Raw genomic sequence first — 44,902 nt, forward strand, 5'->3', positions numbered from 1 at the left:
AACGGTGTTGAATCCTCCCATGTATTTTGCAGCACCTTCAGATACACCAAGAATTACAGGTGATTTTTCAGCTTCTGCAGCTTTCAAAATAGCTTGTGTCCATTCAAGGTTGTTGATGTTGAATTGACCAACAGCATATTTTCCAGCCAATGCTTTGTTCAGCATGTCTGTCATGTTAACGATAGGCATAATACAATTTCCTCCCTCAGGAATTTAAGAAAACTTGATGTTCCCTTAATTTATTTGAATTTCCGCCGTGAAAAATAGTGGCAGCTATTTTTCCCTAACAAAAATATCATAACAGATTTGTGAGCAATTTACCATAAAGAATACCTATTATTTTCTGAAAACGCTTCACTATCAAACCCTTTGAGAATGTATGGTTATCAGTTAGTAAGATTCTTTTTTCAACATCTCTTGATCAGCAAAAACATCAAGTGCCTGGTGCAAACATTCAACTGTGTAGGGCGTCTTACCACCATATACTCCATCATAGCTAAAATTTAATGTATCTCCTGCAATCTTAACCTTTTTAACTCGTCGGTAAATAACATCCGCACTCTCCAAATGTGTTCCACGCTTAAGTAATAAGAAAAGCGAAAATAGCCTAGCTGGACTTACTTTTTTTAAAATCAACAAATCGAAATAACCATCATTGATTATCGCGTTCTTGACAAGTGATTCCAGCCCACCAACTGTATGCGAATTATTAATAAAACTAAGTAAAATAGGCCCCGCAAAAGTCTCTCCATCAAAATTCATCTGTACATCTACAGGTTTCAAATGTGGAAGCATCTTTAAACCAGCCAATAAGTAAGCAAGTCTCCCGTATCGCTTTTTCTTTTTTTTAGAGACCGCATATGTAATTTCTGTTATTTTACCCAAGGCAGCATTATTAATAAAATATTCATTTTCATTACATTTTCCAATATCTACTTTCAGCACTTTTCGTTTAGCTATTTGTTTAGCAGCCTTAACAGGATCTTTGTGAAACCCAAGTGCTCGTGCATAATCATTTGTTGTCCCGATTGGTAATATTCCTAAAACCGGACGATTATTAGAACGCATGATGCCATTAACTGTCTCATTAACAGTTCCATCCCCTCCAGCAGCAATAATCGCTTGCCATCCCTCGCTTGCAGCTTGAAAAGCTATTTTTGTTATACTTTCGGGTTCCTCTGTCGAAGAGACTAGCGTTACCTCATAGCCAGCTTGGTTTAATAACAGCTCAACATCAGGCATGATTTTATGAAATTTATTTTGTCCTGCGGCCGGATTATAGATTATCATTGCTGTTTTAAGCATGTTCATTCCCCCACTTCTTCCTTTTAGTTTCCTATAGAAGACGTTTGTCTGTCAATTTTAGGGCTTTGCGCCCTCAACTTTTTTCCTAAATCTCTCTTTTTCTTTTCTTGAAGATCATTTTTTTACGTAAAATATTATATATTCACTAAGCATCTTTAAAAAAGTCAGCCACTTTACCAGTCAAAAGAATCATTTTCTTTTGTTATATTGACGCTAACCTACAGGATTGTCATAATAGAAGTGGAAAATGAAAAAGTTTTCGTTTTCAAACAATTAAAAAAGAGGAGTTGATTAACGTTTGAAAATACTTTTACACTCAGCATTTCTTGCTACAGGAATAGCGATCGTCGCTATCCCAAGCATTGCTTCTGCTGATGAAGTAAATACCCCACAACCGCACAATACTACTGATGACTTAAAATCCGCAGATAAACAATCTATTTATGTTCCTCAAGCAATCCGCGAAGGTAAAGTAACGGAAGACAATGATGGATTTGAAGATGGATCAAATACCAATGTATTAGCTGATGTCCCAATGCTTCGCGCTGCTGGATATCCAGATGTAAACAGCTATATTAAATCTAAAAACTTCAGCACAGCTAGTATTGAATATCAGTTAAAAAGCCAATTTCCAAAATTTAACTATCGAAACGGTTATGGAAAACCTGAAGGAATCGTATTGCATGAAACAGCAAACAATAATTCCACTATCCAAAATGAAATTGATTATATGAGCCGAAACTGGCAAAATGCATTTGTTCATACCTTTGTTGACAAATCTCGCATTATTCAAATTCACCCGACTGACAACGCAGTTTGGGGGGCAGGGCAATATGCCAATGCTCGCTTCATTCAATTCGAGCTTGTTCGTTCAAAAACGTTTGACGATTTTGCTCGCTCTATCAACAACTATGCTTACTACTCAGCTTACTTGCTTACAAAATACAACATGAAAGTTGATAGTGCTGAAGGCGATGGCAAAGGAACTGTTTGGTCGCATAATGCAGTAACCAAATATCTTGGTGGAACAACCCATACTGACCCAATTGGTTACTTCAACCAATATGGCTACAATTGGAACAGCATGATAGCACTTATTCAAGAAAAATATAACCAAATCAACAATGGTGTTATCCAATATGACAAAGTCATTTGGGCATATGCCCGTGTGAAAACTCCAAACACAGTTATCTATTCCAAACCGACTGGCGCAACAGGAGCTACATCCGTCGGTAACCTTTCTAGCTACTCGGGTAAGCAAATGCGACTCGTTCGTGAAGCTAAAGTGGGAAATACTATTTCTTCACAAATCAGTGTAGATGGAAAAGTCATTGGTTGGGTTAACAACGCTTCACTTAATATTTTTTATAAAACAGCAAATGAATCTTCTCTTTCTGGCTATCGCATGGTAAAAACAGCAAGCCAAAACGAAGGATACTACATGTTGCCTGTAGCTGAACCCGTTGATAAAAAAGGAACTTTAAAAGACCTTTACAACAAGGTTCTAACCGTAGATCGGCAAGTTACGGTTGACGGTGTCGTTTGGAACCGCATGAAAAACGGAACCGCCATTGTTGGATGGACGAAAGCAAGTAATCTAGGGCTCACTGTTTCGACAAATGATATCATCTGGGCTTACGCGCGTGTGAAAACAGCGAATACAACCATTTATTCAGGACCAGTTGACTTTGCGACAGCCGTTTCTGTAGGTAACTTATCAAGTTATTCTGGTAAACAAATGCGACTCGTTCGGCAAGCTAGAGTTGGGAATACCATTTCCTCGCAAATTAGCGTGAATGGAAAAGTCATTGGTTGGGTTAACAACTCAGCTCTTAACATTTTCTATAAATCGGCCAATGAAAAAGCCATTTCCTTAAAACGAATGGTCAAAGCTACAAGTCAAAATGAAGGCTACTATATGCTGCCCGTTGCTGAACCTGTCGACAAACGCGGCACTTTGAAAGATGTTTACGGCAAAGAACTTACAGTTGACCGCGAAGTAACCGTTGATGGTGTTGTTTGGCAACGAATGAAAGACGGCTCAAAACTTGTTGGTTGGACTAAAGCTAGTAACCTCGGCGTTGCTGCTTCTTATAACAAAGTCATTTGGGCATACTCACGTGTGAAAACAGCAAACACGGCTATTTATTCGGCACCAGTTGGTTCCGCTGCAGCTACTTCAGTTGGTAATTTGTCCACTTATTCTGGCAAGCAAATGCGTCTCGTGCGTGAAGCTAAAGCTGGTAGCACTGTTTCTTCACAAATTAGCGTAAATGGAAAAGTGATTGGTTGGGTGAATAACTCAGCACTCAACATTTTCTATAAATCTGCTAATGAAAAAGCTGTTTCCTTAAAACGAATGGCCAAAGCCACAAGCCAGAGTGAAGGCTACTACATGCTTCCTGTTGCTGAATCCGTTGACAAACGTGGCACTTTGAAAGATATTTACGGCAAAGAACTTACGGTTGACCGTGAAGTAACTGTCGATGGCGTTGTTTGGCAACGAATGAAAGATGGCTCGAAGCTTCTTGGCTGGACTAAAGCTAGCAATCTTGGAGTCGCACCTTCATACAACAAAGTCATTTGGTCTTATGCACGCGTGAAAACAGCAAATACAGCCATTTATTCGGCACCGGTTGGTTCCGCTGCAGCTACTTCAGTTGGTAATTTATCGAGTTACTCGGGTAAACAAATTCGACTGATCCGTGAAGCAAAAGTTGGAAGCACCATTTCTTCACAAATCAGTGTAGAAGGAAAATTAATTGGTTGGGTGAATAACTCAGCTCTTAACGTTTTCTATAAATCTTCTATGGAAAAAATCATTTCCGTGAAACGCACTGTGAAAAATACAAACGGTGTTTATTATCAATTGCCTGTTCCTGAACCGGTTGATAGAAAAGGGACGCTCGCTGCCTATGCAGGTAAGACTTTAACTGTTGACCGTGAAGTAACCGTTGATGGAGCCGTTTGGAACCGGATGAAAGATGGTTCAGTCATCGTTGGTTGGACACTTGCATCTAATCTAAAAGCTTAAATTTAAAAACCTCCTGAAGTGTGGCCTTGATCCATTTCAGGAGGTTTTTTACTGAACAAAAAAAGCTTAGTTCAACTCGAAACTAAATTCGAGCGAGCTAAGCTTTTTATTTTATATCTTAGTTTTGTGCCGCCAAAGCTGCACCAATGAAACCATCAAACAAGCTTTGTGGACGGTTAGGACGAGAAATAAATTCAGGATGGTACTGACACGCCACAAACCACGGATGGTCTTTTAATTCTACTACTTCGACTAAGCGACCGTCTGGGCTTGTTGCTGAAACAATCATGCCCGCTTCTTCCATTTGCTCACGGAAATCATTGTTGAATTCATAGCGGTGACGATGACGTTCTTCAACAAGCGTTTCGCCGTAAGCTTCAGCTGTTTTAGTTCCTTCTTTAATTCGAGCAGGATACAAACCTAAGCGAAGAGTTCCACCAAGATTTTCAATGTTTTTTTGTTCTGGAAGTAAATCAATGATGTTATATGGTGTTTCTGGATCGATTTCTGCAGAATGAGCGCCTTTAAGTCCCACTACATTCCGAGCAAATTCTACAGTAGCTAATTGCATTCCTAAGCAAATTCCAAAATATGGAACTTTATTTTCACGTGCATAGCGAATGGCAGCAATTTTTCCTTCGATTGCTCGATCCCCAAATCCACCAGGAACAAGAATACCATCTACATGGCCAAGTAGTTCTGTCACGTTTTCATCTGTAACTTTTTCGGAGTCGACCCAGTCAATTTCAATTTCCGTATCATGTGCATATCCCGCATGACGTAAAGCCTCAGCCACTGAAAGATAAGCATCTTGTAAAGACACATATTTGCCGACTAGCGCAATCCGCGTTTTCTTGGAAAGATTTTTCACACGATGTACAAGCGCTTTCCACTCTGTCATTTCTGCTTCCGGCGCTTCAAGTTTCAAATGTTCTAACACGATTTGGTCCATTTTTTGCGCTTGAAGAGAAAGCGGCACATTGTAAAGCGTATCTTCATCACGGCTTTCAATGACTTCTGAAGCCTTGATATCACAGAACAACGCAATTTTTTCTTTCATTTCCGTCGAAACCGGTTGTTCCGTTCTTACAACGATAATATTCGGTTGAATTCCTAAACTACGCAACTCTTTTACACTATGTTGTGTCGGCTTCGTTTTCATTTCACCGGCTGCTTTAATGTAAGGGATAAGCGTTGTATGGATGTAAAGCACATTTTCAGAGCCGACATCACTTTTAATTTGGCGAATAGCCTCAAGGAATGGAAGCGACTCAATATCACCAACAGTGCCCCCGATTTCCGTAATAATAATATCAGAATTTGTCATTCTTGCAGCTCGAAAAACACGATCTTTGAGTTCGTTTGTGATATGTGGAATGACTTGAACTGTCCCACCAAGATAATCGCCTCGGCGTTCTTTTTTAATAACCTCGGAGTAAATTTTCCCAGTCGTTACGTTGCTGTAACGGTTTAAATTAATGTCGATGAAACGTTCATAATGTCCGAGGTCTAAGTCAGTCTCAGCACCATCATCCGTTACAAACACCTCACCATGCTGATAAGGACTCATTGTACCTGGATCGACATTAATGTACGGATCGAACTTCTGAATCGTCACACTGAGGCCACGATTTTTTAACAAACGGCCGAGTGAAGCCGCCGTAATCCCTTTTCCGATTGAAGAAACTACGCCACCCGTTACAAAAATATACTTCGTCATCGTTTAAAATCTACTCCTTCCAAAAATAAATAAATCAGCGCTTTTTCTAAAACGCTTGGGGTAAGAACAAAACCGCCCTACAAATAAAAGCACCAAATGCAAGAAACGCTGATTCTGCACTTGGCTATTTTATATCTATCCACGGACCCAATAAAAAAAGCGTCCCGAAAATAAATACGGGAGCGCTTTTTTCTTCCGATCAATTGTCCCATTTAAGGGAGCCCAATTAAAATACTACAGTTGAAACCCAAATAAGTCAAGCTTTTCTTTCAGCAAAGTTCCAAGCTAACAAGCAGAAAGTCACTTACTAAGCGCTCAAAAAACCAACTGAAAAGTTTTCAACTGGTTTTTTGATTATCTTTGATTACTCTTCTGGATCTTCTGTGTAGTCACCATCGCTATAATCATCTTCTACCGTCGCGAGATCTCCTTCGATACCGTCTGGCAAATGATCATCCATGTCTTCGTCTTCATCAACTAAGCCATCAGAAAGCGAAACTTCTTCTTCTCCAAGTTCCTCAACTACATCATCTTCCTCATACTCGATGTCGTCATCCATCAGATCGTCTAAATCTTCATCTTCTTCGTCATCATCTTGATCTTTTTTACGTTTTTTCTTCGGTGCTGAATGCGTTTGAACCTCTTCATCAATCGCATCAATTGGATACCAAGCACGAAGTCCCCACGTATTATTACCTAGCGAAATAAAGTTTCCATCAATGTTCATATCCGTATAAAACTGAACAAGGCGTTCCTTCATTTCGTCACTTGAAATGCCTAAAAATTTCTCAATTTCCGTAACTAATTCTTGGAAACTGATAACTTCACGTTTTTCTTCTAACACATAATGTGCGACCTCAATTAGTGAGACTTCTTTCCGTTCTTCTTGCGTTAACTTACTTAAATCCAAAGTTGGCACGCCCTTTCCTCACACGTTTTCGCTTCAATGACTTTTTCAACTCATCTATTCAACTTTTATCTCATTTCACCATTTTACATGTTACTAGACGCAAGCACAATCCGAAAATTCAACTTCGCTTTACAATTTGGTAGCCAATGTAAAAGAATAAGACTGCCATCAATAAGATCGGAATCGATCCAAGTTGAAAATTATAGAGAACATAGATTGCGACGCACAGAAACACGAAAAGCAGCGTTAATATAATGATTCGCTTCATTTATTGCTCTCCCCGTCATTAAAATGCCTCTGTTTGTTTAACTTTAAAACATTTTATTTCTTCCGTCAATAACCAGCATTAACAGACCTAGAAGGCAAAAGCCATGAAAGAAGCTTTTCTCCTCTTGTCTTGCACCTAATTACATTTTTTCTGGAGCTTCGACTCCAAGTAATTTCAAGCCGTTTTTCAAATTGATTTTCGCCGCTTTAATCAAAGCTAAACGCGCCTGTGTAAGCGGAACATTTTCCTCATCCAATACTTTATTCGTATTGTAGAACCGGTGGAACGCCGCAGCAAGGTCATTCAAGAATCTCACAATTCGATGTGGCGCTCTTTTCGAAGCGGCTTCAGCAACAACGTCCGGGAAGTCGCCCATTACTTTTAAGAGGTCAAATTCGACTTCCGATCCAAGCAACGAAATATCTGCCTGATCAGAAACTTGAATTCCTTTTTCTTCACCAGAACGCAAAATACTTGCGATCCGTGCATGAGCATATTGTACGTAATAAACCGGATTTTCATTTGAAGTCGACTTCGCAAGCCCCATGTCAAAATTCATATGTGTATCCGAACTCCGCATTGCAAAAAAGTATCTCGTTGCATCCAGACCAACTTCTTCAATCAAATCCCGCATTGTAACAGATTTCCCTGTCCGTTTACTCATTTTCACTTGCTCACCATTTTCATAAAGGTGAACCAGTTGAATGATTTCCACTTCAAGTTGGCTTGGCTTATAACCTAGCGCTTCAATCGCAGCACGCATTCGAGGAATGTAACCATGATGATCAGCTCCCCAGACATCAATCAAAATATCAAAGCCACGATTTAGCTTATCTAAATGATAAGCAATATCCGGGAAGAAATAAGTATAACTTCCATCAGATTTAATCAGCACTCGGTCTTTATCATCCCCAAAGTCCGTAGTTCGAAGCCACGTTGCACCATCTTGTTCAAACACATAACCATTTTCGCGTAGCTTTTCAAGCGTCGGCAAAATTTTATTATTTTCATAAAGCGAGGTTTCGCTAAACCAGCTGTCAAAATGAACCCGAAACTCATCTAAATCCGCTTTAAGTTTCTCTGTTTCAAACGCTAGCGCATCCTTTCGAAATACATCGCGGCGTTCTTCCTCGCTCGCATCCACATACTTATCGCCGTATTTGTCTGCAAGTTCTTTCCCAAGTTCGACAATATCTTTCCCGTGGTAACCATCTTCTGGAAAAGGTTTGTCAATGCCCAAAGCTTCAAAGTAACGCGCCTCTGAAGAAAGCACCAGATTTTGAATTTGGTTACCGGCATCATTCACATAATATTCACGTTCAACGTCAAAGCCGGCCATATCCATAATGTTTGCAAGAGAATCACCAATTGCAGCACCGCGCGCGTGACCTAAATGCAAGTCCCCAGTTGGATTCGCCGAAACAAATTCAATTTGAATCCGCTCCTTCTTACCAAAATCAGACTGCCCGTAAGCCTCACTCTCTGCAAGAACAGCAGGGATGACTTTCGTTAAATAACGGTTATCTAGGAAAAAGTTGATGAACCCAGGGCCCGCAATTTCAATTTTTTCGATTTGTGAGCTTTCTGTATCAAACTCTTGGATAATACTTTCGGCAATTGCTCTTGGTGCTTTTTTGGCAACACGAGCAAGCTGCATCGCAATGTTTGTCGAATAGTCGCCATGCGATTTTTCCTTTGGTACTTCAAGAAGAATTTCTGGTACATCAGCTTCACTAATTCCAGTTGCTTTTAGAACAGCTTGCTTAATTTGTCCAATCAAATTCTCCTGTGTTTCTTTAATTAAATTCATTTGGGTCCTCCTCTATCCGCATCGTTACCTCATATGAACCCACATAGGTTCCCGCACTCAGCAAGTCATACTGAAATGCTACTTCTCCTTGTGCCGCATCTTGACTGAACGCTTCACTATAGCCGACCAGTTCCGATTCAAATAAAAACTTGCCGGCGCCAGACTCGACTGAAGCTGTACTTCTACTTTTATCTTTAAAAAAGTGTAGACGCATATTAACCGCGCCATTTCTTAACAGCAGAAGCTCTGTTTCTGAAACTTTAAGAACCGAGCGGATTTTTCCTTCCACTTGCTGTTCCTCATATTGGAGATAGATATTCCCCTCGTCACGATAAAAAACGCCTGGAACAGTGATTTCAGTTTTTTCCAGAGCATCCATTTGCCGTACTAGATTGGTAATTTGAATTCTTACCGACTTACGTTCTTTTACCATCCTTCAGATTCCTTTCGAAGAGAAGTGTAGACGTACTATATTATAGAAAAAAAAGCACAGAAAAGCAAATCACCTAGAAGAAAATTCCTTGATAGAATACCGTCATGCTATTGATGAAGAACGGGATTACCGTCCTAAAAATCGGCCCAATGGTAAAATTATATAACGGGGTTAGCGCGATAATAAGAAAAATTAAAAAGGCATATTGCTCAAGTGGCGCAATTTTTTCACGGAAACGCATTGGCAGAAATTCAAGTACAATTTGATAGCCATCGAGTGGCGGAAATGGAATTAAATTAAAAACAAACAGCACTAAATTTAATTGAATAAAAATCGTGAAAAAATTAGGCCAAATCGCTCCTGTTAAAATGGCATTATCATGGCTAACAAGAAGCATGAAAATGCCCATTGCAATAAAAGCTAGCAATAAATTACTGATCGGACCAGCAAGGGAAACTAAGATGCTTCCTAAGCGGCGCTTCTTTAATTTAAACTGGTTAACAGGCGTAGGTTTAGCCCAGCCAAATCCAACTAAAATGACCATCAATAGGCCGATAAGATCCACATGTACAAAGGGATTCGGAGAGAGGCGCCCTTCTTTTTTGGCCGTATCATCGCCAAATAATAGCGCCGTAAAAGCATGAGCCCATTCGTGGACAGTAAATGCAATTAAAATTGAGACAAGGACATATGGAAGCGTCTCAAGTGGGTAAGCTAAAAAGTTACTCATTCAATTATTCCTTTCGTTTCCCTAAAATTTATATTATAATGGCACTATCCAAATAATAGCAGAGGTGATAACCATGCCGATTGTAACTATCAAATTTTTAGAAGGCAGAAGTGACGACCAAAAAAAGGCACTTGTGAAAAATGTGACAGATGTCGTCTCAGCTGACTTAAATGCGCCTAAAGAAAAAATTCATGTTGTATTAGAAGAAATGAAGAAAACCGATTACGGTGTTGCGGGCATCCGCAGCTCAGACTTGTGATCACTGAACCTTGCCGCTCGTGGCAAGGTTTTTTACTGCATTTCTTTTTCGTGGATGAGCGACGCCATTTCTTTCGCCACATCAATTGGAATTCGCCCATTTTCAATGAAATCCAGCGGGAAATACAACTTGATATCCGTTCGAATTTTACCTCCGATTGATTCTACAACGGGTGATTCAGTCGAAAGCTCATGTAACTCGCCATTTCGCATCAAAAGCTGAATCGGCGACTTTCCAGTACTTGCTCCTGGTTTATAAAGATCATATGGCAAATCCGAGGAGTAATCGATCACAAGATAGTAAGAAGGATCAACATCTGCTTTTTCTAGCAATCCCTTCATTTGATTGTAAAAGGCTTGATCTTGTGACGGTTCATAGTCGACATAATGTAGCAACCGCCTTGTTAAAAACCGATTACACAAGTCTCGTAAAATCTCATCTTCTTCTTTTTGCCAAATTGAAAAATAAAACATTAAAATAGAATCATCTAACGCTAAATATTCTTCAAGCGTTACATTTTCACAGAAAAACGGTAAAACTTCATTTGGCGTAACAGCAAACTCATATCCTTCTTGATAAAGCGATTTTGCTCGGTCTAAGATTTTCCATAAAAGCACTTCACCGCTTCGACTAACCGGATGGAAATAGACTTGCTGGTACATTTGATAGCGGCTCATCAAATAATCCTCAACCGCGTGCATCCCCGATTCTTTAATAATTACTCCATTACTATCAGGGCTTGGCCGTAAAACCCGCAGAATTCGCTCCAAATCAAATTTCCCATAGCTTACGCCTGTATAGTAAGCGTCTCGAAGCAAATAATCCATTCGATCAGCGTCGAGCTGGCTTGAAATCAGCTTCACGAGAGTTTGATTTGAATGTGTTTTATTAATGACTGAAGCCACAAGAAACGGGAAGTCTTTCCCAGCACGCATGAGTACATCTCTTACTTCCGATTTTCCCGTAATAATATTTTGTGTGAACGCCTCGTGATCTGTGTGGAATACTTTCTCAAATGCATGTGAAAACGGGCCATGTCCAAGATCGTGCAAAAGAGCCGCACAAAGCGCTGTAGCCCGTTCTGTTTCATCAAATGTATCTTCAGCAAAGGTAACATCTAAAATTTGTCTAACGATTTCATAGACCCCTAGTGAATGGTTAAACCTACTATGCTCTGCGCCATGAAAAGTGAGCGAAGTTGTTCCCAACTGACGAATTCGACGTAAACGCTGAAATTCTTTTGTCGCAATAAGATCCCAAATAATTTGGTCTTTTACATGCACAAGTCCATGGACCGGATCTTTGAATACTTTTCCTTCAGGCATCTTTTGTTGAAAGTAACTCAAATTTCGTCACATTCCCTTCACTTGATTTTTTCGTTACGCTGAATGATACGTTCAAAATATTGGGGGAGCAAGTCAAGTTCCTCAGCAGTTAATGTGCTTGAGTAAAGTTCTCCCGCATAATAGCGTAAACTGTTAAGCAAACGTAGAACAATATCATTGATTATTAATTCTTGTTCTAACGATCCAGATAGAGTTCCCATCACATCTGGATCAACATCTGGAAATTTGTATTTTTCTTGCAAATCTTTTCCGCTTCGCTCATAAAACTCGCGAATAAGAGCAGAGCGTCCATCTTGATTTCCATTTACTGCAAGATAAATTTGTACAGAAACGCCTTTTGCCATGCGTCTTTGCGCAATTCCAGCAAATTTCCGTCCCTCAATGCTCAAATCATAGCTTCCTGGGCAGTAAGAATGCGCAATTTCATACGCCTCAATGATTTGACCAAAATCAGCAAACATATCTTTAATTAATGTGAACATGGTTTCATAACCGCGATCGATTGCAATACCACGTTCTACGTCTGGTAAAATAAGAGATAAATTTAAAACGCCTGGGTCTAATACAACTGCAAGTCCCCCAGAATTGCGCAAAACAACTTGATAGCCAGCTTCTTTCAAAAACGCGATACCGTCTTGCAACTTAGGAAGCTTGGTATCCTGAATTCCTAACGAAACTGTTTTTTCATGAACCCATGCACGCATAGTTGGTGGGCTATCTTTTTTCCCAACGGTTCGACAAAGGGTGTCATCTGTTGCATAAGACTCGAGTGCGCTAAAAGCAGGATTTACAATCGTTTGGTCAATAAATCGCCATTTTGATTGTTTAAGTAAGCCTTCTTCCAATAAAGTCACGGTGCAAACTCCTCTACTTTTCTTTTTTGCTATTATAGCACACCAAGCCACTCTATGGGAGCAAATCCCCTAAAATCGCCATTTGCCTTCAAATTTATTTTTTTACTTCACTTTTTTAGGTTTAAGCCAAAAAAAACATAATATGACTGCTAAAAAGAAAATTTGTTTTTTCATACTCATCCAACTTTCTCGTTTCTTTCTCTTTTCCCTTGTCTTCCTTTACTTCAAACAAAAAACGAGACTCTTTGGGGAAAGTCTCGTTTTTTTATATGAAAAGCTAGGGAGCTTTTTAAGCGATATTAATACTCATAGGGGTCACGGCTATTTTTATGATTTTTACGGTTATCTCCAGACCACAATTTATAAAGCAAGAAGATAATTCCTGCCAAAATTAGAATCGGGAATAGGAAGTGTAAAGTGATTCCAATAATTTTTAAAACGATATTTAAACCAATAAGTGCTAAAACAACTGTTAAAAAGTATTTCCAAAAGTTATTCATAATCAATCTCCTCATTTCTTTTTATTATTTAGATGAAACAACCTGTATATCTGAAAGCTCTTTTGAACGAACAACCATCTGATTGTCTTGAATGACTAAGCGATACGATTTATTCATTTCTAGCTCATCATTTGAATAAAACTTTAATTGAGTAGTTTTGCCAGAGGGCGCTTTGCAATCTTCTTTAAAAACATAGCCTTTAAACTTTGCTTTCTGAACTTTTTCACCTGAATGTTTTATTGTCACTGTGTATGTATCAGATGCCTCTGCAAACGGTGAACCTAGTTCAATAAAAACCATTACGATTACAAAAACTGCAGCTAATAATCCAAATATTGCCCTTTTCATTTTTATTGCTCCCTTATTTGATTTGATAAACTTATTATAAAGGGAATGGAGCATTATCAAAAAAGGCTGCAGAATGAATCTTATATCATTCCTTAGTCTGATATCGGAATCAGCCCATAAAAAAACCACTATACGTGCATTGCCCCTTATTATCGGGTCTGCGTGCGCATAGTGGTTTTTTATCATTTATTTAACAATCAATTTTGTGTCTTTCGGAATTCCAAAGTACACTTTAAATGTTTCTTCTTGGAAACTACCTGGAACTGGCGTGCCATTCCATAAAAAGTCCTCGTACGGAAGGCGTTTTAAGGTTACTGCTTTTTCGCCGCTCTTCACTTGTTGTTTCACTTCTTCCATTCGCTCGTTATCGGCCGCTTTGATGTGATAAAAAACAACACCATAAGCCAGTGCAACAACAATTGTTAGTCCAGCAATTGGAACCAGCCAATTCGAAAAATCAATCCAATCTGATTCATAGGCAAAAACAAGTAAACGAATAATGTAAAGAACAAACATCAGGTACGGAATTACAAAACAACGTGCACCGATTGGCGTGATTAAGAAAAGTGGTGCAGACACAAAGGCCGCCGAAATTAAGTAAAAGGAAAGTTCAACTTTTAAATTGCGATTCGAAATAAATAGAATGACACTTAAAATTAAAACTAAGTAAAACAAAACAGATAGCCACGCTTCAAAATTTGCGTTTTTCACAGGATTTGTGAAAAAGCTTAAATGAAGTGTATTTTTAACAATCGGCACGTAAAATGCGTAGATAGTTAAAATAAAAATAAAGCTATTTTTTATAATCAATAATCCCGTTGAAAGGTTTCTACCTGCTTTAACAAGCAACAAGATTGTCACGAGTGCGAGCACAATGTTGAGCCACATATTGTTCATGATGAACAGCTTATACATATCCGTGTAGAAAACTTCATAGATTCTTGAAAAAAGTCCTTGATTTGTTTCGACGGAGCGATAATTGTCGGCACCGCTGAAGATTTTCACATAGGCTCCATTTGTGAACATGATTACAGCACCTATAAGCGTCCCAACAAAGTACAAAGCTTGGAAGAAATACAATTTACGGAACTTCATAAAGCTATATACGATGATAAACAGCGCTGCAAACACATTGTAAATAGTGGCATGCTCGACAAAAAGTTGCGAGACAACTCCTAATGGAAGAGCTATACAAACAACAAACGGGCTATACCTTGGCGCTTTATCATAAAAGACATTTTTGATAATCAAGATATACAGCAAAATACAAAATATAGCTGTATTGTAATTAGCAAATCCTGCCGCCCAAGTAAAGGTGGATTTCAACATGCCAAGCGGAACTGAAAGCACGAGGAAAAAGCTCAAGAAACTTAATGTTAACTTGCTGGTTCTTGCAATAAGTAGGGGTAAAACAACGAGCGCTGACCCCAAAACCCCCATTAACAAGTAGCGAATAAAGTTAGAACGTGTAATTAAAATTTCTGTTAGATTTCCTAAATATCTGCCATTGTAATCTTTAAACCAATTACCTAGGCGATCTGTCCCAAAGTGAATCGCCCACGTCCAGTCATCATGCGTAAGTGGCGTCAAATATGATAAAAAAAAGTAAAATACAAACAAGATAAAACTGAAAATCACTAGATGTAAACTGTTGATTTTTTTTGCCATTATTTTTCTCTCTATCCCTTCTTGTTAACCATTTCTTTGTCTTCGTTATAACTTTCCACAAAATAAAGTGGTCTCTTTTTAACTTCTTGGAAAATCCGTCCCAAGTACTCACCAATAATTCCTATACTAATAAGCTGTACGCCACCCAAGAACAGGATAATGATCATGAGCGAAGGAAAACCGCTTGTGTCTGCACCAAAAAGCAATGTTTTGATAAACAAATACACCATATAAATAAAAGCCGCCGCAGATACAACAAAACCACTATATGTAGAAAGTCTGAGAGGAAAAGTTGTATAAGAAGTAATTCCTTCAAGCGCCAAGTTAATTAGTGACCTGTAGCTCCATTTGGATTCCCCATCATAGCGAGGGGCAGCATCGAACGCTACTTCTATTTTTTTTGAAACCAATCCAGCTATAAAGGCCTTTTGTATAGCGGTTTGACTCGCGCATTTGTTTGAGCGCTTCAACACAACGTTTATCTAACAAACGAAAATCGCCTGCATCTGGAAGAACAGGAATGCGCGCGACTTTTTGAAGAATTCGATAATACAATTTTGAAGTGGCTTTTTTGAGCCATGTTTCACCTTCACGTCGATTTCTTTTAGCATACACATCTTCATAGCCTAGCTCCCAAAGTTTAAGCATTTCTAAAATCACTTCTGGAGGATGTTGCAAATCAGCATCCATCGTAACAAGTGCGTCACCTTTCGCATAATCAAACCCTGCTGCCATGGCAACTTCTTTCCCGTAATTACGTGACAAGTCAACATATACAACTCGGTTATCTTTTTCGTGTAGGGCTTTCATTTGATCAAGTGTCCCGTCTTTACTTCCATCATTAATGAAAAGCAGTTCAAATGTATAAGATTCCTTCACTTGATCCATTACTTCCACAACACGTTCATAAAGCGGAACGATCATTGTTTCTTCATTGTATGCAGGAACAGAGATAGTCAAAAGCTTCAATTAAGGTGTTCCTCCTTTAATATTATTCTGTAGCTTTTTAAAATGCAGTTATATTCATAGTTTATCACAAAAAATATCTCATATCACTATAATTTTAGACAAAAAAACAGCAGCCCGCAGGCTGCTGTTTTTATTCAATCTCTATTTTTATTTTTTGTGTAACCACTTATAGTTTTCTGTTCCGATCGGATAAGCAATGTAATCCGCTAAATCAGCTTTTTCCAGATACGCACGACCACCTTGGTAAAGTGGGATTAACACGGCATTATCTTTTAAGAGAATCTGTTCTGCTTCAAGAAGTGCATCAAACCGTTTGTTCAAATCATTTGCGAGTTTCCCTTTCGCACCTAAAACAAGTTCGTCATATTTTGCATTTGAAAAACCTGTGTGGTTGCCAGGGCTACCTGTCAAGAACAAGTTGAGGTAAGTTAATGGATCTTGATAATCGCCGCCCCAACCGCCAAGAAGCAGTTCAAAGTCTTGTGTGACATCAGCCTTAAAGCTAACTTGTGTGGGAACATTTTTCAACTTCACTGTTAAACCAGGCAAATTCGATTCTAGTTGATTTTGAATAAATTCAGTTTGCTTTTTAATCAGCGAAGTATCACCCGCTGTTAAAGTGAGTGTTAACTCGGTTTTCCCTAGTTCCTTGAGTCCTTTTTCAAAATAACTTTTCGCTTCATCTTTATCATAAGTCACGAGTGGCCCATTAATCTTTCGAAAATCTTTTCCATTTTCAGGGCTGAACATAATTCCACCTGGAACATCGCCATCAAGCGGCTCCGAGCCATTTGCAAGTAATGTATCGACAAGCCCTGTCTTATCAATTGCCATCGCAAGTCCACGCCGAATATTCAAATTAGCTAGATCGGTTTTTACTCCGTCTTTTCCTTGGTTCATTTTCATGTAAACCGATCGACCTGTCGCCATTTTATGAAACTCTTTATCGTTTTCAAATTGCTTCACAAAATCGCCATCGAGCTCAACACGATCGAGTTTTCCAGTGTTATATAAATTAAGCGCGGCATTCGTGTCTTTTACAACTGTCACATGAATTTTATCCGCTTTTACATTCTTTTTATCCCAATACTTCGGATTTTTAACATAATCAAACGTTTGGCTCGTACTATCCCAATTTTTCAAAAGGAAAGGTCCATTTGAAAGTAGTGTATCGCTATTTGTTCCATAGCGATCGCCTTCTTTTTTAAGTTGCGCTTCTTTTTGCGGGAAAAACGTTCCCGTTGTTAACAACTCTTTAAAGATAGGTACCGGGTTTTCTAAATCAATTTGAAGCTTCTTCTTGCCTAAAGCTTTAATCCCTAATTCACTAGGCGGAAGCTCTCCTTTTAAAACTTGTGTTGCATTTTTTACAATTTCTTCCATTTGAGGTCCGTAAGCCGCCGCTGTTTTAGGATCTACAACTTTTTTCCACGCAAACTCAAAATCAGCTGCCGTTACAGGGCTACCATCCGACCAGTTCGCATCTTTTCGAATATCAAAAATAAACGTTTTCCCATCATTTTTAACAGTCGGCTCTTTTGCAGCAAGTGCGAGCTTAGGTTTTCCTTTTTTATCCAAGCGATATAAACCTTCAAAAACCTGATTAACCACCTTAAAACTGGCTCCATTGTCTGCTGTAATCGGGTTAACACTAGGCACCGCAGACGTTTCCATAACATTAACAACTTTGTTTTCTCCTGCCCGTTTGTCCTTATTTTCCCCCGAATCCCCTTCGCTCGCGCCACATGCCGTAAGCGCTAAAACACCAAGTACCAAACTACCTGCTAGAAACTTCTGTCCCCTTTTACGCATTTTATTCCTCCTTATGTTCTTGTATGTACTTCTCCTTCTCGGAAGCGCTTTCCAAAGGACTCAAAAAAAGACGAGAGACTTAAAAATCGGGATAAGCCTTCCGTCTTTTATTATAGTATCAACTGTACCTGTTGTAAACAAAATCTGTATTAATAATTATCTTTTATTCAAGTAAACGCCAGATCCAACAACAATAATACACACTGCGGCAACCATGATCATCATAAAGTAACTTGGATCGTTTCGCATAAAAACAGCGAGAATCAAACATGCCACACCAAAAAAGACAAGCGATGCAATCGTAATTTTTTTCCACAAATTTTTAGCATATGCATCTGTTTTTTTAAAGCCAACAAGCCGCAAGAAAAGAAATACTTTTTTTGAATAGCTAAGATAAACGGCAAGTAGCAATGTAAAAGCGCTCGCCGCAAGTAATGCAAATCGCCCTGTTGGAATCTCATAACCAAGCCCGTAAGCAATCAAACTCAGTTGTACAATGGCAAGTAAAACTAGTAAAAGACGGAAGCAATATTCAAATTCCAATTTACTTTCTGCTTTTACTTTCTCCTTGCCATAATACTCCGTCCCGGTGAACATCACCATTAAAAACGGAATCAGGATAAGTCCAAGCCACTTCTGCATGAACATATCCGGAGAGAAGTCACTGCCGAAATGAACGGCCATTTCCGCCGGAAGTAGCGGATAACTGACTAGGGAAGCTGCCACCGTGATTAAAATAACCAAACTTGGAAACATCCCGATTTTTTTCATCTCCTTCACCTTCCTATACTTAAAAAATTAATTTAAAAGCACAGCGAGGTCATTCCGCGTTTCTACCAGTCTGATGTTTGTCATTTCTTCTAGCTGTTTTTTCGTCTCCTGATAACCCTCGCTTGTAAGTGCGCGTGTCGCTCCCAAATAAACAATCACTTGGAAACCCGCTCTTTCAAGCTGAATCACAGTTGTTTTGACACAAAAATCAAAAGCAAGTCCTCCGACCACCACAATATCTACTTTTTTTTGCTTCAAAAATTCGATTATGCCCGTTGAAAGTTCTTCTTTAATATCATGATAGCAAGCGCCATATGGATGCAAATCAGGCTCCATTCCCTTCCAAACAAAATAATCATATTCCGTCGGCTTTGGGAGGCCTTTAAGAAGTTCAAACCCCTTTGTTCCCGGCTCACAGTGCCTCACCCATGTTAAATCAGCATTTGGATAGTCAAGCGGCTTAAGCATATCTTCACTTTTATCCACCACCCAAACCGCATTTGCTGGATGGGCATCTTTACTTGCCACGCGAACATCCCCAAGTGACGCCATAAATTCAAGTTCTGGAACAATTTCTTCTGCTTCTGGAACAGGAAGCTCATCTGGACATACCGGACTAAATCCATTTTGCGCATCCACATCAAACGTTGCAATTTTCATCTTTATTCTTCCTCCAATTTTCCATAAGTTAATTGGGCGAATTCGCCAAAACGCGTAACCTCTTCCAGTTTAAGGCTGTGTGGATGGTCTGCTTCAAATAGCGGAATCCCGCTTCCAAGTATGACCGGTGCAATCGTGAGCACAAATTTATCGATCGCTTCTTCTTTTAAGAATTGCCGCACAAGACCTGCACCGCCAACAAGCCAGATATTCGCTCCATCAATTGTTGCAAGCCAGTCCCGCACGTTTCCTGAAACAAAAGCAGCATATTCATCAGCCGGTTCGTTTTTCGAGCGTGAAAACACGTAAACATCTTTCTTACTGTACGGAAAAGTGTCTGTTAATGAAAAAACTTGCTGGTAAGTTGTCCGCCCCATCACAACGGTATCAACGCTATCAAAAAAAGCTTCATAGCCACTATCTCCCTCACCTTGGATCTTCTCAAGCCATTCCACACTTCCAAGTTCATCCGCAATATAACCATCCAAGCTGACTGCAATATAAAGTGAGACACGTTTACTAGTCACTTTCATCAAATCCTTTCACAACCAGTTTTCCGATCATTTTTCCAGATTCTACAATTTTATGTGCATCTCGCATCGTTTCCGCGTTGATAGGTGACAAAACTTTCGTTAGCGTGCTTTTTAGCTCTCCAGATTCAAAAAGAGCACGCGCATTTTCTAAGAGTTCATGTTGTCGAATTTGATCGGTCGTTTGATATTTTGATCGCGTAAACATAAATTCATAATGAAAACCTGCACTTTTGTCTTTCAAAACACTCATTTGAACGGGATGACTAAGTTCCACGATCGTGCAAATTTGTCCTTCTGGCTTGATCGCTTGCTCCATTGCTTCAAAGTGCCGATACGTATCGTGCAAGCACAAAATATAATCGACGTTTGGGAAGCCGATTTTTGAAAGCTCATCTGGAATCGACAAATGGTGGTCGATCACAAAGTCCGCGCCGTGCTTTTCCACCCAGCTGATCGTTTCAGGTCGACTCGCTGTTGCAATCACCTTGAGCCCCGCAAGTTTCGCCAGCTGCACGGCAATTGAGCCTACACCGCCTGCTCCATTGATGATCAAAATCGATTTCCCTTGATCCTTTTCTGGCGTAATCAGTAGCCGATCGAACAAAGCTTCAGAAGCCGTAAGCGTCGTAAGCGGCATCGCAGCAGCTTCTTCATCCGTTAAATTTTTGGGCTTGTGCGCCGCAAGTCGTTCATCAATCCTTGTATATTCTGCATTGCTTCCTTGTCTTGTCACATCGCCTGCAAAATACACCTCATCGCCAACCGCAAACAAACTAACGTCGCTTCCGACTTGGGTCACTTCGCCAACTGCATCATAACCAAGAACCCGCGGCGTTGCTTCAACTCGCTCTTTAGGTGCACGCTGTTTCGTGTCGACTGGATTAACAGATACCGCCTTGACGCGAACGAGCAAATCATGTGCTTCCGGGACGGGTACCTCAAGTTCAAGATCCAGCAAACTTTCAGAATCCTCAATAGCCAAATACCGATAAAGTCCTACCGCTTTCATCCTCTTCACCCTTTCTTCCTTTTTCTATTCCCCGATCTCACCAAAGTAAAGCTTCCAATTTCAAATTCAGAAAAAGCCTGCCTAGAAATCGCATCTAAACAGGCTTTTTTCGTTGTATTAACTTTTTTCATCCAGTAAATGGCTGTCGCTAAATTTCACTTTTGCTTCATATTCTGGCGTTTTCCATTTTAACTTTTTCCCGCCTGTTTTTTCACTACTCTTAAAAAGTAATTCACTACCTTTTTTTAGTAATGGAATCGCAATAATGACACCCACAAGCGTCAAAATGGCAATAAAGGCAACAAAAAACAAACTCAGGCTTGCCGCAACAACAAAAGCTTTCTTCAAGAAATAACCTAGGTCAAAACTTTCTTCCAATTTCATCAGCTCCTCCCATTTCCTTCCGTTTTTATCATATCACGAAGCAAAAGAAGGAAGCGACTACTAGCCCTTTAGAATTTCATCACGCACAAATTGCGCGAGACCACCGGCATCATTATCCGTCGTGACAAAGTCTGCTTTTTCGCGCGCGAGCTCAATCCCATTTCCCATCGCTACACCGACTTCAGCAAGTTCGATCATGCCAACATCATTTTCGTTATCTCCAAATGCAGCCGTTTCCGCAAGATCGAGATAGCCATGTTCCGCTAGGTAGCGCAAACCATGAGCTTTATCAATTCCCTTGTTCATAATATCCACCAAGTTTTTCCCGGAGGACATCACAGACAAATCAAATTCTGCCAAGGTTTCCTTGACTTTCTTGCGCTTATTTTCGTCTTCATCAACCGCTAAAATTTTGAGCGGGAATTCTCCTTCGCCAAGCTCTTCAAGCGGCGTTTTTGTGAGCGTGATCGGCACTTGTTCATTTTCAGGGAGCTGCTTATTTTGTTCATTAAAGAAAGCAATTTTCCCCGTATTCGAAGGCCCCAGAATTCGCTCTGTTGTATAAATATGATAATCGACTTCTAGCTCAGAAAGCACAGCGAGAACGGCTTCAATCGTTTCGCGCGCTAAACTACTTTTATATAAAATTTCTCCCGTTGAAAAATCGCGAACGAGCCCACCGTTACACGAAATCACCGGAAGCGTAATTTTCAGTTCATGAATAAATGGCAAAATCGCTAAATCGAGCCTTCCCGTTGCTAAAAAGAGTTTTTTTCCTGCTTTTTGCCAGTCCAAAAGAACCGCTTTGTTGTTCGCTTCTATCTGATCTCCCTTAGTGACAAGCAGCGTTCCATCCATATCCGTTACAATCGTATTTATCATTCTTTTACACGTCCTTCTTTCAGGTTCAGTCTACTCGAATTATAGCCCGAAATGACTAGTTTGTCACGCCTGCTTCTCGTTATTATGCTATAATAAAGCCAAATTTTCAAAATCTGGAGGTCATTCTTTTGCGCAACTGCTTAAAAATCCTTTTCCTTACTGCTTTGCTTTTTCTCGTAGCCGGTTGTTCCGAGCCAGAAACACTCGAAGCGCCAGATTCCGTCAATTTGAGCAACACCGTCCCGATTATTCTTGTCCATGGGAGTGGCGGAAATGAGCACACGCTTGACGAAATCAGCGAAAACCTACAAGATAGATACCATTTTTCGAACGAGAAACTGGAGGTTTTAATTAGCTCGAAAGGCGAGCTCTCGTACCGGGGAAAACTGACCAAAAATGCGAAACATCCTATTATTGCGGTGGCGTTTGAAGACAATGAAGCGCCCATTAGCGACTGGGCAAAATGGCTCCGGATTGCGACAGATGATCTTGAAAAGCACTTTAAATTCAAGAAAATGGATGGCGTGGGCTATTCAAACGGCGGCTTAGCCCTTTCTGCGTACGTGCAGGACAATCAAGCCACTCCGCGTTTTCAAAAAATTATTACGCTCGGTGCGCCGTTTAACGACTTAAGTGAGGAAGACAACGCGGGTGATGCCAATTTCAAAAACGTGGCGCATCAAACAGCGATGCTCAAGAGTTTTCTATCCAAAAAGAAGCAAAATCCACGCGATTTAGAATTTCTTTCAATCGCAGGCATTTCAGATGCTGAGCATAATACAGACAGCGTTGTCCCGCTTCAAAGTGCACTTTCTTCACGACTCATTTTTGACAACATCTACGTGTACATGGAAAAAATCGAACGTGGCGAAGAAGCGAGTCATCAAGCCATCTTTAAATCTGCGGAATCCATCGAGCTCATTCACTGGTTCCTAGCCGAATACACCTCCCCAGAAAAATCCGTATATCAACTGGCCAAATAAAAACTGCCGCTCTAAGATAGAGCCGCAGTTTTTATTTTTCTATCAAAATTCGTTCTGGGCGACTATAAATGTTCATCGTTTCCTCTCGAATAAAACCAACAGCAGTAATCCCAAGTTCTTCTGCCATTTGAATCGCGAGTTCTGTCGGGGCGGAACGAGATAAAATGATGCCACATCCGATTTTGGCCGTTTTTACTAAGATCTCCGAAGAAATTCGACCGCTGAAAATCACAATTTTGTCATTTACACTCATTCCCGCTTCTAAGCAGTGCCCATAAATCTTATCAAGCGCATTGTGCCGCCCAATATCCATCCGCGTGAGCAGCACTTCTTCGGTTGAACACAAACCTGCATTATGCACCCCGCCCGTCCGGTGAAACGTTTTCGAAGCTTCTTCAAATTCAGCCATCAAGTGAAAAATCGTTTCTGGCTTTAAGCTGATCGAAGTTTCATTAAAACTTTCCAGCAAGGATGCATCCGATTGAAAATAGAAATTTTCGCGTGATTTTCCACAACAGGAAGTAATGTAACGCTTCGCACGATATTTCGCATTAAATTTGTTAACAAAATTCGCCGTCACATATGCATGTCCAGTGGATTCTACAATTTCAATTTGGTCAACGTCTTGTACGCCTCGAATAACACCTTCCGAAGTTAAAAAACCGATGACCAGATCTTCCAAATATTCTGGTGTACAAACAATCGTAACGAGCTCTTCACGGTTCACATAAATGGTTAGCGGGTATTCAACCGCAACAAGCGCTTCTTGATCACGCTTTGCTTTCCCGTCTTCATAACGAACCATTCTTTCGTTTGCACTCGTCTCCATCCTGCTCCCCCTCTAAGGAAAAGCCTCCAAACAATACACTTGGAGGCCCCTCTTTGTTATTTTAATCCTTTACCCATTTCCTTCAGAAAAGCAATGCCATAACGCAGCGCCCGATTGACATCCGGATCTTTCATCGCCTTCATCAAACCGAACAAGCCAACAATTGATTCATCTTTTGCCGCTTTATTCGCTTCGCTCGCAGCACTTTTCATTTGACCAATCATCGCTTCCGTTTGTTCAGGCTTTGTTTCTGTAAGCAATTGACCAGAAATCATCAAATTATTGATCGCATTCGTCGTTGGTTCTTTGCGCCATTCATTTAAGAATGTCTTCGCAATATCTTCTTTCGCTTTCATAGCGCTATTTACCGCTTCAAGCGCTCCTGCATCATGAAGCAATTTAACAAACTCCAAAATTTCCTTAAAACCTGATTCATCTTGCGCAATAGTTTGTTTTAGCTCTTCTAATTGTTCCGCTTCCTTTTCCTCTGGAGAAGGTGAAACATCACGAATTTTTGAAATTGGTTCAGCCATTTTCTTTCTCTCCTTTACAACCGCAGCTTCCGCCACAAGCACAATTCACTTTTGAAATAGGAACATAGTCATTTCGTTTCCATTTCCGTTCCACTTCTACGCCATTTTGCGGATAGCGTTTACGGTTCCGCGGGTTATGCTCTGGGAGCGGATTTTTACCTTCTTTTTGTAAAACTTCCATCGCTACTTTTGTTTGTTTAAATGCCGGTGTCTTCGTCCGAACATCTCCCGTACTACTTGTTAGCAAGTTTACAGCCGTTTCACTGCTCACAGAGTGCATTGGCACATAAACTTCTTTTCCTTTCATTCGTTCTGTTACAACTGCACGCAATTTAATATGGCCATATGGCGAACTTAAACGAACGAGCGAGCCACTTTCAACGCCGCGTTCTTTTGCAAGCTCCGGTGAAATCTCAACGAATACTTCTGGAAGTTTATAATCTAGCCCCTTCGATTTGTCCGTCAAGTTCCCTTCATGGAACTGCTCAAGCAAGCGCCCATTATTGAGCTGCAAGTCATATTCATCTGGGAATTCAATTGGCGGTACATAAGGAAGTGTCGAGAACTGCGCTTTTCCATCAGGGAAATTAAATCTTTCCTTATAAAGAAGCGGCATATCTTGACCCGTTTCATCAACCGGCCACACTAAGCTGTCAAAGCCTTCCATTCGGTCATAACTTACACCACGGAAAAACGGCGCTAGACGGGCAATTTCGTCCATAATTTCGCTAGGATGACTGTAATTCCAGTCTGCTCCACAAGCGCGCGCTACTTCTTGCGTAATCCACCAGTCAGGTTTCGAATCGCCAAGTGGTTTCATAACTTCGTATAGACGCTGAACTCGGCGTTCTGTGTTCGTAAACGTTCCTTCTTTTTCAAGAGAAGGCGAAGCCGGTAAAACAATATCAGCAAATTGCGCCGTTTTTGAAAGAAAGACATCTTGTACGACAAGAAAATCAAGTTTTGCTAGGGTATCTTGAACGTGATTCGAGTTAGAATCCACCCAAGCCATTTCTTCACCAACTAGATACATACCGTGCAAAGTGCCTGCTTCAATCGCATCGAGCATCTCGTTATTTTTCAGACCTGGAGTTTCCGAAATTGGAACCCCATATTCCGCTTCAAAGCGAGCTCTTACATCAGCATCGCCAATCGGTTGCACGCCAGGAAGCACATTTGGAAGTGAGCCCATGTCACAAGCACCTTGAACGTTATTGTGACCACGAAGCGGGAATGCCCCAGCTCCATTTCTGCCGTAGTTTCCGGTCACAAGAAGTAGATTTGAGATAGCAGATGAAGTATGCGAACCGGCAATATTTTGCGTAACGCCCATTCCCCAACAAATCGAAGTGCCATCTGCTTCGTGAACCATTTCGGCAATTTCCTTAAGCGTATCTACAGAAAGCCCCGTTTCTTGTTCCGCATATTGCAACGTAAACGGTGCTAAGAATTCCAAATACTCATCCACATTCGAAATGCGTTCATTCATAAAGGCTTCATCATGCCAGCCTTGGTCGATGATATATTTTGCGACCGCGGTCAGCCAAACAAAGTCCGTTCCTTGTTTTGGTCGAACAAATTTATCTGCCCGTTCTGCCATTTCGTGTTTACGCAAATCTGAAACAAACAATTTCGCGCCATTATATTTGTGCGCCCGCTTGATTCGACTCGCGATAACCGGATGCCCATCCGCAGGTGAACAGCCGACAAGCATGATAAGTCCTGCTGACTCAATATCTTCAACCGTTCCCGAATCCGCCCCGATTCCAACTGTCCGAGTAAGACCATCAGAAGCTGGCGCTTGACAGTAACGTGAACAGTTATCCACATTATTCGTTTCAAAAACTTGGCGTGACAACTTTTGCACCAAATAGTTTTCTTCATTTGTAGTCTTCGAAGAACTGATAAATCCAAGTGCATCACTGCCGTATTTCGCTTGAATTTCCCGCAAACGCGTTCCAATCGTTTCAAGCGCTTTTTCCCAGCTAACCGGTACAAATTCGTCGCCTTCTCGCATGAGCGGTGAAGTGAGACGTTTCTTGTCATTCACAAAGTCCCAACCGAATTTCCCTTTCACACAAGTGGCAAACTTATTAACTGGACCTTCCCCAGTTGGTTCTACTTTCAAAATTTTACGGTCTTTTGTCCAAACCTCAAACGTACAGCCTACGCCACAAAACGTACAAACTGTTTTCGTTTTCTTCGTCCGTGTATCACGCATGGCCGCTTCAACTTCAGAAACCGCAAAAACAGTTTGATAGTTTGGCTCCACTTTTTTCACAAGATCAATCATCGGATCAAGCACGTCTTCGTCTAGTCCTGTCATAAATCCAGCCTGCCCGAGCATCGATTTCTCCATCATCGCGTTACAAGGACAAACCGTTGAACACAGCCCGCAAGAAACGCAAGATGAGAGGTTCGCCGGTTTATCATCATCCCAAATAACTCTCGGCTGATCTCTTTCCCAATCGATCGATAGCGTTTCATTGACTTGGACACTTTGACAAGCTTCGACACAGCGCCCACAAAGAATACATTGATCTGGATCATAACGATAAAATGGATGCGAAAAATCATTTAGATAACCCTTTTCGCGGTACGGACGTGACTGGCCTTCAATGCCTAACAGTTCCGTTGTATTATGTACACGACAATTCCCGTTATTATTATCGCAAACCGTACAGTACAACAAATGATTTTCTAAAATGCGGTCCATGGCTTCAAGTTGTGCATCCGTTGCTTTTTCAGAATCCGTTTCAATCTTCATACCCGGCTTAAATTCAGTACTACAAGCACGCATTAATTCGCCGTCCACTTCGCACATACAAGTGTCGCAAGATTGGATAGGTCCCATTTGCTCACTGTAACAAATATGCGGATGTTTAATTTCTTGTTCATTCAGATAGTCTAAAATTCGTTGCCCTTCATCCACCTCATGTGGCTTCCCGTTAATCTGAACGGTGATTCTTCCTGCCATAAAAGCTCCTCCTCCTTACTATTTAAGAAAACGATTACATACTTTTGATTATAGCAGATTTTATGTGAATTTCACAGTAAAACTTTAATTGAGAATGCTTATCAAATAGCGTAATATAGCCAATTCCGCTATCTCGAATGATTGTTCAAATAAAAAAAGCTGCAACCGGAAATATATACCCGATTACAGCTTCTCTCTAACTATTTTTTGAAAAAATCTTTGACGTTGTTTAACAAATCAGTAGGTGCGCCGAGCTGTTCTCCGATGGAATTTTTCACTTCATCCACCTTGTCGCTAAGACCGCCCGTTAACTCACTTGGATCAACTTGTTCAACGGTTTCCGTCACTTTATCCGTGCCAGCTTCAACTTGATTCGTCACTTCTTCCGTGGTTTCCGAAATTTGTTCGCCAGTGCCACCGAGGAATTCCGTAAGCTTATCCCCGGCCAAGTTTTTCAATTGATCAAACAGCGGCATAGAAACGCCTCCTTCGACTTGATTTGCTATCAAGCATAACATAGAATTTGAAGTTTCTCGCCCCTCCTGACCATCTGTTAAACAACTTTAATAAAATTTACAATCTCTCAAAAATCATTTTGCATCCATCACAATATCCGCATCTGGAATTGAAGCTGGTGAATATGGATTACTTGGCGTTTGCCATTTCAAGTGGAAGTAAGAAACTGGCGCTTCCTTATTAAAATGTTCCGTTGTAATCTTAATTGTTTGCCCAGCTTGTAAGTAGCGGAAGTTGGATAGAGCTCCACCAATCACATTATCATGGTCAATAATTTTTTCATCATCTAAATAAACGGTTCCAGCGTCATCTGTTTCAACGGAGAAAGTATATCTACCCGTTTCTTTGACCGTCACATATCCGACTTTTTTCACTTTATAGTAATCTGTTCCAAGACCCGGATATGGTTCTTCGTTGTTGTAGTCATCGTCAAAGTTTACAGCTGTTCCCGTTCCCTTCTCAACAAAGTAACCGAGTGACCTTGGATAGTCGTAGAAAGTAACACCGACTCCTTGGCTCACTTTTTTAGTAACAGTCACTTGAACAGTTGCTGTGATGCCATTGGACGTGCGTACCGTAATCGTTGTCTTTCCAGGTGCCTTGGCTACCCAATTTCCTGATTGATCTATCATCATGATTTCTGGATTTGCACTTGTATAAGTTAATGTCTTGTCAGTCGCATTACTTGGTGAGATGGTCACATTTAGCTTACCTGTATCACCAACGATTTGGTTTAACTCTTTTGGCTCCACTGTAATGTTGTCCACTGGAATATCTTTTGCTTTAACTGTTACTTGAACATAAGCTGTAACTCCATTATAAGCACGCACCGTAATCGTTGTCTTACCTGGAGCTTTAGCCACCCAATTTCCTGATTGATCTATCGTCATAATCCCTGGGTCGGCACTCGTATAAGTTAATGTTTTATCGGTTGCATTGCTTGGTGAGATTGTCACATTTAGTTTGCCTGTATCCCCAACAATTTGATTCAATTCTTTTGGTTCCACTGTAAGGCTTTCGACTGGAATGTCTTTCGCTTTGACCGTTACTTGAACAGTCGCTGTAATGCCATTCGACGCACGCACTGTAATGGTTGTCTTACCGGGTGCTTTAGCTACCCAATTACCCGCTTGATCTATTGTCATAATCCCTGAATCTGCACTTGTATATGACAACGTCTTGTCCGTCGCATTACTTGGCGAAATTGTCACATTTAGTTTACCCATGTCGCCAACAATTTGATTCAATTCCTTTGGTTCCACTGTGATACTTTCTACTGGAATGTCTTTCGCTTTGACTGTCACTTGAACAAATGACATCAAGCCATTTTTTGTCGTTACAATCAAAGTTGTTTTACCAACAGATTTCGCTATCCAATTTCCGTCTTTATCCACTGTCATGATATCTGGATTAGCGCTTGTAAAGGTTAGACTTTGATCTGTTGCATTGTTTGGCGTAAATGTCACGTTTAACTTGCCCATGTCACCGACCACTTGGTTCAATTCTTTTGGTTCCACTGTGATGCTTTCGACTGGAATATCTTTTGCTTTAACCGTCACTTGAACATATGACATCAAACCATTTTTTGTCGTTACAATCAAAGTTGTTTTACCAACAGATTTTGCTACCCAGTTACCATCTTTATCTACTGTCATAATCTCTGGATTGACACTTGTAAAAGTTAACGTCTTATCCGTTGCATTGCTTGGCGAAAACGTTACATTTAGCTTACCTGTGTCGCCAACAATTTGATTCAATTCTTTTGGTTCCACTGTGATACTTTCCACTGGGATGTCTTTTGCTTTAACTGTCACTTGAACAGTCGCTGTAATGCCATTCGTTGTTTTCACCGTGATTGTTGTTTTACCGGGTGCTACAGCTACCCAATCCCCAGATTGATCTACCGTCATAATTTCTGGATCGGCACTCGTATAAGTTAATGACTTGTCAGTCGCGTTGCTTGGTGTAATGGTTACGTTTAGCTTGCCCGTATCCCCAACAATTTGGTTCAATTCTTTCGGTTCTACCGTAATGCTTTCCACTGGGATATCTTTCGCTTTAACCGTTACTTGAACAGTCGCTGTAATGCCATTCGCTGTTTTCACCGTGATTGTTGTTTTACCTGGTGCTACCGCTTTCCAGTTGCCGTCTTTATCTATTGTCATAATCTCTGGATTCGCACTTGTATAAGTTAATGTCTGATCAGTTGCATTGCTTGGTGTGATCGTTACATTTAACTTACCCGTATCCCCAACAATTTGGTTCAACTCTTTCGGTTCCACTGTAATACTTTCCACTGGGATATCTTTCGCCTTGACTGTTACTTGAACAGTCGCTGTAATACCGTTCGCAGCTTTTACTGTAATCGTTGTTTTACCCGGAGCTTTGGCTACCCAATTCCCAGCTTGATCTATTGTCATAATCTCCGGATCGGCACTCGTATAAGTTAACGACTTGTCGGTCGCGTTGCTTGGTGTGATCGTCACACTTAACTTACCTGTATCCCCAACAATTTGATTGAGTTCCTTCGGCTCAACTGTGAGACTTTCTACAGGAATAGACTTATCTTTTAGCATTGCATCAATTCCAGCAATCGAATCTGCTCCAGTCAAATCATAAAAATTCGAAACCCCATCTTCGCTAAACGAACTTGGAACTGCGACTTCTTTTCCATCAGGAATATTTAATTTCAAATAGTAAGTGCCTTTAGGCAAGTTATTGAATACATATTTACCAGAAATCCCTGTAACTGTTTGTCCAAGAGCTTTTCCGTCAGAACTATATAATGTAACTGTCAAACCACTATATCCAATTCCTGAAGACTTATCTTTTATAGTTCCTGAAAGTGAAGATTTTTCTTGTGGATTTACTGTCACTTGAACTTCAGCAGTAAGACCATTCGCTGTTTTTACCGTAATCGTTGTTTTACCAGGTGCTACCGCTTTCCAGTTACCATCTTTATCCACTGTCATAATCTCTGGATTAGCACTCGTAAAGGTTAAACTTTGATCTGTTGCATTATTTGGTGTGATCGTTACATTTAACTTACCTGTATCGCCAACAATTTGGTTCAATTCTTTTGGTTCCACTGTGATACTTTCCACTGGAATCTCTTTCGCTTTAACTGTTACTTGAACTTCGGCAGTAATACCATTCGCCGCTTTCACAGTAATTGTTGTTTTGCCAGGTGCTACTGCTTTCCAGTTACCATCTTTATCCACCGTCATGATTTCTGGATTAGCACTTGTATAAGTTAATGCCTGATCCGTTGCATTGCTTGGCGTGATCGTCACGTTTAACTTACCTGTATCACCAACAATTTGATTGAGTTCCTTCGGCTCAACCGTAATTCCTTCAACTGGAACATCTTTATCTTTAAGCGTCGCATCAATTTCAGTTATAGAATTTGTTCCAGTTAAATCATAGAAACTCGATACGCCATCGCTACCAAATGAACTTGGAATCGTAATTTCTTTTCCTGTAGGAACCATCAACTTCAAATAATAAGTTCCCTTCGGCAAATTACTAAACACATAGCTTCCAGAAACTCCAGTAACTGTTTGTCCAATTGGTTTGCCATCAATGCTGTATAAAATGACCGTTAACCCGCTATAACCAATCCCTGAAACTTTATCTTTTACAGTTCCTGAAAGTGAAGATTTTTCTTGCGGATTTACTGTCACTTGAACTTCAGCAGTAAGACCATTCGCGGTTTTCACAGTAATTGTTGTCTTACCTGGTGCTACCGCTTTCCAGTTGCCATCTTTATCCACTGTCATAATTTCCGGATTCGCACTTGTAAAGGTTAAACTTTGATCTGTCGCATTATTTGGCGTGATGGTCACATTTAGCTTGCCAGTATCCCCAACAATTTGGTTTAACTCCTTCGGTTCAACGGTAAGACTCTCTACCGGGATCTCTTTTGCTTTGACCGTCACTTGCACTTCTGCCGTTAGCCCATTTGCTGTTTTTACCGTGATCGTTGTTTTTCCTGGTGCCACAGCTTCCCAGTTACCATCTTTATCCACTGTCATAATCTCTGGATTAGCGCTTGTATACGTCAAGCTTTTATCGGTTGCGTTGCTTGGGTTAATAGTTACATTTAGTTTGCCTTTATCCCCAACAGTTTGATTGAGTTCCTTTGGTTCAACGGTAATCCCCGTCACCGGAACATCTTTATCTTTAAGTGTTGCATCAATTCCAGCCACAGAATTTGCCCCAGTTAAATCGTAAAAACTCGATACTCCGTCCCCACCAAACGAACTTGGAATTGTAATTTCTTTTCCCGATGGAACCGTTAATTTTAAATAATATGTTCCTTTTGGAAGGTTATTAAATGCGTAGCTACCAGAAACCCCGGTAACTGTTTGCCCAATTGGTGTCCCATCAAAGCCATACAAAACAATGGTTAAACCACTATAACCGATTCCTGAAACTTTATCTTTTACAGTCCCTGAAAGTGAAGATTTTTCTTGTGGGGTTACCGTCACTTGGACTTCGGCAGTAAGACCATTCGCGGTTTTCACAGTAATTGTTGTCTTGCCTGGTGCTATGGCTTTCCAGTTGCCATCTTTATCTACCGTCATAATTTCCGGATTCGCACTTGTATAAGTTAGCGTCTTATCCGTCGCATTATTTGGCGTGATCGTTACATTTAGCTTACCTGTATCGCCAACAATTTGATTTAATTCCTTTGGTTCAACGGTAAGGCTTTCTACTGGAATCTCTTTCGCTTTGACCGTCACTTGGACTTCAGCCGTTAAACCGTTCGCTGTTTTTACCGTGATCGTTGTCTTACCAGGTGCCACCGCCACCCAGTTTCCGTCTTTATCCACTGTCATAATTTCTGGGTTCGCACTTGTATAAGTTAGCGTCTTATTCGTTGCATTGCTTGGTGTAATCGTTACATTTAACTTACCCGTATCCCCAACAATTTGGTTTAACTCTTTCGGCTCAACGACAAGATTTTCTATAGGAACTTCTTTGTCTTTCAAAGTCGCGTCGATTCCGGTAATAGAATTTACTCCTGTTACATCATAAAAGCCAGATACACCATCGCCACCAAACGAACTTGGGGTTGTGATTTCTTTACCTGCTGGAATACTTAATTTTAAATAATAAGTTCCTTGCACTAAACCATCAAACAAATAACTTCCTGTTGAGTTTGTGACTGTTTGGCCGATTGGTTTCCCCGTAATATCATAAAGAATGACAGTCAATCCGCTGTAGCCTAAGCCCGATGTTTTATCCTTAACGGTACCCGCAAGTGAAGATTTTTCTTTCTGTTTAACTGTGACTTGAACTTCAGCTGTTAAGCCATTCGCTGTTTTCACGGTAATCGTTGTTTTACCAGGTCCAACAGCCGTCCAGTTCCCATCTTTATCCACTGTCATAATTTCTGGATTCGCACTTGTGTAAGTCAAGGTTTGATTTGTTGCATTACTTGGTGTAAATGTTACTTTTAGTTTGCCTGTATCTCCCACAACTTGGTTCAATTCTTTCGGTTCAACAGTTATACCCGTTACAGGAACATCTTTATCCCGTAAAGTCGCATCAATACCACCAATTGTGTTACTACCTGTTATTTCATAGAAACCTGATACACCATCACCGCCAAAACCATTTGAATAAAAAATCTCTTTACCTGTTGGTATGTTCAGTTTGATGTAATAAGTTCCTTTTTCCAAATTCGCAAAAGAATACGCACCACTTGCGTCCGTTTGGACTGTTGCTTGTTTTATTCCACTTGCAGAATACAAATCTAATGCTACATCACCGTATCCACCTACATTTAACAAATTAATTTTTCCAGATAAACTAGACTGATTGGCTGGAACTTTTTTCTTTAGCGCCGCATTATAATCAGTAGCTTTACTTTTACCATCTACATAAATATAGGCTGTCGTTAAATCTTGATAGAATTTCTCTGAGTTACCTAATTCATAGCCTTCCGGAGCTGTTAGTTTCAAATAATAATAGCCCGCTTTCAGACCGTCAAATGAATAACTTCCATCCGCACTCGTCACGGTCGAAACACTTTCACCAGTACTTGCATAAAAGAGCGAGACTTTCACTTGACTCATCCCAATGTTTCCATTTGATAAGTCTGTAATTTTCCCACTTATCGCCGAACTTTTCGGATTAGCAACATCAACAATCGCATTAACATCACTAATATTTTGAGTCCCATCTACCTTGAGGTAACCTGTTTGACCTTGGAAAAAATAATTAGAAGAAACAAATTTATAACCATCTGGCACTTCTAATTTGACGTAATAATCCATTGCCGACAAACCGCCAAAGTCATAAAGACCATCGCTTGTAGTAGTTTGCGTTCCAACAATTTCTCCATTCCACCTATAAAGCGTCAACCGAGCATTCGCAACCCCAAGATTATTCGAATCCACAATTTTACCGCCAATATGAGAATTCGCCTTACTTCTTACAACGACATCAATGGTTTTACTCGCTCCACCTTCTGCTGTTACTGTAATTGTTGTAGTTCCTGGATTTTTCGCTGTCCATACTCCAGTAACAGGATCTACAGAAATAATTCCGAGATTCCCAACCGTATACGTCACTTTTTTGTGATTTGTATTCGCTGGTTCAAATGTCGTCGTAATGTTACCTGTATCCCCCGTTATCGCATCAATTTTGCTTGGTGTAACAGTAATAGAAGAAGCATACACATCTTTTTCTTTCAACTGCAAATTAATGCCTGACAAGATGTTACTTCCATCCACTTTTAAATAACCTGTTTTTCCGGTTGTATCAAAATAGTCGTTTCCATTTTTAACCTCATAATCTTTTGGAATTGAAACAGAAACATAGTAATTCCCATTTTTCAATCCGGTAAATGAATAGGAACCCGTTTGAGAAGTCGTCGTACTTCCAATAACTTTATCCGTTCCAACTTCAATCAGTGAAACACTTATGCCACTAAAACCCGTGCCATCACTTTTAGAAATAATCCCATTAATAGCAGAATTCTTCGTTTCCACTACCGTTACGTCTACATATGCAAACTGTTCTGGATTGCTTACACTAGACACTTTGATTCTAGTCGTTCCAGCGGCTTTTGCAATCCAATTTCCCGCACTATCAACACTAATAATTGAGCTATCTTCTGAGGAGTACAAAACCTCTTTATTGCTTGCATTGCTTGGTAAAACATTAGCCGTGATTTTTCCTTTGTTGCCAACTTCCTCATAAAGCTTTTCTGGCGTCACGGTTAACCCTGTAACGGGTACATTCTCATAAAGAGCCAAATTAATATTCTGTCTGTTGTCTCCTGAATTTAAGAAAAGAGGGATACTTTTACCCGTGTTATCGAAGTTACTATTTTTAATAACTTGATATTTTGGCGGCACAGAAATGGTTCGCACTTCATAAGTTTGACCCGTTGTTATTTTCTTAAAAAGGTATTTACCCGTCGTGTCAGATTTAACAGTTTGTAGCGGCGTAGAACTTCCAGATAAATACAAACCTAATTCTATTCCTGGAATTCCTTTTTCTGAGCCATCTTGCGCACCATTTTTATTTTCATCACCAAATACTGAGCCTGATACCATCGCTGTTGTTGGGTATAACCCTCCCCAACCTTCTGTGAAAACTTGTCCTTCACTAATTGAAAAGTAACCTGAATTTCCATCTGGACCGAATCCAAGTGATCCTTGTGTGAACAACTTATAGCCTTCAGGTGCTTTGACATTCAAATAATATCTACCAGCCGGCAGATTGGTAAAATTATACTTACCCGACGCATCTGTTTCTTGAGTTTCCACTGCTTTTAATGTGCTCGCATCATATAATGTCACAGTGACTCCTGGAACACCCGCTTCATCAGGATCCTGCGTATAATTTCCATTTAAATCTTCGAAAAAAGTTGCACTAACAGAAGCTGTCCCGGTCTTGCCAAGACTTTTACCGCTTGAGTTTTCCACAGCAAATGCAGAAATACTAGGCGCCAAAATATTTATAATCATTAGCGCTATTAGCAAAACGTTAATCAATCTAAACTTTTTCAAAAAATACTCACCTCTTATTCTCCCTATTAGACCCGTGAATCACCTAATTATTTTCCTTCTAATTTCATGCTGCGTTTCTTTTTTACTACTAAAAACAAATTCGTACCAATTGCCAAAGCCGCTGCCGCTAATACAACTGGAATTGGGAAACCGTTCGTTACTAACGCCACCGCGGAAATTCCACCACCAGTTATAGGTAATAAAACATTCGCTCCTGAAATACTCACTGCTGTCACCTCCTTCACGTAGTCAAAAAAGCTAGTTTTATTTCATACTTTTAAAACTATCAAACTCTTTTTGGGATAACGTGATCGGTTGATTAAACACCAGATATAACTGCTTTTCTGATTGCTTATATCGAACAACTCGATAATCCTGACTAATTAAAGCTAGCGTACTAACAGGATCTTGAGTTTTTATTTTTTCATTTTTTTTCAATTTTTTAGCGATTTCACTTGTTTCTTTCAAAGCAAAATTCTCTTTTCCGCGTTCCACATACGAAATAACGGTCAACTTATCGCCTGACTTTGCTTGATGTTGCATGCGAATTTCGCCAGGATATTTTTTATCTTTCAACAATTTCTTACTTGGAAAAAACAACTGAACTTTTTTTAATTTATAATTTTGTTTCTGATAAAAAACTTCGCTTTCTTTTTTGTGTTCCGCTTTAACCGGCGTCAAACAAAGCGTTCCTTTACTTCGTGAAACTTCAAAAAAATCTGGTTGAAACTTAAGTTCATCTCTTGTAAGTTTTATTTGTTTTACATCATTCTGATGAATGGTTGTTTCTTTCGCATTTTTATTTTGTTGAGCACTCCAAATCAAAGCTCCAACAACAAGAACTACAAGTACTGCTAAGCCTATTCCTAAAAAATATTTCTTTTTCATTCCCTCACACTCTCTCCGTTTTAATCCAACCATTCTCCTTCGATAAATAGCGCTTAAAAGCAATCAAAACACTTGGAATCATTATAATGTTGTATATCGGCATGAAAAGTCCCGCTTCAATACATCGAAAAAAAGAAATGGATTCAATCTCTTTAAACGCACGTACATTCCAATAATACTTAATGGCAAAAAACATCCCTGGTACAATAGAAATCGCAATAAGAATCAAAATAAAAGCTAATGTATTGTTTAAATTCCCGCTGTATAAAAGTTCCGTGTGTACCAAGTGATATAAAAATACACTTAAAATAATCCAAGAAAAAAAGATTAAAATTCCACCTAATAAATTCAAAAACGGTTGTGAAAAAAAGTAAAAAATATCTATTTTACCCGACAAACCGATTTTTTTGCTTTTCAGAATCCTACGTAGATATTTCAAACATTCAATATTTCCTTGTACCCAGCGACTTCTTTGCATAATTAACTGTTTCACTGAGGTCAAACCTTCTTGGGCAACAATGCCTCTTGGTAAAAATTTAATTTTTTCACCTTTTAAAAATAACCGTAAAGTCATTTCATAATCCTCTAACAGGCTGTTTCCCCAAGGCGCTTCCACACTCAATTTCTTCAAGGCAGACAACCGAATGAACTGTCCATTCCCGCCTAACCCTACACTATTCGTATAATTTCGAACATTTTGTATATCTGCAACCATTGTAAAAAATTCCACATCTTGCAATAATGGTAACAAACGCTTGTTATTGCGAATTTTAACACGACATTGAGCAGCTGAAGTGCTACTATCTTGAAAGGCAATGGATGCTTCTTTTAGTGCGTTCTTTGAAAATTCACCATCACCATCAAGCACAGTGACAATTAGCTTTGTGTCATCCACTTTTAACATACGCACAACTCGCATCAACTTTTTAAAAGCCTCATTTAGAGCTTCTCCTTTACCAGTTCGCGCATTAGGAAGTTTTCGTTCAATGATATGAACGTTCTTACTAGCTATCTTCCTGACCACTTTGAGTGTGTCATCATCAGATGCATCATCAATAACCACTACATGGACATTGCCTCCCGAATCCAAAATATTTCTAACTGTTTTATCAATAACCTTCATTTCATTTAAACAAGGAATAAAAACAACGTAATGAAGCGGATCTTGATAGACCATTTTCTCCTTTTTAATCATTTTAGGAGAAGTAATTAATAAAAATACATAAAACACATATATACCAAATAAAATAGTGGCAAGAACATCTATCAACATAATTACTTCTTCACCTTCTCTGGAATTAAATAAACTAATTCCCGCTGATTATAATTTCCTGTTCTATGATTAAATTTTCCTGTACATGAAATCAAAACGACTTGTGAAGTTGTTTTTTGTTTTACATCGATCGAAGCATCAGGATCCGCTTCCGTGTCTACCTTTTTTTTTCGTTTGAATTCAAAGTACTTTTTCTTTCCATTGGAAAACGTAATTTCAATTTGATCTTTTTGATCCATTTTTTCTAAATAAGAAAAAGGACCAAGCTCATTTTTCCAATCCCTATGAGCCGCAATAAGTGATGTTCCTTTTTCTCCAGGAATCGCGCTATTTTTTAACCAACCGGCTTCTTTTAGCCCTTCCGGCACCTCCATTCTCTGCTTTTCATCCACACTAACTAGACGAATAGGCACGGATATTGATGGTTTTAAAAACTTTAATTTTACTGGAAGAGCCTTTTTTTTGATAGAATCTTTTTCTTTCTTCTCTTCCTTAATCGTTTTGCTTTCAACTTGCACTTCCACTTCTTGACGATTCTTCAAAAAATAATGATAAACATTGACACAATTCAACAAAATAAATAGTACTACACAAAATATAAATACTTTTTTTACCATGATTTTTCCTCAGTATTAATTTTGAAGGATAAACAAACATAATTTTTATTTAGTTATTTGGAACTCCATTCAAATCTGGAGTTGTGTAAAGTAATTCTTGCGGAATAAGTGCATATGGTTTAAAACTACTTGCAGCAGAAGGAGTTAACCATCTTAAGTCATAGTAGTATCTGCCTGTAGAAGCTTGACCTGCAGTGTAGTAAGGTGCCACAGCTTTCACTTTAATAATTTGTCCTGCTTGTAGATATAATGGCGCAGTATTTTGAACAAGTGTGTCATCAACATAGATTTGCACTTGAGCACTTCCCGTTGAATAGAATCTATAAGTCCCTGTTTCAGTTAATTTTATATAAGCTGTTTTCTTTATTTGGAAACCAGCACTTGGGTTTATTCCCGGATACGGCTCCTTGTTAGCTGCACAGCTAAAATCAAGGGTTGCATTTTCATAACGACTTGCAACCGGAATGAAATTCAAAGTAAGATTATCCTGACGTTTTGCGTATTCAGTAAAAACTCCGTGAACGAGTTTGTCAGGCACTTCAGTATCCACGCCTTGCAAATCTGGAGTCGTGTAGATATTTTCTTGAGGAATTAAGCGATATGGTTGTATACCGCCACTAGCTATTGACGGAGTTGACCAATATAGATCCGTACTGTACACACCTTGTTTAGCAGAATCCATTGTCGGAAATGAATTAACAACTTTCACTTTCACAATTTGTCCCGCTTGCAAATAAACAGGTGCATAACTTTGGACAAGCATGTCATCAATATAAACTTGTGCATTACCTGATGAAGAAGCATAAAATCTATATGTGCCAGTTTCATTTATTTTAATATAAGCAGTTTTTGCAACTCTAAAGCCAGTGTTAGGATTTAGTCCCGGATAAGGTTCTCTGTTTGTAGTACAGCTAAAATTCAAATCTGTATTTTCATATTGACTTGCAACTGGTGTATAGCTTACGCCATCTCGCTTAAAGTATTCTGTAAATGTTCCGTGAACTAACTTCGCAGTTACTCTTGAAGTCTGCGTCTCAGCTTTTTGAATGCCTGCTGCTGAGGCAAAATTGCTCTGACTCACTAGTATTGATGAACAAGCAAGTAAAATCATTGCCCCCATTAAAAAAAACTTTTTCATTTTCAACATTTTTCTCCTCTTCCTTTATTCATATTTGTTTATCCTTCCACACTATTCTAATTTTATTTATAATCCTTTTAAATTATGTCTAAGACCAATTTCATTGATTTTTGTTACAGAAATGTGAACAAGTCTTTTTATAAATCAATCTAGCACCATAAGCCATATTTTTTCGCTTAAAAATTAAATTTTTATATTTTTTTACATATTTTTTACTTTAAATCGTCCCAAGTTCAATTGCTTCCTTATTGTTTTTATCGCTATAATAATAATTATTTTTGCGGGAGGAAATAATTATGCTAGAGATATTATCATTTCTACAAAGTGAAGAAAAAATTACATCAGATGTTGCTCAAGCGACTTTCTTATCACAGGAAACAATTTATTCATTTCCTAATCATAACTATAAAATCGGTATTATAAAGAGTGGTTTTTGTCAATTAGAAGGTTATTTAAATGAACAATGGGTTTTGCTTGGCATTCTAAAAAGCGAAGACATTTTTGGTGTTGAAATACTTTTAGATGACCCATCCTCGTTGTATGCCCCAATACAGTATCGAATCACCACATTACAACGATCAGAAATTTTCTTCTTAGAAAGAGAGTATATTTTAAACCACCTCTATGGAACAGGAGGCTTTCAAAAACTATTACGGGACTGTATGATTCAATCGATGATCAAATACGCCAACCATTACTTGAAGGCCTTTTCTCCACCATCGGAAAGAATCCACAACGCTCTATATGAAATAGCCAAAAACCTCGACTTACCAATCATCGGAAATAAAATTACCTTTCCTAAATTCGTAACTAAGACTTTCATCACTCGCTACACACGTTGTAACCGAAGCCGAGTCTATAAAACGCTAAATGAACTACAAACAAAAAACATCATTCTAGCTTACCATCCACTACAGATGGTTCCTTGTAAAGAACAACTTCTTTCAAAAACAACAGTATCCATAGAAAAATAAAGCATCACAAAATAAAAAGCAGAAATCAAACAAAAGTTTCTAAAAAAACTTCATTTGATTTCTGCTTTTTTTGTTAAAACTAGCCACTTTTACTTATCCGAAAGTTCCGCTTCACGCTTCATAGTCGCTTCCACACTGTGCATCACACTCGCTGCAAACGCATCATCCATGAGCGAACTCACACCAGCGATTGTCGTACCACCAGGAGAACATACCTGGTCCACAAGCTCATACGGGTGTGCTTCGCTTTCAAGTACCATTTTAGCGCTACCAAGAACCGCCTGAGCCGCAATTTCGAGCGCCTGTTTCTTAGCAAGTCCGGCCTTAACTCCCGCACGAGCAAGCGAATCAATAAAAATATAAATGAACGCAGGTGAACTCCCAGCAAGAGCCGCAAACGTACTAAAATCTTTTTCAGGAATACGCGCCGTGTTCCCGACCGCTGAAAAAATCCCCTCAACATTTTGATAATCTTCCGCGCTCACAAATTCGTTCCCGCAAACCCCAGACATTGACTCGCCAATTGTCGCATTAACATTCGGCATAACACGTACAATTCGCATATCTTCACCAACAAATTCTGCCAATTGACCCAAACTAAGCCCAGCAGCAATCGAAACCATCAGCGGTCGCTTCGATTCAAAAGCCGATTTCAATCCAGGTAAAATCATTTCAAACACATAAGGTTTCACTGCCACAATAACAATATCAGATTGTAAAACCAAATCCTCAGGTGTGGCCAGTACTTTCACGCCAGTTTTTCCTGCAAAAGTTTCTGCTTTTTCTTTTGTCCGATTAAAAATCAAAATATCTTCGGCGGGCATTTTCTTTACGAGACCGCTAATAATCGCCTGCGCCATATTACCAACGCCAATAAATCCTACTTTCATAAATTCCGCTCCTTTCAAGGGGTATCCAGTAAAAATATAGCATTCTTCCGCAAAAAACGCACCCATAAAGGATGCGTCTTTCACTTATTTCGCTTCAAATTTTTTCACAACCGCAGTTTTCTTCCGATCTCTCACTAAGAAACTGAGCAACCATCCAAGTCCTGCAAACGCAGCAGAAACAAAGAACGCAGCTGTCATCCCACTTAAACTAGCATCCGTCACATGTTGCGCATAACTTTGTGGATTTGTTGCTAGAAGCGATTTACTCGGCATCTGATCCCTTGTTACATTCGTCAAAACAGTAATCATAAGCGCAGTACCGATTGAACCAGCAATTTGCCGAATCGTATTATTAACAGCCGATCCGTGATTGATCAAGTGATTAGGCAAAGCATTCATCCCTGCTGTACTTACTGGCATCATCGCCATTGAAATCCCTAAAAAGCGAATCGCATAAAACAGCATTACATGCCACATTGGCGTGTCCGTCGTAAGAAACATAAACGGTACCGTTCCCGCAGTCAAAATGGATAAACCAATAATCGTCAGCCAGCGCGCCCCGATCTTATCAAAGATAATCCCTGTGATCGGACTCATGACACCCATCAAAAGCGCACCTGGAAGGAGCAACAATCCAGATTGAAGTGCAGTCTCTCCGCGAATACTTTGAATATATAGCGGAAGTACAATCGAAGTTCCGATCATCGCCATAGTCACAATTGAACTAATGACAACTGACAGCGAGAACATTGGGTATTTAAAAACGCGGAATTCTAAAATTGGATTATCAATTGTCAATTGTCTCCAAATAAACAAGGCAATCACAATCACTCCGACAATTAAAGTTGTTACTACGATTGAATCCCCCCAACCATCATTACCGGCTGCACTAAATCCATAAAGAAGTGAACCAAATCCAATTGATGAAAGCACAATTGAAAAGAAATCAATTTTTATATCTGTTAATGTCACAACTTTCTTCATGCCAAAGAACGACAATAAAATATCAAAAATAGCAATCGGAATAAGAACCCAAAACAATACTCGCCAATCGAAGCTATCCACAATCCAGCCTGATAACGTTGGTCCTATTGCCGGAGCAAATGCCATGACGAGCCCCATGATCCCCATCGCGGCTCCTCGTTTATCTCTTGGAAAAATTAAAAGAAAAATCGTTTGCAGTAACGGCATCATAATCCCTGCACCAGCTGCTTGAACAATCCGTCCAACTAATAATACAGAAAATGAGCCTGCAAGAGCCGCAATCAATGTCCCTGTAGCAAAAACAACCATTGCTGTGATAAATAAAACCTTCGAATTTATTTTTTCAATCAATAAAGCCGTAACAGGAATCATAATTCCATTTGTAAGTAAAAAAGCAGTTGTCAGCCACTGCCCAGTTGCTGCTGTAATTTTTAAATCATCCATAATCATCGGTAACGCTGTAGCAAGTAGTGTTTGGTTAAGCACAGCTACAAAGGCTCCAATGACCATTGTCACAACTAGTAGAGTTCGATTAAATGGTTTTCCATTAACATCTACTGGTTTTCCTTCTGAAATTGCGTTCACATAGACTTCCCCTTCCCAAATAGCATTTCTGTGAATATTAGTAGTATAATCCAACAATACTAGTTAGTCAAGAAAATATGACCGCGCAGTCATTTTATAACAATTCATTAATTTGCAATTCAAGCTTTTTAATTTCATTTTCCAAATTCTTCGGTACTTGTTGTTTTAAATATAAAATCGCACCTTGAATGATGAAGCTTCGAGGCGTTTCTTTATTGTTCAACTCAGTCAAAAGAGCATTTAGCGTTTCTTTGTACTGCCACTTATCCGAGTCCGCAATTTGTTCAGTTTCAATTTTTTTCAAAAAATCTTCCACCAAATTTTTCAATTTTCCCATTCGACGTTTCTTGAGTGACAAATGATCTGGCGTGAACCCGCCCATATCCTCATCTGTGAGTACAAGTTCTTTTGTTTGAACGACGTCTTTCACAATAACTTCCATTCGGTTCATCACGTAGTCTACAGCCTCCGGAATTCTTGTTCCTCCTTTATTATGTTTACTTGAAACAAACACAAAAAGAAGAATCATTCCCGTTAACATCATAGCAAGATCATTCAAATAAGGTTCAGTCTCTTTTCCATAGACGAGTAGCATCTGTTCTTTAATCCATTTGACACTTCTTGAACGCACACCAAGAAGAAATTGATTAAAATCGTCATCAAGAGTGGCTTGAGAGAAGCTGATATTCAAAATTTCCGCATTTTTAATGTGAAATTTTACAAGTAATTCAATACAAGTTTTAAATTTTTCCTTTTGGCTCTTATCCTCTTCTTGCATAATTTGATCTAGCCGTTGGTAAAGAACCGAATATTCCTGCTTAAAAATCGTTATAGCTAGCTCTTCCTTTGATGTAAAATAATTATAAAATGTCCCCTTTGAAATCTCACTCGCCTCTACGATATCTGTTACAGAAGTTAATAAATACCCCTTTTTCCTAAAAATCGTTTTTGCTTCACTAATAATTCGTCGCTTTTTATCTTTCAATTTTTCATCTCCTCAAGATAATTACACCATAAGTATAATAAAAATACACGCACAGTTCAAGTTATGCAAAATAAAAAAGACATCCTAATTAAGATGTCTTCATCCGATGCCGGCTGCAAGAGTCGAACTCGCGACCTACTGATTACAAATCAGTTGCTCTACCAACTGAGCTAAGCCGGCTAAATAATATAAAAGCCACTTGCCGGGCTTGAACCGGCGACCTCTTCCTTACCATGGAAGCGCTCTGCCAACTGAGCTAAAGCGGCAAAAAACTAGGTCTAATATACAAAAAAATGGCTCCACAGGTAGGACTCGAACCTACGACCGATCGGTTAACAGCCGATTGCTCTACCACTGAGCTACTGTGGAACAATATCTTGCCCGGCGGCGACCTACTCTCACAGGGGGAAGCCCCCAACTACCATCGGCGCGGAGAAGCTTAACTACCGTGTTCGGGATGGGAACGGGTGTGACCTTCTCGCCATAGCCACCAGACAA

At 39.6% G+C, this 44,902-nt stretch carries 37 protein-coding genes, 3 tRNA genes, 1 rRNA gene and 1 pseudogene (1 of these 42 only partly in view); 4 read left to right on the forward strand and 38 right to left on the reverse strand.

What is annotated here, in order from left to right; translation table 11 throughout:
* Window positions 1-189 carry the beginning of a class II fructose-1,6-bisphosphate aldolase gene (fba, locus tag UR08_RS12250; protein ID WP_036073218.1) on the reverse strand. 666 nt of this gene lie to the left of the window's left edge, so the window shows 189 of its 855 coding nt (coding positions 1-189); it begins with the start codon at window positions 187-189; its stop codon lies off the left edge, out of view.
* Between the two features lie 201 nt (window positions 190-390).
* Window positions 391-1,305, reverse strand: coding sequence for a diacylglycerol kinase (locus UR08_RS12255; RefSeq protein WP_115753993.1), 915 nt, complete (start codon window positions 1,303-1,305; stop codon window positions 391-393).
* Window positions 1,306-1,603: 298 nt separating this feature from the next.
* Between UR08_RS12255 and UR08_RS12260 the strand changes: the two genes are divergently transcribed.
* A complete protein-coding gene (locus tag UR08_RS12260) occupies window positions 1,604-4,339 on the forward strand; it encodes a GW domain-containing glycosaminoglycan-binding protein (RefSeq protein WP_115753956.1) in 2,736 nt (911 codons plus the stop codon).
* A gap of 118 nt (window positions 4,340-4,457) precedes the next feature.
* Here the strand turns inward: UR08_RS12260 and UR08_RS12265 are convergent, their stop codons facing one another.
* The 6 genes from UR08_RS12265 to UR08_RS12285 all read right to left on the reverse strand — a co-directional run bounded on the left by UR08_RS12265 (window position 4,458) and on the right by UR08_RS12285 (window position 10,210).
* Entirely contained in the window at window positions 4,458-6,059 is a 1,602-nt protein-coding gene (locus UR08_RS12265) for a CTP synthase (RefSeq protein ID WP_115753957.1), read from the reverse strand.
* Window positions 6,060-6,423: 364 nt separating this feature from the next.
* Window positions 6,424-6,969 carry a DNA-directed RNA polymerase subunit delta gene (rpoE, locus tag UR08_RS12270; RefSeq protein ID WP_115753994.1) on the reverse strand — a complete coding sequence of 182 codons (546 nt, stop codon included), beginning with the start codon at window positions 6,967-6,969 and terminating at the stop codon, window positions 6,424-6,426.
* Between the two features lie 118 nt (window positions 6,970-7,087).
* The gene (locus UR08_RS13045) at window positions 7,088-7,237 is read right to left on the reverse strand and encodes a hypothetical protein (RefSeq protein ID WP_165849995.1); all 150 of its coding nucleotides are present in this window, start codon (window positions 7,235-7,237) and stop codon (window positions 7,088-7,090) included.
* A gap of 139 nt (window positions 7,238-7,376) precedes the next feature.
* Complete coding sequence (argS, locus tag UR08_RS12275) at window positions 7,377-9,047, reverse strand: arginine--tRNA ligase (RefSeq protein ID WP_115753958.1); 1,671 nt, start codon at window positions 9,045-9,047, stop codon at window positions 7,377-7,379.
* Window positions 9,034-9,480, reverse strand: coding sequence for a YwiB family protein (locus UR08_RS12280; RefSeq protein WP_115753959.1), 447 nt, complete (start codon window positions 9,478-9,480; stop codon window positions 9,034-9,036). Before UR08_RS12280 ends, argS begins: the two co-directional genes overlap by 14 nt.
* Before the next feature lie 73 nt (window positions 9,481-9,553).
* Window positions 9,554-10,210, reverse strand: a complete 657-nt coding sequence (locus UR08_RS12285) for a site-2 protease family protein (protein WP_115753960.1) — start codon at window positions 10,208-10,210, stop codon at window positions 9,554-9,556.
* 73 nt (window positions 10,211-10,283) lie between these two features.
* On the opposite strand from UR08_RS12285, the gene UR08_RS12290 reads away from it, so the two are divergent.
* Complete coding sequence (locus tag UR08_RS12290) at window positions 10,284-10,469, forward strand: 2-hydroxymuconate tautomerase (RefSeq protein WP_115753961.1); 186 nt, start codon at window positions 10,284-10,286, stop codon at window positions 10,467-10,469.
* A gap of 32 nt (window positions 10,470-10,501) precedes the next feature.
* On the opposite strand, the gene UR08_RS12295 is transcribed toward UR08_RS12290, so the two are convergent.
* The 13 genes and pseudogenes from UR08_RS12295 to UR08_RS12355 all read right to left on the reverse strand — a co-directional run bounded on the left by UR08_RS12295 (window position 10,502) and on the right by UR08_RS12355 (window position 22,205).
* A complete protein-coding gene (locus UR08_RS12295; protein WP_115753962.1) occupies window positions 10,502-11,815 on the reverse strand; it encodes an HD domain-containing protein in 1,314 nt (437 codons plus the stop codon).
* A gap of 17 nt (window positions 11,816-11,832) precedes the next feature.
* Window positions 11,833-12,669 (reverse strand): lipoyl-[GcvH]:protein N-lipoyltransferase, encoded by an 837-nt coding sequence (lipL, locus tag UR08_RS12300; RefSeq protein ID WP_276309298.1) that lies wholly within the window; start codon window positions 12,667-12,669, stop codon window positions 11,833-11,835.
* 299 nt (window positions 12,670-12,968) lie between these two features.
* Window positions 12,969-13,169 (reverse strand): hypothetical protein, encoded by a 201-nt coding sequence (locus tag UR08_RS12305; protein WP_115753963.1) that lies wholly within the window; start codon window positions 13,167-13,169, stop codon window positions 12,969-12,971.
* 24 nt (window positions 13,170-13,193) lie between these two features.
* Window positions 13,194-13,517 (reverse strand): YxeA family protein, encoded by a 324-nt coding sequence (locus tag UR08_RS12310; protein WP_115753996.1) that lies wholly within the window; start codon window positions 13,515-13,517, stop codon window positions 13,194-13,196.
* Between the two features lie 186 nt (window positions 13,518-13,703).
* Window positions 13,704-15,185 carry a DUF6056 family protein gene (locus UR08_RS12315; protein WP_115753964.1) on the reverse strand — a complete coding sequence of 494 codons (1,482 nt, stop codon included), beginning with the start codon at window positions 15,183-15,185 and terminating at the stop codon, window positions 13,704-13,706.
* Between the two features lie 11 nt (window positions 15,186-15,196).
* Window positions 15,197-16,154, reverse strand: a pseudogene (locus tag UR08_RS12320) (glycosyltransferase family 2 protein).
* 147 nt (window positions 16,155-16,301) lie between these two features.
* Window positions 16,302-17,966, reverse strand: a complete 1,665-nt coding sequence (locus tag UR08_RS12325; RefSeq protein WP_115753965.1) for a peptide ABC transporter substrate-binding protein — start codon at window positions 17,964-17,966, stop codon at window positions 16,302-16,304.
* Window positions 17,967-18,122: 156 nt separating this feature from the next.
* Window positions 18,123-18,737: a DUF1648 domain-containing protein gene (locus tag UR08_RS12330; protein ID WP_115753966.1), complete on the reverse strand. Its 615-nt coding sequence runs from the start codon at window positions 18,735-18,737 to the stop codon at window positions 18,123-18,125.
* A gap of 27 nt (window positions 18,738-18,764) precedes the next feature.
* Complete coding sequence (locus tag UR08_RS12335) at window positions 18,765-19,397, reverse strand: nicotinamidase (RefSeq protein ID WP_115753967.1); 633 nt, start codon at window positions 19,395-19,397, stop codon at window positions 18,765-18,767.
* Between the two features lie 2 nt (window positions 19,398-19,399).
* The gene (locus UR08_RS12340) at window positions 19,400-19,924 is read right to left on the reverse strand and encodes a dihydrofolate reductase family protein (RefSeq protein WP_115753997.1); all 525 of its coding nucleotides are present in this window, start codon (window positions 19,922-19,924) and stop codon (window positions 19,400-19,402) included.
* Window positions 19,917-20,939: a zinc-binding alcohol dehydrogenase family protein gene (locus UR08_RS12345; protein WP_115753968.1), complete on the reverse strand. Its 1,023-nt coding sequence runs from the start codon at window positions 20,937-20,939 to the stop codon at window positions 19,917-19,919. Before UR08_RS12345 ends, UR08_RS12340 begins: the two co-directional genes overlap by 8 nt.
* Window positions 20,940-21,056: 117 nt before the next feature.
* On the reverse strand, window positions 21,057-21,317 hold the full coding sequence (locus UR08_RS12350) for a hypothetical protein (RefSeq protein WP_115753998.1): 261 nt from the start codon (window positions 21,315-21,317) through the stop codon (window positions 21,057-21,059).
* 66 nt (window positions 21,318-21,383) lie between these two features.
* Window positions 21,384-22,205, reverse strand: a complete 822-nt coding sequence (locus UR08_RS12355; protein WP_115753969.1) for an HAD family hydrolase — start codon at window positions 22,203-22,205, stop codon at window positions 21,384-21,386.
* A gap of 128 nt (window positions 22,206-22,333) precedes the next feature.
* On the opposite strand from UR08_RS12355, the gene UR08_RS12360 reads away from it, so the two are divergent.
* Window positions 22,334-23,188 (forward strand): alpha/beta hydrolase, encoded by an 855-nt coding sequence (locus UR08_RS12360; protein ID WP_165849996.1) that lies wholly within the window; start codon window positions 22,334-22,336, stop codon window positions 23,186-23,188.
* A gap of 31 nt (window positions 23,189-23,219) precedes the next feature.
* Here UR08_RS12360 and fdhD read toward each other — a convergent pair whose 3' ends face one another.
* The 10 genes from fdhD to UR08_RS12410 all read right to left on the reverse strand — a co-directional run bounded on the left by fdhD (window position 23,220) and on the right by UR08_RS12410 (window position 39,995).
* Complete coding sequence (gene fdhD, locus UR08_RS12365) at window positions 23,220-24,017, reverse strand: formate dehydrogenase accessory sulfurtransferase FdhD (RefSeq protein WP_115753971.1); 798 nt, start codon at window positions 24,015-24,017, stop codon at window positions 23,220-23,222.
* A 56-nt stretch (window positions 24,018-24,073) separates the two neighbouring features.
* The gene (locus tag UR08_RS12370; RefSeq protein WP_115753972.1) at window positions 24,074-24,550 is read right to left on the reverse strand and encodes a helical membrane plugin domain-containing protein; all 477 of its coding nucleotides are present in this window, start codon (window positions 24,548-24,550) and stop codon (window positions 24,074-24,076) included.
* Complete coding sequence (gene fdhF / locus UR08_RS12375) at window positions 24,543-27,527, reverse strand: formate dehydrogenase subunit alpha (RefSeq protein ID WP_115753973.1); 2,985 nt, start codon at window positions 27,525-27,527, stop codon at window positions 24,543-24,545. The genes UR08_RS12370 and fdhF overlap by 8 nt, the downstream gene beginning before the upstream one ends.
* 200 nt (window positions 27,528-27,727) lie before the next feature.
* On the reverse strand, window positions 27,728-28,003 hold the full coding sequence (locus UR08_RS12380) for a hypothetical protein (RefSeq protein ID WP_115753974.1): 276 nt from the start codon (window positions 28,001-28,003) through the stop codon (window positions 27,728-27,730).
* A 114-nt stretch (window positions 28,004-28,117) separates the two neighbouring features.
* Window positions 28,118-36,070: an Ig-like domain-containing protein gene (locus UR08_RS12385; protein ID WP_115753975.1), complete on the reverse strand. Its 7,953-nt coding sequence runs from the start codon at window positions 36,068-36,070 to the stop codon at window positions 28,118-28,120.
* Between the two features lie 47 nt (window positions 36,071-36,117).
* Window positions 36,118-36,297: a hypothetical protein gene (locus tag UR08_RS12390; protein WP_115753976.1), complete on the reverse strand. Its 180-nt coding sequence runs from the start codon at window positions 36,295-36,297 to the stop codon at window positions 36,118-36,120.
* A gap of 37 nt (window positions 36,298-36,334) precedes the next feature.
* Entirely contained in the window at window positions 36,335-36,958 is a 624-nt protein-coding gene (locus UR08_RS12395) for a hypothetical protein (RefSeq protein WP_115753977.1), read from the reverse strand.
* A 4-nt stretch (window positions 36,959-36,962) separates the two neighbouring features.
* A complete protein-coding gene (locus UR08_RS12400) occupies window positions 36,963-38,231 on the reverse strand; it encodes a glycosyltransferase family 2 protein (protein ID WP_115753978.1) in 1,269 nt (422 codons plus the stop codon).
* A gap of 2 nt (window positions 38,232-38,233) precedes the next feature.
* Window positions 38,234-38,848, reverse strand: coding sequence for a class F sortase (locus tag UR08_RS12405; protein ID WP_115753979.1), 615 nt, complete (start codon window positions 38,846-38,848; stop codon window positions 38,234-38,236).
* Window positions 38,849-38,897: 49 nt separating this feature from the next.
* Window positions 38,898-39,995 (reverse strand): PA14 domain-containing protein, encoded by a 1,098-nt coding sequence (locus UR08_RS12410; protein ID WP_115753980.1) that lies wholly within the window; start codon window positions 39,993-39,995, stop codon window positions 38,898-38,900.
* A 287-nt stretch (window positions 39,996-40,282) separates the two neighbouring features.
* On the opposite strand from UR08_RS12410, the gene UR08_RS12415 reads away from it, so the two are divergent.
* On the forward strand, window positions 40,283-40,960 hold the full coding sequence (locus UR08_RS12415; RefSeq protein ID WP_115753981.1) for a cyclic nucleotide-binding domain-containing protein: 678 nt from the start codon (window positions 40,283-40,285) through the stop codon (window positions 40,958-40,960).
* Window positions 40,961-41,049: 89 nt separating this feature from the next.
* On the opposite strand, the gene proC is transcribed toward UR08_RS12415, so the two are convergent.
* The 7 genes from proC to rrf all read right to left on the reverse strand — a co-directional run bounded on the left by proC (window position 41,050) and on the right by rrf (window position 44,899).
* On the reverse strand, window positions 41,050-41,850 hold the full coding sequence (gene proC / locus UR08_RS12420) for a pyrroline-5-carboxylate reductase (RefSeq protein ID WP_115753999.1): 801 nt from the start codon (window positions 41,848-41,850) through the stop codon (window positions 41,050-41,052).
* A gap of 84 nt (window positions 41,851-41,934) precedes the next feature.
* Window positions 41,935-43,419, reverse strand: coding sequence for a DHA2 family efflux MFS transporter permease subunit (locus UR08_RS12425; RefSeq protein WP_115753982.1), 1,485 nt, complete (start codon window positions 43,417-43,419; stop codon window positions 41,935-41,937).
* Window positions 43,420-43,513: 94 nt separating this feature from the next.
* Complete coding sequence (locus tag UR08_RS12430; RefSeq protein WP_115753983.1) at window positions 43,514-44,404, reverse strand: TetR/AcrR family transcriptional regulator; 891 nt, start codon at window positions 44,402-44,404, stop codon at window positions 43,514-43,516.
* 107 nt (window positions 44,405-44,511) lie between these two features.
* Window positions 44,512-44,584: transfer RNA gene (locus UR08_RS12435), tRNA-Thr, on the reverse strand.
* Between the two features lie 13 nt (window positions 44,585-44,597).
* Window positions 44,598-44,670, reverse strand: a tRNA-Thr gene (locus UR08_RS12440).
* A 28-nt stretch (window positions 44,671-44,698) separates the two neighbouring features.
* Window positions 44,699-44,773, reverse strand: a tRNA-Asn gene (locus tag UR08_RS12445).
* Between the two features lie 10 nt (window positions 44,774-44,783).
* Window positions 44,784-44,899, reverse strand: a 5S ribosomal RNA gene (gene rrf, locus UR08_RS12450).
* Between the last annotated feature and the right edge of the window lie 3 nt (window positions 44,900-44,902).

Origin of the sequence: Listeria kieliensis, from assembly GCF_003369925.1 — a bacterium.
GTDB classification, from domain to species: domain Bacteria; phylum Bacillota; class Bacilli; order Lactobacillales; family Listeriaceae; genus Listeria; species Listeria kieliensis_A.

Coding starts and splice junctions, on each gene's coding strand:
- UR08_RS12255 (WP_115753993.1), bottom strand. CDS start 1,305: ATGCTTAAAACAGCAATGATAATCTATAATCCGGCCGCAGGACAAAAT.
- UR08_RS12265 (WP_115753957.1), bottom strand. CDS start 6,059: ATGACGAAGTATATTTTTGTAACGGGTGGCGTAGTTTCTTCAATCGGA.
- UR08_RS13045 (WP_165849995.1), bottom strand. CDS start 7,237: ATGAAGCGAATCATTATATTAACGCTGCTTTTCGTGTTTCTGTGCGTC.
- argS (WP_115753958.1), bottom strand. CDS start 9,047: ATGAATTTAATTAAAGAAACACAGGAGAATTTGATTGGACAAATTAAG.
- UR08_RS12280 (WP_115753959.1), bottom strand. CDS start 9,480: ATGGTAAAAGAACGTAAGTCGGTAAGAATTCAAATTACCAATCTAGTA.
- UR08_RS12285 (WP_115753960.1), bottom strand. CDS start 10,210: ATGAGTAACTTTTTAGCTTACCCACTTGAGACGCTTCCATATGTCCTT.
- UR08_RS12290 (WP_115753961.1), top strand. CDS start 10,284: ATGCCGATTGTAACTATCAAATTTTTAGAAGGCAGAAGTGACGACCAA.
- UR08_RS12305 (WP_115753963.1), bottom strand. CDS start 13,169: ATGAATAACTTTTGGAAATACTTTTTAACAGTTGTTTTAGCACTTATT.
- UR08_RS12310 (WP_115753996.1), bottom strand. CDS start 13,517: ATGAAAAGGGCAATATTTGGATTATTAGCTGCAGTTTTTGTAATCGTA.
- UR08_RS12315 (WP_115753964.1), bottom strand. CDS start 15,185: ATGGCAAAAAAAATCAACAGTTTACATCTAGTGATTTTCAGTTTTATC.
- UR08_RS12325 (WP_115753965.1), bottom strand. CDS start 17,966: ATGCGTAAAAGGGGACAGAAGTTTCTAGCAGGTAGTTTGGTACTTGGT.
- UR08_RS12330 (WP_115753966.1), bottom strand. CDS start 18,737: ATGAAAAAAATCGGGATGTTTCCAAGTTTGGTTATTTTAATCACGGTG.
- UR08_RS12335 (WP_115753967.1), bottom strand. CDS start 19,397: ATGAAAATTGCAACGTTTGATGTGGATGCGCAAAATGGATTTAGTCCG.
- UR08_RS12345 (WP_115753968.1), bottom strand. CDS start 20,939: ATGAAAGCGGTAGGACTTTATCGGTATTTGGCTATTGAGGATTCTGAA.
- UR08_RS12355 (WP_115753969.1), bottom strand. CDS start 22,205: ATGATAAATACGATTGTAACGGATATGGATGGAACGCTGCTTGTCACT.
- fdhD (WP_115753971.1), bottom strand. CDS start 24,017: ATGGAGACGAGTGCAAACGAAAGAATGGTTCGTTATGAAGACGGGAAA.
- UR08_RS12370 (WP_115753972.1), bottom strand. CDS start 24,550: ATGGCTGAACCAATTTCAAAAATTCGTGATGTTTCACCTTCTCCAGAG.
- fdhF (WP_115753973.1), bottom strand. CDS start 27,527: ATGGCAGGAAGAATCACCGTTCAGATTAACGGGAAGCCACATGAGGTG.
- UR08_RS12380 (WP_115753974.1), bottom strand. CDS start 28,003: ATGCCGCTGTTTGATCAATTGAAAAACTTGGCCGGGGATAAGCTTACG.
- UR08_RS12395 (WP_115753977.1), bottom strand. CDS start 36,958: ATGAAAAAGAAATATTTTTTAGGAATAGGCTTAGCAGTACTTGTAGTT.
- UR08_RS12400 (WP_115753978.1), bottom strand. CDS start 38,231: ATGTTGATAGATGTTCTTGCCACTATTTTATTTGGTATATATGTGTTT.
- UR08_RS12405 (WP_115753979.1), bottom strand. CDS start 38,848: ATGGTAAAAAAAGTATTTATATTTTGTGTAGTACTATTTATTTTGTTG.
- UR08_RS12410 (WP_115753980.1), bottom strand. CDS start 39,995: ATGTTGAAAATGAAAAAGTTTTTTTTAATGGGGGCAATGATTTTACTT.
- UR08_RS12415 (WP_115753981.1), top strand. CDS start 40,283: ATGCTAGAGATATTATCATTTCTACAAAGTGAAGAAAAAATTACATCA.
- proC (WP_115753999.1), bottom strand. CDS start 41,850: ATGAAAGTAGGATTTATTGGCGTTGGTAATATGGCGCAGGCGATTATT.